Source organism: Streptomyces sp. NPDC001920 (assembly GCF_053594495.1).
This window is the reverse complement of the sequence record NZ_JBSFEP010000004.1, coordinates 57,545-113,459: the sequence shown is the minus strand read 5'-3', so window position 1 is coordinate 113,459 and position 55,915 is coordinate 57,545. Positions and strand designations below refer to the sequence as shown.

Sequence of the window (55,915 nt, the reverse complement as noted above, 5' to 3'; positions counted from 1 at the left end):
GCGGTGAGATGACGGCGAGGACGTTCCGCGCGGCGGTCATGCGGACTCCTCGTCCAGATCGGCGGGGCCCGGGGTGGTGGGGCCCGCGTGGCCGGACAGAGCGAGGGTGAGGTCCAGTTCGGCGAGCAGGCAGCGGATGACATGCTCGACCCCTGCCTGCCCGTCGAGGCCGAGTCCGTAGACGTACGGCCGTCCCACGAGCACCGCCCGCGCGCCGAGGGCGAGTGCCTTGAAGATGTCGTCGCCGGTGCGGATACCGCTGTCGAACAGCACGGTCAGCCGGTCCCCGACCGCCGCCACGACCCGGGGCAGGGCGTCGGCCGCACCGACGGAGCCGGCCACCTGGCGGCCGCCGTGGTTGGAGACGACGACCCCGTCCATCCCGGCTTCGGCCGCCTCGCGGGCGTCGTCCGGGTGCAGGACGCCCTTCAGCACGATCGGGCCGTCCCAGTTCTCCCGCAGGAACGCAAGGTCCGGCCAGGTCTTGGCGGGGTCCGAGAACATCCCCACGAAGTGCATGACGGCCGCGTTCAAATCCTCGTGCACCGGCTTGGCGAGGCCTGCCCGGAAGGCCGGGTCGGTGAAGTAGTTGGCGGTGCCGACGCCGTGCAGGAACGGCAGGTACGCCTGGTCGAGGTCGCGCGGCCGCCAGGCCAGCATCGGCGTGTCCAGCGTGACGACGAGCGCGGTGAACCCGGCCGCCTTCGCCCGGCCCAGGAAGCTGCGGGCCACCTCCGGATCCTTCGGCCAGTACAGCTGGAACCAGCGCTCGGCGTCCCCCATCGCCTCGGCCACCTGTTCCATGGGGGTGCTGGACGCCGAACTCAGGACGAACGGCACACCCTGCGCGGCGGCGGCCCGTGCGGCCGCGCACTCCGCGTCCGGGTGCATGATCGACAGCACGCCGACGGGCGCCAGCGCCAGCGGCGCGGGCAGGGAGCGGCCGAGCACCTCCACGGACAGGTCCCGCTCGTGCACGTCCCGCAGCATGCGCGGCACTATGCGGCGGCGCCGCAGCGCCTCCCGGTTGGCGCGGGCCGTGCTGCCGTCGCCGGCGCTTCCCGCCACGTAGCCGACCGGACCCGGGCCGAGGCGCCGCTCGGTCAGCTCCTCCAGCCGGGTCAGATCGGTGGGCAGCCGGGGCACGGCCCCGGTCATCCCGTTCAGGTAGATCTCGTACTGGAAGTCCGCCCGGTGCTCACCCATTGCGCAGGCCCCGCCTCTCGTCACTGAGAACGCGCTGTACGCAGACCATACCGACCGGTAGGTGATGGGCGTCCCCTTCAGTCGCTGTCCGTGGGCGCCTCCTCGGGTTCGGTGTCCGGTCCCTGGGCGCGTACCCGGTGGACGTTCTCCAGGGACTCGCGCAGTTCGGTGAGCCAGTCGTCGGTGTGCCGCTGGACCAGCCGGACGCACCAGGCGAGCGCATCGCTGCGGCTGCGGGCGACCCCGCCGGCGATCAGGGTGTCGAGGACCTGGCGTTCCGGCTGCCGCAGCCGGGTCATGACCGGGGCGGCGACATGGGTGAACAGGGCGCGCTCCCCGCCGCACGCGACGCCCCATGAGACCTTGCGGCCGAATCGGTGCTCCGCCTCGCGGGCCACCTCGATGCGGGTCTGACGGGTGCGCTCCCTGAACTCCTGGATCCGGCCCTGCACGGCCGCCCCCCGCTCGGCGGCCGAGGCGCCCTCGGTCAGGCGGGGTTCGGGGATTCGGCCGATCACGGTGATCTCCTCGCGGTCGACCGTGACGTCGGTCAGTTCCTCGAAGAGGTCCTCGGGCAGGCGGCCGGCGAACCAGCCGCGCAACTTCTCTCGTTGGTCGCTGGTAATCATGTAATGACGATTACTCGTCCCGTCCATGAACACAAGGGGTGTAGGAGGGGTCCACGGAGGGTTCAACCGGAATGTTTCAGGCCTATTAATGAGCGTGCGTAAACCGGCCACTCAAGGGCTTTGAACGATCAAGAGCCGCCAACTTCCGGCATTGGAACGTTCGAAGTCCGTTACTTCACGCCACTGATTCAATACGCAAGGTTACTGAAACCCGTGCTGTCGATGTGAGTTTCGGCGGCGGACTCGGCAGACTCCCGCTCGTCCCTCCGGCACCGATCGCGCCGGAGCCGACACACCCTCGAATCGAGCGGAAGGATGCACACAATGCGGAACACCGCGCGCTGGGCAGCGACCCTCGGCCTCACGGCCACCGCCGTCTGCGGACCCCTCACCGGATCCGCCCTCGCCACCCCCGACGCCGCCCCCGCCTCCCTCTACGCCCCCTCGGCCCTGGTGCTCACCGTGGCCCACGGGGAAGACGCCGCCATGACCACGCCGGTGCGCGCGGTCACACTGAGCTGCGCCCCGACGCCGTCGGGCACCCATCCCGCCCCCGGCGCCGCCTGCGCCGAACTGCGAGGGGTGGGTGGCGACTTCAATGCCCTCAAGAGCAGAGACGGCGTGCTGTGCACCAAGCAGTACGACCCAGTGGTGGTGACGGTCGACGGGGTCTGGCAGGGCCGGCGCGTCTCCTATGAGCGCACCTTCGCCAACGAGTGCGTGAAGGGCTCCTACGCGACGAGCCTCTTCGCGTTCTAAGGACCGGGATCGCTCGGTTCCCGTGCAGACGGCAGTGGTCCGCAGATGGGGAGTGCGGCCTGCCGAGGGAGCCGGCGCGGTCTCGCACCGGGGGTCGGCCGGGCGGAGTGGGGCCGCCCGGCCGACACCTCGGATTTCTTCGTCACCTTGACCGACAGTTCGCGCGCGACCGCACTGAGTGATCACGCGGGGGCGGGGTACACGGAACCGCTGGTTCGTTTCCGTGTACCGAAAGCGGGTGTGAGATGACGGCGACATCGGCCGCCACCGACATTGCTGTGGAATCCCTCGTCTCACCGGTCAACTCGCACAACGAGTGGGACCCGTTGGAGGAGATCCTCGTAGGGCGTCTCGACGGCGCGACGATCCCCTCCCGTCATCCGGTCGTCTCCTGCAACGTCCCGCCCTGGACGGGGCGGATGATGGGCCTGGCCGGCGGCTTCAGGTATCCGCGGGTGCTGGTCGACCGGGCGCAGCACGAACTCGACCGGTTCATCGACCTCCTGCAGACGCTGGGGGTCACGGTCAGGCGCCCGGAGAAGGTCGAGCACAAGCGCCGCTTCGGCACCCCGCACTGGACCTCGCGCGGCTTCTGCAACACCTGTCCGCGCGACAGCATGCTGGTGATCGGCGACGAGATCATCGAGACGCCGATGGCCTGGCCGTGCCGGTACTTCGAGACCCACTCCTACCGGCCCGTCCTGAAGGACTACTTCCGGCGCGGCGCGCGCTGGACGGCGGCGCCCAAGCCGCAGCTCACCGACGAGCTGTTCGAGCGGGGATTCCGCGCACCCCGGCACGGCGAGCCCCCGCGCCACATCCTCACCGAGTTCGAGCCCGTCTTCGACGCGGCGGACTTCGTGCGCGCGGGACGCGATCTGTTCGTGACCCGGAGCAACGTCACCAACCGGATGGGCATCGAGTGGCTGCGCCGTCACCTCGGACCCGGCTACCGCATCCATGAGATCGAGAGCCGCTGCCGTACGCCCATGCACATCGACACGACGTTCGTCCTGCTGGCGCCCGGCAAGGTCCTCGTCAACCCCGAGTACATCGACGTCGACCGGCTGCCCGGGATCCTGCGGTCCTGGGACGTCCTGGTCGCCCCCGAGCCCGACCCGATCGACGACCGGCTGCTCGGCATCACCTCGATGTGCGGCAAGTGGCTCAGCATGAACGTCCTCATGGTCGACGAGAAGCGCGTGATCGCCGAACGTCACCACACCGGGATGCTGCGCCGGCTGGAGCGGTGGGGGTTCGAGCCGATCCCGTGCGACCTGCTGCACTACGCGCCGTTCGGCGGCTCGTTCCACTGCGCGACACTCGACATCCGCCGCCGCGGCACGCTCCAGTCGTACTTCGACTGACCGGTCCGTCCCGCCGGCCCCGCAGCAGGGCTCTCAGCGGGCCCTGCTCCGGTCGCGGTGGCTGGTGTCGCACCACGGGTAGCGGCGGCTGCGCCGGCAGGTGCACAGGGCGACCTGGAAGCGGTCGCAGGAGACGGTCGTGCCGTCCTCCAGCTCCACCTCGACCGGGCCCTCCACCAACAGGGGGCCCTGGCGCTGGACCTTGATCCGGCGCGGTTCCTCAGACCGGGAGTTCGGCACGGACGACCACCAGCTCCTCCCTCGGCTCATGGCCGACCAGCAGGCCGCGCCGGCGCAGCCAGTCCTCCCGGGATCGCAGCACGGGACCGAACGGCACCGTCGTGCGCCGTGTCACGGAGGCCTTGAGCCCCTCACCGCGCAGGTGCGTCAGCGTCCGGTCGGGACAGCTGAGCGCCGAGTGCACCACCAGCAGGACACCGCCGGGGCGCAACATGGCCGGGGCCTCCCGGCAGATCCGGTCCAGCACGAGCCGTCCGTCACGGCCCGCGTCCCACGCCCGTGCCGCACCCTGCGGTGCGCGGCCCGCCTCGGGTGCGGGCACATACGGGGGATTGGCCAGGATGAGGTCGAACGACTGCCCGCGCACCGGTGCGAAGAGGTTGCCGTGTCGGATCCGCACCGGACTGCGGGCGAGCCAGGCGTTCAGCCGGGCCGTGCAGACCGCCCGCCATGACACGTCGACCGCGGTCACCCGCGTACCGCGGCGCGCGGCCTCGATGGCCAGTGCGCCGGAACCGGTTCCCACGTCGAGGACGTCCGCCCCGCCGGGCAAGGGTTCGTCGAGCAGCGCACCGACCAGCAGGTCGGTGTCGTCCTGAGGGGCGTACACGCCCGGAGGCACCAGTGGTTTCACGCCGTCCGAGTACCCCGGCATTCAGGAGATAAGGGAGATTGCAGAACTCTGGGACGTGCGCAGCGACGAACGGCCGGCGCGCCACGCGTCGAGCAGCCGGTCACCGAAGCGGTCCTCCAGATACCCGGTGACGTCCATCCCGAAGGTGACGTCGGAGGCAAGATGTGGTTCCTCGGCGAGCAGGCCGTCGATGACCTCGTGGCGTACGACCTGCTCGTGCACCGCGTCCGCCTCGACATGCTCGTCGTAGAAGTGCTCGGCGGCCGGCCCGGCGCCCGCACGGCGCATCGCCTCGGCCAGTCGCCGGGAGCCGGGCGACGAGGTGATCTCCACCGCCGCGAAATGGCCGACCAGGGCTCCCCGCAGTTCCCGGTGCAGGCCGAGCAGCGACATGAGGTTGACCGTGGCCAGGGCCTCCGCCGTCGCCGCGTCGAGGTAGCGGCCGTAGGTGGTGTCCAGGCCTAGGTCCGTCATCAGTTCGGCGAAGAGATGCGCGTGGACGCGGTCGGGCCGGCCGCCGCCGTACTCGTCGAACTCCACCGCCGCCATGCCGGCCTTGGCCCTGCCCCACAGCCGGGGCAGCACCCAGGCGTGCGGGTCCGCCTCCTTGAGGTGGTACAGGGAGCGCTGGGCGGCGTACTCGCGCAGCTGCCACAACTCGCCCTCGGCGCACAGGTAGTGGCTGACGCCCGCACCGTCGACGGGCTCCACCAGCAGAGCCGCCAGCGCGTCCTCGACGCTGTCGTGGGAGGGCACGTCCGTGCGCAGGGCGGTCAGGAAGCGATGCTCCAGCGCGGCGCGCACCCGCAGGAGGTCCGGATCCCACTCGTGGGAGTCCGGCACGCCGGCGAATCCGCGGTAGTGCAGCTCGTAGCAGAGGTACAGCGCCAGCTGGAGATCGTCGCCGTAGGCGGTCGCACCGGCGATGTCCTCGGGCCGGGGCGGCGGGTCCGTGCCCCGCAGATAGCCCTCGACGGCGGCGGAGACGGGGCCGCGCGCGGACGGCAGCCGGGGGCCTTCGCCGACGGGTGCACTACGGACGTGGTGTGTCATGGCCGCCGAGTACCCGTGGGCTGCCCGACCACCCGTCCGCGAGCAGTCGGCGGCATCGGGTCTCCACGCCGAGTGAGGCCGTCGGGGCGTGGACGGGCCGGGGCCGGGCGTGCACCTGCCGGCACCTGGGACCCGGCCCGGGGAGGCGACTGCCTCGACGACGGGCCGGGGCGGGAAGCGGCCGCGGCGCACAGGGGCGGCCGGGGGCCGGTGGCCTGTGCGGACCGTCGTCAGGTCAGTCGCCCTCCGACTCCTCCTGCGCGCGCGTGTTGGGGGTGATGGCCTCGCCGGCCTCGCCCCTGCGGCGGCGCTGCCCGGTGGTGTCGTGAGTACGGCGCTCGGCGTCGGCGATCTCCGCCATGACCTCCTCGAACGCCGTCTCGGGGTGCTCGTCGGTGTGCTTGTCGCCGGTGTGCTCGTTGTCCTGGGACACGAAGGTCTCCGTCCGTGGTCGGTCGTGTGTCAGCTGGTCGCGGGTGCGCCGGCGATCCGCAGGGGCACCGGCGGCTCGGGGGCGTCGGCTTCCTCCTCGTCGAGGCGGCTGACCTCCGCCCACCAGGACGCGCCGTCCTCGATCTGCCGCAGCATGATCCCCTCGCGGATCGCCCAGGGGCAGATCGTCACCGACCCGAGGGCGGTCAGCTTCATCGCCGTGTGCGCGACCACCGCACCGGCCAGGCTCTGCGCGGCACGTGGCGCGGAGATGCCGGGGAGCAGGGCGCGCTCGGCGGTCGGCAGCGGGGCCAGGCGGTCGATCGCCTCGCTCAGGTCCGAGCGCGTCAGCTCCCGTTCCACGAAAGGCCCGTGCCGCCCCGGCGCGGCTCCGCACAACCGGCCCAGCTGCTGGAACGTACGGGACGTGGCCGCGGCCGTGCGCGGCCCCTCCCAGCGGATCCGGGCCGCCACGTCCCGCAGCTGGTGGCGCACCTTGCGGCGCAGCTCCCGGATGCGTCGCGGGTCCGGCGGGTCCTCGTCGGCGAAGAACTCATGGGTCAGTTTCTGGGCGCCGAGCGGCAGCGACGCGACGAAGTCGGGCAGCCGGCCCCGGCCGAAGGCGACTTCCAGCGAGCCGCCGCCGATGTCCAGCAGGGCGAGCGGCCCGGCCCGCCAGCCCATCCACCGCCGTGCCCCGAGGAAGGTGAGCTCGGCCTCCAGCTCGCCCGGCAGTGTGCACAGGCTCACGCCGGTCCGGGCGCGAACGGTACGCAGCACCTCGTGGCGGTTCGGCGCGTTGCGTACGACGGCCGTCGCGAAGGCCAGGGGAGCGGTGGCGCCCCATCTGGTCGCGGTCCGGCTCGCCGCGCACACCGCGCCGACCAGCCGTTCGACGGCTTCCTCGGAAATGCTGTCCCCCGGCTTGACCTGTTCGGACAGCCGCAGCCGCCACTTCTCCGTATGGACCGGCAGCGGAACCCCGTCCTGCGCGTCGGCCACCACGAGCCGGACCGTGTTCGACCCCACATCCACCACGCTGATTCGCATGGGCGGCGTGTACCCGTTTCGAGGCCGGTGCAACGGGGGCGCACAGGAGCGGGGACTCTACATTCCTTGACGGGAATATAACCGCGTGGGCATATTGGTGCCATGTCCGATGCGTCGCTCTGGAGCGCCCTCGCCGACCCCCACCGGCGGGCCATCGTCGCGCTGCTCCTGGAGCGGCCGCGGGCCGTCGGGGAGATCGTGGAGGCATGCGGGCTGAGCCAGCCGAGCACGTCGAAACACCTGAAGGTGCTGCGGGAGGCGGGACTGGTGCGGGTGCGGCAGGACGCCCAGCGCCGGGTCTACGCCCTGGATGCGGCCCCGATCGCCGCCCTCGACGCCTGGCTCGCCCCGTACCGCAGGCTCTGGAACAGCAGCCTGGACGCCTTGGGCCGCCGCCTCGACGAGACGTCGGACGCCACCTCGGACGACGACACCTCGGACGACACCTCGGACGACACCGACGGGCCAGCCACCACGAAGGACTGATCCACCATGACCGCGGACCTCACCGGCACCTACCTCACCCTGGACGACGGCCGCCCTGCCGTCCGCTTCAGCCGCACCTACGACCACCCCGTCGAGCGCGTCTGGCGGTTCGTGACCGACGCCGGCGAACTCGCCCACTGGTTCCCCTCGCGCGCCGAGATCGAGCTGCGCCCCGGTGGCACCGTCACCTTCAGCGGCGACCCGAACACCGCGGACGCCACCGGCCGGGTCATCGCCGTCGACGAGCCCCGGCACCTGTCCTTCGAGTGGGGCGGCGACGAACTGCACTTCGACCTGGAGCCCGTGGGCGAGGAGCGCACCCGCTTCACGCTCACCAACGTGCTCGTCGCCGAGAACACCGCCGCCCGCAACAGCGCGGGCTGGGAGGTGTGCCTCACCGCCCTGGACGCACACGCGCGCGGGGAGCGCTTCGAAGGGCCGCACGCCGGGGCGGACGCTCCGTGGAAAGACCTCTACGACGGCTACGTGGCCGCGGGGGTGCCCTCCGGAGCCCCCGTGCCGGGCCTGGACGCCTGACCGGTCAGGCCATCTGGCGTCGTACCAGCTCGTGCAGCCGCCCGCCGGTGTCCGCGAGGAGCTGCGCGGGCGGTCCCTGCTGGGCGACCTTTCCGTCCTCCATCACGATCACGCGGTCGGCGTCCAGCACCGTCGACAGCCGGTGCGCGATGACGATGCGGGTGGCGTTGAGGGCCCTGGTCGACTCGATGACCGTGCGCTGGGTCTCGTTGTCGAGGGCGCTGGTGGCCTCGTCGAAGAACAGGATGCGCGGGCGGCGGATCAGCGCCTGCGCGATCATCAGGCGCTGCCGCTGGCCGCCGGAGATCGCGCCGCTGCCCGAGACGATCGTGTGCAGCCCCATCGGCATCCGCCTGATGTCCTCGGCGAGCCCCGCCATCTCGGCCGCCGCCATCGCCTCCTCCGGCGTGTACGGCTCCGTACCGCAGATGACGTCCAGGATCGAGCCGGTGAACGGCTGCGCGTGCTGGAGCACGACCCCGCACTGCCGGCGCACGGCCGACCGGTCGAGCGCGGCGAGGTCCTGGCCGTCGTACAGCACACTGCCCGAGACCGGCTTGTCGAAGCCGATCAGCAGCCTGAGCAGCGTCGACTTGCCGCAGCCGCTGGGGCCGACTATGGCCACGAACTCGCCCGGGCGCACCTCGAAGGACACGTCGTCGAGGACGAGGGGGCCGTCGTCGGAGTAGCGGAACGACAGCCGCCGCGCCTCGATCGACCCGGTCAGCGGGCCCGGCCGGGTGCTGGCCGTGCGCACCTCGGGAGCGGCCTCCAGCACCGGCTTGATCTCCTCGAACAGCGGCAGCGCGGCCACTGCCGAGACGAACGCGCCGGTCAGCTGGGTGACGGAGGTCAGCAGCATCGTCACCGAGGTGTTGAAGGTGAGGAACGCGGCCGCCGACATCGACCCACGCGCGGGCCCCGCCAGCAGCATGAACATCAGCAGGGTGCACACCGGCAGGTACACCGCGCCCAGCACCGCGGTGAGGTTCTTGATCCGTCCCACCTTCTGCTGGAGTTCGCGGCTGTGCGCGAACCGCTCCGCCCAGGCCGCGTAGGCGTAGTTCTCGGCCGCCGCGACGCGCAGCTTCGGCAGTCCGCGCAGCGTCTGGAACGCCTGGTTGTTGAGCTTGTTGTTCAGTACCACCAGCCGCCGCTGCCAGCGCACCTGCCACAGCCCCAGCCCCAGGAACACGCCCGCGATGACGACGAGCATGCCGATCGCCGCCAGCGCCAGCGGCACGCTGTACCAGAACAGCAGTGCCAGGTTCATCGCCCCCACCGTCACCGACTGCGCGACCACGGGCCCGACGCCGGCCATCAGACGGCGGATCGCGCTGATCCCCATGGCCTGGCTCGCCAGCTCGCCGGTCGAGCGCTCGGTGAAGAACTTCGTCGGCAGCCGCAGCAGCCGGTCCCACAGGGCCGGCTGGAGCGTCGCCTCGATCCGACCCTCCAGCCGCAGGATCGTCAGGTTCTGCAGCAGCATGAAGGCCGCCGCCACGACACTGCTGACCATCACGGCCAGACAGAACTGCACGATCAGAGAGGTCTGTGCCTTCGGCACGAACTCACCGAGCACCTTGCCGGTCGCGATGGGCACCAGCGCGCCGATCGCCACCGTCACCAGACCACTCAGCAGGAGGTTGGCGAGGTCACCGCCGGTGCCCCGCATGCTGAACCTCAGCAGCCGCAGCGGGCTCAGCGCGCGGTCCGGGAGCGGACGGTAGAACATCACAGCCCGCGGCTCGAACTCCTGCGCGTTGGCCTTCTCGACCGGTGTCTCCCGGCCGGTCGCCGGATGGACGGCGACATAGCCGCCGCGCCGCCACAGCAGCGCCACCGGCGCACCGGACAGCGCCCGATGCCCGACCAGCGGGCCGATGTTGTCCCGCCACCACCGCCCGTCCAGGCGCACGGCCCTGGTGCGCACCCGTGAGGCGAGGGCGACCCGCTCCACCGGATCGAGCCGGTCGCTCTCGGTGCCGCTCTGCGCGGGCTCGGCCAGCGTGATCCCGGCCGCCTGCGCGACCAGCTTGCAGGCCGCGTAGCCGGCGTCCGCGTCGGCGGCCGTCGTGCGTGTGCCGGGCCGCTTGCCGATGGACGCCAGCAGGGTCCGGTCGGCCTGGGCGCGTACCGCCTCACCGGCCTTGATGCCCTCCGCCGTCCGGGTCTCGTGGGTGCGTTCCAGCTGCTCGATCCAGCGGTCGAGCGTGGTCAGCAGGCGGTACTGCTGGTCCACCATGGACTGCCAGACCGCCGGGTCCATCAGCAGGTCGGCGGCGGCCTCCGCGCCGTACAGCGAGCCGTACTGCACACTGCCCGGCGGCACCTGCATCCAGAAGACGTCGTCGTCGTCCCCCATGCTCGAATACGCTCGCACGGGGGCACCCCCGTCCGCGGCGGCCCGTTCGGTGGCCATCGGCGCCTGGAAGAGGATGGAGAGGCTGCGGCCGACGCCGAGGGCGAGGGCGTACTCCAGAGGGCTCGTCTGCGGCGGGACGTACTGCGGGTTGCCGTAGTCGTCGTAGGACCAGGTCTGGGTGTGCGCGGGCTGGTACAGCTCGCGCAGCCCGATGCGGTGGACGACGCAGTCCCTGAGCGGTCGCGCCACCAGCGTGTGCTGCGGCCCCGCGACCGGGCCGAGCAGCAGCGAGCCCGCCTCCAGGCGGCCCAGGTGGTGCCAGTGGCCCTGCTGCCCGGCGTCGACCGCGAAAAGGTCCACCGCGCCGGACGCCACCAGCCACAGCACCTGCGGGCCTTCGAGGTCCAGGCGGTTGAACCCCGCGCAGTCGATGCGCGTGCCCACCTGGCCGAGCGCGTCGAGAACGAGGTCGCCCTCGTGGACTGACGTCATCTCACCGCTCCTTGACCAGTGCCGCGTACGCGCCGCCCCGCGCCACGAGTTCCTCGTGCCGCCCGCGCTCCACGATCGCGCCGTGCTGCAGTACGACGATCTCGTCGCTGTCGCGCACGGTGCTCAGCCGGTGCGCGATCACCACGCAGGCACAGCCGCGCTTGCGCAGGTTGTCCATCACGACCAGCTCGGTCTCGGCGTCCAGCGCGCTCGTCACCTCGTCCAGCACCAGGATGCTGGGGCGGCGCACCAGGGCCCGCGCGATCTCCAGGCGCTGGCGCTGCCCGCCGGAGAAGTTGCGACCGTCCTGCTCGACCCTGCTGTGGATGCCGCCGGGGCGGCGCATGACGACGTCGTACAGCGCCGCGTCGCGGAGCGCGTCGACCACCGCTTCGTCCGGGATCGACGGGTCCCACAGCGCCACGTTGTCGCGGACGGTGCCCTCGAAGAGGAACACCTCCTGGTCCACGAAGGAGACGGAGGCGGCGAGCGCGCCGCGCGGGATGTCCTCGATGCGCTGGTCGTCGATGCGGATGACGCCCTCCCACGGGGCGTACAGACCCGAGATCAGCCGGGAGACCGTCGACTTGCCGCTGCCCGAGCCGCCGACCAGTGCCACCTGCCGGCCCGGGCCGACGGTCAGGTCGAAACCGGTGAGCAGGGGCTTGTCGAGCGGGCTGTAGCCGAACGTGATGTTCTGCAGCTCGACATGGCCCTGCAGCCGGCGCGTCGAGTCGCCCGCGCCGGGGCGGCCGTACAGCGGGTCCGCCTCGAAGTTCTCCACGTCCTTCAGGCGGGCCACGTCCGCGGCGAAGTCCTGGATGCGGCCCGCGACGCCGTTCAGACGGGTGATCGGGGCGGTGAAGCGGGTGACCAGGGCCTGGAAGGCGACCAGCAGGCCCACGGATATGCCGCCCTCGACCGCCCGCATGCCGCCGATCCAGAGGATGAGCGCGCTGTTCAGCGTGGCGAGCGTCGGCGCGACCACACCCAGCCAGGCGCTCGGGACGCCGAGGCGCTGCTGCTCCTCCAGGGTCGTGGCGTGCTGCCCGGCCCACTTGCGGAAGTAGCCGTCCTCGCCGCCGGTCGCCTTCATCGTCTCGATCAACTGCAGGCCCGTGTAGGCGGTGTTGGTCAGCCGGGCGTTGTCCGCGCGCAGCTTGGCGGTACGGGTGGCGCGCAGCCGGATGACCACCCGCATCGCGACGACGTTCAGCAGGGCGACGCCGATGCCGACGAAGGTGAGCTGGGGGTCGTAGGTGTAGAGGAGGAGCGCGTACAGGACGACGACGACGGCGTCCACGCCCGCCGCCGCGAGGTCACGGGCCAGCGTCTCGGCCACCGCGTCGTTCGACTGGAGGCGCTGCACCAGGTCGGCCGGGCTGCGCTGGGAGAAGAACGTCACCGGCAGCCGCAGCAGATGCCGCAGGAAGCGGGCGCTGGACAGGGTGGAGGAGATGATGCGGCCGCGCAGCAGGTTCGCCTGCTGCAGCCAGGTCAGCACCAGGGTGAGCGCGACACAGGACCCCATCGAGGCGAACAGCACGCCCAGCAGGGAGGTCTGGCCGCCGATGAGGAACATGTCGATGTAGGTGCGGCTCAGCGCGGGCACCGCCGCACCGACCAGCACGAGGAGGAGGCTGGCCAGCACGGCGGCGGGCATCGTGCCCGCGGTGCCGCGCAGCCGGGCCGGCATCGCGCCCAGAATCCCGGGCCGGCGACCGCCCTTGCTGAAGCCCTCGCCGGGCTCCATCACCAGCACGACCCCGGTGAAGCTGCCGTCGAAGTCCTCCATGGGCACGAAGCGGCGGCCCTTGGCGGGGTCGTTGACGTACACGCCCCGGCGGCCGAAGCGACGCCCCATGCCGTCGTAGACGACGTAGTGGTTGAACTCCCAGAACAGCACGGCCGGCGTCTTCACCTCGGCGAGGGCGGCCGTGTCCATCTGCATGCCCTTGGCGGTCAGGCCGTAAGAGCGGGCCGCCTTCAGCAGGTTGCTGGCGCGTGAGCCGTCGCGCGAGACACCGCACGCGATGCGCAGCTCCTCCAGCGGGACGTGACGGCCGTAGTGGCCCAGCACCATCGCGAGGGAGGCGGCCCCGCACTCCACGGCCTCCATCTGCAGGACGGTGGGTGTGCGCACCGTCTTGGTCCTGCCCTTGGGGACCGGGCGCTTGGGCGGGGCGGCGCGGCGCCTGCCGCGGGTCTCCTGTGCGGTGCTCACGGCAGCAGCCAATCGACGGGACGCTGGTCGGCCAGCCGGATCGAGGCGTCGGCCGTGGTCATGGAGGTGAGGGCGAACGGCGGCCCGTCCGCGGACGACCACGCGTAGCCGCTCTTCGTGCCGGACTCGCGGTCCAGCTGCACCCGTACGGCCACGGGCCTGCCCTCCTTGGTGAACTGCTCGCCGAGCTGGCTGTCACCGAGGAACGCGGCGATCTGCTGTGCCGACTGCGCGGAGCGGTCCACGGACTTCACGTGGCCGCGCAGGACGCCGTACTCCTGGGTGGGTACGGAGGAGACGGTGAGGTCCACGGCGGCCTCGTCCGGGATGGAGGCCGCGTTCTGCGCGGGGACGTACACCGTGGCGTACAGCGGGTCCTCGGCGTGCGCGACCTTCTCGACGGCGGCGACGTCCGCGCCGGTGGAGATGATCTGCCCGATGGTGGCGGCGAGCGCGGTGACCCGGCCCGCGGCGACCGTACGGACGACCGTCTCGCCCTTGGCGGTACGGACCTTCACGACGGGGGAGTTCGCGGGGAGCCACCTGCCCTGCTCGGCGAGGACCGCGGTGACCTGGCCGGCAACCGGGCTCTGCAGGATGTGACTGCCCTGGCCGTGGGTGAGGATCGCGGGCGCGCCGACGGTGGAGGCGACCGAGCCGGTCATGGCCCACACGGACGCCGCGGCCATCACGACCACCGTCACGCAGAGGACCAGCCAGCCCTGGGGACGGGCGAAGCGCACCGGAAGGTCGAGCTCCTCCGGCGACTGGAGCTTGGCGAGGGCCTGTTGGCGGAACTGCACGGAACTTCCCTCACCTGAGGATGAGTGGGGACCGGCGCGCGGCCGGTCGTGTCGCGGGGCGGTGCCGTTCGGTTCGTGGCACCCGAAGAGCCCCGGAGCCGGGGAAAGGCTCCGGGACTCAAAGGTTCGAAGGCGCGATCAGAGACCGGCGACCAGGCCCGAGACCGGGGCGGTGTTCAGGCCGGTGACACCCTCCACGGTACCGACGGCCGTGTCGACCAGGCCGGAGACCGGGGCGATGCCGTTGACAGCGTCGAGGGCACCGTTCACGGCGTTGACCTGCAGGCCGCCGGAGACGTTGTCGAGCTCGGCGTCGGAGATCTCGACGGTCTCAACCTGGGGGGTGGAGTTCATGATGGAACATCCCTTCCTAATGGATATCTCACAAGGGGGAGCGGCCCCCTCTGGGGACAGATGACGGCCGCGACCGCGGGCACCCGGCGCCCGTTTCCGAAAAGCCGTTCGTGGCCCCGCGATGCGATGGATCAAAGCACGCTGCGGGCGCGGGCTTCCAATCAACCCATGCCCTCACCTGGGCACTTGGGTCCGCGAACGCCGTCATCCGTGCAGATGCGGTCACGTCGTGTCGGTCACTTCTTCACATGCGTCACAGCATCGGCGCCGACGCGCTGTTGCATCCGGGCGGGGAACTTCGGGGCTCGCGGCGGCGAATTGGACACTCCCCCCTCAAGGGGGTGACCGCCGGTAGCTCCCTTGTGCAGAACCCCGGCCCGCCGTGACTTCGTTGAGCATTGAATGTGCAGATTCCCTGAAGCCAGGATTCCGCTCGGTGTTCACGACGGACCGTCACCGGTCGATGGCGGAACGTGTCAGCCCAGAAGGGCGTACACCGTGCTCGCCCGCGCCGCGATCTCCCCCGACCCCTCGTCGGTCAGCGTGATGTCGGCGAACGCCATCCGGCGGCCCAGTTTGGTGACGACCGCTTCGATCAGGACATCCGAACCGGTCACCGCGCGCTGGAACGACGTCGACTGCTGCACCGTCGTCATCGGTCCGTACGCCCCCCGCGCCGCCGACACGGCGATCACGGTCGCGGTGTCGGCGGCGGCCATCAGCGCCTGCCCCGACAGCGCACCGCCCTCCCGGGCCAGCGCATCCGACCAGGGCAGTCGCAGGATCGCGCGATGATCTTCGACGGCCTGTACGGACAGACCGAGGGCGAGCACCCAGGGGGCGAAGTTGGCGGAGAGGATCTTGTCGGCTTCGGCGGTGGTCATCGTCATATGGGGGATTGTTCCCGCCGCCGGGCCCTGCGGTGCGGTCCTTGGCCGATTAGGTGTGCCGAGTGGGGCGCGTGCAAAAGCAATTGAACGCCTCGTGCGACCCGTGCGTACCAACTGCCAACCAGGCGCCCCGAACAGCTGCCGAACAAGGCGGCACTGACCCCGTCCCCCAGGAGGTCGAGAAGTTTGAGTCACAAGCGAATTCCGAAGCGCAAGGCCGCGATAGCCGCGGGCAGCGTGGTGGCGCTCGGAGCGGCCGCGATCCTGCTGCCGAACGCCAACGCGTCGCAGGACGGCACGTCGGCCGACGCCGCCGCTCCCAAGACCCTGAAGGCGGCGGACGCCTCGGATCTGGCCTCGCAGCTCGCGGGCATGCTGGGCGACGCCTTCGCCGGGTCGTACTACGACGCCGAGAGCCGGCAGCTCGTCGTCAACGTCGTCCCCGGCGACAACAACAACGTCATCGTGCAGGCGAAGAAGGCGGGCGCCAAGGTCCGTGAGGTCGACAACAGCCTGGCCGAACTCGACGCCGGTGCGAAGACCCTGAAGTCCGAGGCGACCATCCCCGGCACCGCGTGGGCCGTCGACCCCAGAACGAACAAGATCCTCGTCACCGCCGACTCCACGGTCACCGGCGACAACTGGGACCAGCTGGAGTCGACCGTCGAGAGCCTCGGCTCGGACATGGCGACCATCAAGAAGTCGGCCGGCACCTTCAAGACGTTCCTCTCCGGCGGTGACGCCATCTTCGCCGGCGGCTCCCGCTGCTCGGCCGGCTTCAACGTCACCGCGGGCGACGGCTCTCCCGCCTTCCTGACCGCCGGTCACTGCACGCTCGGCGGCAACGAGTGGTCCGACACCCAGGGCGGCCAGCCGATCGCCACCGTCGACCAGTCGACCTTCCCCGGCGCCGGCGACTTCGCGCTCGTGAAGTACGACGACCCGGCGACGCAGGCGCCGAGCGAGGTCAACGTCGGTGACCAGACCGTCCCGATCAGTCAGGCCGCGGACGCCGCGGTCGGCCTCCAGGTCTTCCGGATGGGCAGCACCACCGGTCTGAACGACGGTCAGGTCACGGGCCTCGACGCCACCGTCAACTACCCGGAGGGCACGGTCACCGGGCTCATCCAGACCAACGTCTGCGCCGAGCCCGGGGACAGCGGCGGCTCCCTGTTCACCCAGGACGGGCTGGCGATCGGCCTGACGTCCGGCGGCAGCGGTGACTGCACGGTCGGCGGCGAGACCTTCTTCCAGCCGGTGACCACCGCCCTGGAGGCGGTCGGCGCGACCCTCGGCGGTGGTGGCGCCGCGGGCGGCGGCGCGGGCGCGGGTGACGACGCCGGTGCGGGCGAAGAGGCCGGCGCGGGCGAGGAAGCCGGTGCCGGTGAGGAAGCCGGTGCCGGTGAAGAGGCCGGTGCCGGTGAACAAGCCGGTGAGGGGGTCGGCAACGGGAACGCCGACGGCACGGGCAATGGCCTCGGCGAGATCATCGGCAACGGCGTCGGCGTGAACTGACACACCGGCACCGCCGAGAGCACACACGCGGTCCGGCCCTCCGGCGGGAGGGCCGGACCGCTTCGTGCCCGGGCGGGACCCTCATCCCCGCGCCCGCAGCAACAGCAGCGCCACGTCGTCGACCCGTTCCCGCGTCGAGGCGCTGTGCCGGACGAGGAGGTCGGCCAACTCGTCCAGGGGACGTTCACCGGCCTCGCTGAGGACCTGGCCGAGGTCGGCGAGGGCGTCCTCGATGTCGACACCGGGGGATTCGATCAGGCCGTCGGTGTAGAGGACGAGCACACAGCCCGGCGTGAGATCGACCTCCGTCGTCGGATAGGTGGGTGAGCCGTCGATGCCCAGCAGCGGGCCGCCCGCGAGGTCCAGTACCCGCACCCGCCCGTCCGGCCGTCGCAGCAGCGGCGGCGGATGCCCGGCACGTGCCATCACCGCCTTCCCGTGCTCGGGGTCGAGGCGCAGGTACAGACAGCTGGCGAACAGATCCGCGCCGAGGTCGAGCAGCAGCCGGTTGGTGCTGCGCATGACGTCCTCGGGCGCCTGCCCGACGGTGGTGTACGCCCGCACGGCGGTGCGGAGCTGGCCCATCAGACCGGCCGCGGTGACGTTGTGCCCCTGCACGTCCCCGATCACCGCCGCCGTCAGCCCCCGCTCGGTCGGCACCAGGTCGTAGAAGTCGCCGCCGATCTCCATGCCCTGCGTGGCGGGCAGGTAGCGCGCGGCCGCGTCGATGCCGGGCAGCGGCGGCAACGAGTGCGGGAGCAGGGCGGCCTGCAGCCCGTGCGCCAGCTGGTGCTTGGCGTCGTAGAGCTGGGCGCGTTCCAGCGCCTGTGCGATGAGCCCGCCCAGACTGGTCAGGACCGCCCGTTCGTCCGCCGGGAACGCGTGCCGCTCGGCGTAGGCCAGCACACAGGTGCCGACCGGCCGGCCGGAGGCGATCAGCGGCAGATACGCCCAGGCCGCGAAGCCGTCGGGGGTCGCGTGCCGCGCCGGATACAGCCGCTCCAGCTCCTGCCGGGAGTCGAAGAACGCGGGTACGCCGGTGGTGAGGGCATGGGTGCCCGGGGTCTGCTCGGTCAGCGGCATGCCGTCGAACTGCTCCACGACCTGCGGATCCTGATAGCCGCGGTGCCCGAGCACATGCAGTCGGCCGGACCGTGAACCCAGCACGACCAGGGCCTGGCTGCCGACGGCCGGCACGATCTCGTCCGCGACCAGCTGCACCACGTCCTGGACGCCGGCGGCCTCGGTGAGCGCCCCGGCCAGGCTCAGCACCTGGGAGATGGTCACCAGCCGGGCCGGCGCGTCACCGGGCGGAGGCCCGCCACGGGCCATCTCGGCCACCGCGCGGGCCCTGCTGATCCGGACGCTCAGCCCGGTCGTGCTCGGATACATACGGAACGACAGCCAGTCGCCGGGCGGGCGAAGCGCCACGAACGATGTGGTCTGCTGGCTCATCAGCGCCGCCCGGTAGCGGTCCTCGTACACGGGATCGTTGAGCCAGGGCACCGCTGCCCACAGCTGGTTGCCGAGCAGCCGGTTGGCCGGAACGCCGATCAGCTCGGCCGCCGCCGCATTGGCGAAGCTGACCCGGCCGTGCAGATCCAGCGAGCACAACCCGTACGGCAGCCGCGACACCATCCGTGCCGCCTCCACCGTGCCGAGGGTGCCGGCCGCGCCGCTGAACGCCGGTCCGGCGATCAGATCGGGCTCGGGCAGCGGCGGACGGCTGTCCTCCCTGGCCCGCTCCAGCCGCACCGCGAGCCGTCGGCAGGCAGCCGCCAGATGGTCCTGGTCCCGCTCCGACAGCTCCGGGGGATGCGAGCCGGGCCACGTCACGAAGATCGCTCCGTAGGCGGTGGTGTCGGTGGCCACGGGCAGCGCGGCCAGCGCGAACGAGTAGGGCAGGACGACGGCGATCCGCGGATAGCGGGCGGCCATGTCGTCCTCGCCCCGCACCCAGACGAGCCGTCGCTCCCGCACCGCCTCGGCCACGGGGATCGGCGCGCTCAGCCCGACCCGCTCCCATGGCGCCGAGAACGCCCGGGGCAGGCCCGCCACCACCGCCATCTCCAGTACCGGCTCATCGGCGGCCAGCAGATACACGGCACCGGAGTGCGCGTGCACCTCGTCCATCATCGACGCCAGCGCCAGTGACAGCAGCGGCCGGCCGACCCGCGTCCGCGCGGCCGTCTGCGCCTGGGCGGACGTCTGCCCCTCGGACACGCCGACCACCTCCTCGCCACTGGGCGCGTCCCGCGGACCCGGGCCGCCGGCAACGCACCGGAACCGGGCCCCAGGGCTCAAATCTCCCCCTTCACGGCCCTTCGCGCACGGCGAGCGCACAGGGCCTCACAGGCGGCGGGATCATGCACGGCGCACGCGTACCCGCGGCCGGGGGAGGCGGCGCATACCCCTTAGGGCCCGGACCATGCCCCCGGACCTGAAGCGCGGGGCCGCGTACGGGCGCCATGTGTGCGCCCCCGCGCACCCTGATGGCCGGTTCTTCGCGCCCGCAGTTGGTGCGGGACGCGAACAATAGGGCACGCGTTTCTCACCACGGAACCGGTGCAGGGCGAGCTGAAGGGGCGGGTAGTGATCCGGGTGCTTCTGGTGCATGACGCGTGTCTGGTCAGATCGGTGCTGGCGGACTGGTTACGCAGACAACCGGGCCTTGAGGTGCACGACGCCTCGTGGCGCAGCGCGCCGGTCCGTCTGCGGGCCGTGCGGCCGACGGTCTGCGCGGCGGATCTGGACTGCTCGGACGCGTACGGCATCCCGCCGCTGGGCGACCTCTGCACACGCGAGGCGGGCCGGCCGGCGCCGCGGCTGCTGGTGCTCGCCGGCTCCCACAGACCGGGTCTGCTGAAGCGGGCCGCCGAGGCGGGGGCGCTCGGATACGTGGACAAGGAGGGCTCGCCCGAGAACCTGGTCCGCGGGATCCGGCGGGTGGCCGAAGGGAAACGTTTTGTCGATGACTCGCTGGGCTTCGGGTTCCTCAAGGCCGCCGAGATGCCCCTGACCCGGCGGGAACTGAGCGTGTTATCCCTCGCCGCCGAGGGAGCCTCGGTGGCGGAGATCGCGGGAAGCCTGCATCTGTCCCACGGGACCGTGCGCAACTACATGGCCGCCATCACCCGCAAGACCGGGGCCCGCAACCGCATCGACGCGATCCGGATCTCGCAGGGCGAGGGCTGGCTGTGACGGCATGTGCGTCCAGCCGCCCACGAGCTCGCGGTACGCGGCCGAGCGGCTCAGCAGCTCCTCATGGGTGCCGTACGCCGTACGGGGCCCGTCCATGACCAGTACCCGGTCGGCGCGCCGGGCCGAGCTGATCCGGTGCGCGACCACGACCAGGGTGCCGCCCGGCCGTTCCGCGAACGCCCGTTCCGCACGCTCCTCGGCCCGCGCGTCCAGATGGCAGGTCGCCTCGTCGAGCAGGGCGAGCGGCGCGGGTGAGAGATAGGCACGGGTCAGGGCGACGAGCTGCCGCTCACCGGCGGAGAGCGCCGCCGGATCCACCATCGCCCCGGGCCCGCCGAGCGACCGCAGCAGCGGCAGCAGCCCGACGGCCTCCGCCGCGGCGAGCAGCTCCGCCTCGGGTACGGGGTCCGGCCGAAGATGCCCCAGGTTCTCGGCGAGCGTGCCGGTGAACACGTACGCCTCCTGCGGGATGAGCACCCGCAGCGCGGCGGCCCGCGGCCCGGGCACCGGATGCCCGCCGAGCCGGACCTCCCCCCGGCCCGGCTCCAGCAGGCCGGCGACCAGCGCGGTGAGCGTGGACTTCCCGATGCCGCTCGCACCCACGACGGCCAGGTGGGCGCCCGCCGGCAGGGCGAGGTCCAGGTCGTCGATGACGGGGGCGGCGGTGGGGCCGTAGGCGAAGCTGACGGACGTGAGGGAGAGCAGGGGAGGGGTGGGCTCGTCGGCGGGGGGCGGGGAGGCGGCCGGTTCGCCGGCCGGGGTGAGGCAAGGCACGGGTTCGCCGTCCGGGCGGGGCAGGCGTGCCCTGGTCTCGTCGCAGGGGCGGGCGTGGGACTCCGACTCGGGGGCGACCCCGGGCCCCGTGGAACGCTCGGACGGGGTCCGCCCGGTCCTTGAGACGGGTTCGCGGGCCGGTCCTTCGGCCGCACCGAGTGCTTCGTGGGCGCGTCGCCCGGCCTCGGCAGGGCGTTGGACGGGTGGCCGCTCGGCTGCCGGGGGAGCTGCATGGGTGAGGCGCCCGGTCCCGGCGGTCGCGGGTTCGCAGGCCGGCCGTCCCTTTCCGGCGGTCGCGGGTTCGCAGGCCGGCCGTCCCTTTCCGGCGGGGGCCCCGCCGACAGCGCGCCCATCTCCGGCGTCGGCCCCGCCGCCGGTGTGCCCCGCCCCGTCCTCAGGTGCGTCGGCATGGCGCCCCGGCCCCATGTCGGGTCCGTCGGTGGGGCGCCTCGCCCCTCCCTGGGGTCCGTCGGTGAGGCGTCCCGCCCCGGCCTCGGGCTCACGGGTCAGCCTCCGTAGGACGACGACCAGCCGTGAGCCGCTCGTGCCGAGGCCGTGGACCAGGTTGTGCAGGGCCGGCAGCAGCGACTGGGTGACGTAGGCGAGGGCGCCGACCAGGGCGCCGGCGGTGACGCCGTGGGCGAGGAGCCAGGGCGCGCAGAGCAGGAGCAGCACGATCGGGAGCTGACCGCCCAGGGCGAGGGAGGCCACCCGCAGGACACCCCAGCGGGCCAGGGAGCAGGCGGCCCGCCGCTCGGCGTCGATCCGGCGCCGGGTGACGGCGGCGACCCGCTCCTGCGCGCCGGCCGCCGTGATGTCCCGCAGTCCGGGGCAGACGGTGGCCAGCCCGTCGGCCAGCGCCTCGTCGGCGACGAGGAACGCCTCCTGACGCCGGGCGAGCGGCCGCAACGTCGCCGCGAACAGGCCCAGGCCCGCGGCCAGCGGCGGCCCGACGACCAGCAGGAGCAGCGGGTCGAGCGACACCAGCCCCACCAGGGCGCCGGCCGAGGTGAACAGGAACGAACGCGACACCATCACCAGCCCGGCGAAGGTGTCCCGGGCGATCTCGACCTGCTGGGTCAGCCCGGACAGCGACCCGGCGTCCGCCTCCCGCACCCCGCGCACGACGACCCTCGCGACCAGCCGGTCCCGCAGTGGTTCGGCCAGCGCGGCGACCGCACCGTAGACCCGCGCCGTGCCGTACGCCCCGAGGAGCACACCGAGTCCGGCCACCCCGAGCCAGACGAGTCCGGTCGTGGGCCGCCCGGCCAGGAAACCCTCGTCCAGGGCCCGGGCGAGCGCGTACCCCGTGAGGAAGGTCTGCCCGGTCTCCAGCACGGACCAGCCCGTCAGCCGCACCAGGACCCGCCACCGTTCCCGCAGGAAGCGCAGGCCGCGCCGGTACACGCCCTCGGTCATGACGGCTCACCGTCCGCGAACACCGCCCGGTACTCGGGGATGCGCCACAGCCGCTCGTGCGGCCCCACCGCCCGCACCCTGCCTCCCTCCAGCCAGGCCACCGCGTCCGCGCGTGCGGCGGTCGCGGCGCGGTGGGCGATCAGGAGCCGGGTACCGCCGTGCGGACCGGGGTTCGCCAGGGCCGCGGTGATGCGGGCCTCGGTCACCGTGTCGAGGCTGGAGAGCGCGTCGTCGAGGATCAGCAGCCGCCCGCCGTGCGCGAACGCCCGCGCGAGGCCGAGGCGTTGGGACTCCCCGCCGGAACGCGGGGCATCGGCCACGGCGGTGGCGTACCCGTGGGGGAGGCGGCGTACGAAGTCGTCCGCGTGGGCGGCGCGGGCCGCCTCACGGACCCGTTCGGGGACGGGGGACGGCAGGGCGAGGCCGATCTCCTCCTCGATCGTGCCGCCCAGCAGCGCGGGGCGTTCGAAGGCGTACCCGACGGCGCGGCGCAGCGCGTCGTGAGTGAGGTCGCGCAACGGCACCCCGTCGAGCAGCACCTCGCCCGCGTCCGGGTCGGCCAGACGTCCGGCGATCGCGGCGAGCAGGGACTTGCCCGAGCCGGACGGGCCCACGACGGCCACTGTCGTCCCGCCGGGCACCACGAGGTCGACCCCGTCGAGCACGGCACGGTCCCCGCGTACGGCCCGTACCCCGCGCAGCTCCAGCCGGCCGGGCCCGGAGGGCAGGTCACGCTCGCCGTAGCCGGGCGCCGGCTCCGTGAGCACCTCGTCCAGGCGCCCCGTCGCGGCGCGGGCCCGGGCCAGACCGGCGAGCTGTCCGACCAGGACACCGATTCCGGTGGCGAGGACCGCGTACCGGGAGGCCGCGAGCACCTCGCCGACCGTCAGCCGGTGCCGGGCGAGCAGGACACCGGCCACCGCGACGACCCCGAGCTGGAGCAGCGGGGCCACGGCGACCGACCGGCCCGCGGCCAGCCCCTGCACCCGCCACATGCGGTGCCCGGCCCGGGACAGCTCAGGCAGGGGCCGCAGGATCCGTGCCGTCTCCCGCTCGGCCGTACCCGCCGCCTCGATGGTGCGGTGCCCGCGGACGGCTTCGGCAAGGGCCCGCGCGATCCGTCCCTGGGCCTGCTGGTAGCGCGTCACGCACTCCCTGGTGTCGCGGGCGAACGCGCGCAGCAGCAGCGCCAGTACGGGCGCCCCGGCCAGCAGCACGGCCGCGAGCCACGGGTCGATCGACGCGAGGGCCACCATGCCGCCGACGGGACCGGCCAGCGCGGCGAGCAGCGCGGCGCGGGCGGTCGGTGCCGTGCCGGCCTGGGCGGCGTTGCCCACGAGGCGGGCGACGAGGTCACCGGGCCCGAAGCGGGTGGCGGCACGCGGGCCGACGGCCAGCACGTGCCCGGTCAGACGCCGGCGCAGCCAGGCGGTGGTACGGGCGTCGACGGAACCGGTCAGCACCGTCTCGATCGCGTCCAGCAGGGCGAGCAGCAGGACGATCGCGGCGCAGTACAGCACCCAGCGGGTCGCCGGGGCCCGCGCCAGCAGCAGATCAAGGGTGTGGCCCAGCGCGGCGGGCAGCAGCAGACCCGCACCGGTCGCGGCCGTGCTCATCAGGCACAGGGCCAGGATGCGGGCGGGGGCCGGACCGAGCGGCCCGGTGAGTGACCTGACGGCTTGTGTCATGCGGCGGCGGCCTCACCCTCGACGCGTGCGGGCCCCGGGCGGCCGCTCCCACGTGGGAAGCGGACCGCCCGGAGCCATGGGCACCGGTGCTCGTCAGAGACAGAGCGTGAGGCTCGCCGCGCTGACGCAGGACAGCAGGCTGAGCGTGCTGGCGCCGCCGCCTCCGGTGTGCTCGTCGGACTCCATCGCCTGCAGGTCGAGAAGTGCCATGTCGTTACTTCCTTCCATATCGGTGTCGTCCACCCGTGGGGACGGGGTTGTGTCACGGCTCCGTCAGAGTGCGGAACCGCGTGGTGAGGGCCGCCCGAGCGGCGGCAGGAACGGCAGATGCGCGGTGGCCGGGTCGCCGGGGGCCGCGTGGGCCGCTCCCAGCGCCAGCAGGCACCCTGCCGTTCCGGTGGCCAGGTCCATCGACAGACGCATCATCTGGTGACCCGGGAAGGCGAGTTGACCTTGGTAGTCCATGGAGAACCAGCCGAGCCCGGCGATCTGCTCGGCGAGCCGTTCGCCGGTCGCTCCCGGCGTGTCGGTGCGGGCGAGGTGCAGGATCATTCCGGCGCGGCCCTGCAGGAGGCCCGGCTGCACGTAGAAGCGGCTGGTGGCGGCGGTCAGGATCCCGGCCCTGGCCCGCTCGAACGCGCCGTCCGGGTCGGGGGCGTGGGCGAGGTGGTCGTCCAGGACCATCGCGATGCCGGCGCTGCCGTCGCCGAGGTACGGCAGGGTCCGCCAGCCCTCGTCGACCTCCAGCGAGCCGCTCGGGTGCGTCACGCAGCACTCCAGGTCCCGGCGCAGTGCCACCCCGGCCGCCTCCAGCAGCTGAGGTTCACCGGTGCGTTCGTACTGCCGCAGCAGGAACAGCGCCGGCCCGCTCGCCCCGCGCATCAGCCCGGCCCGGCGACGCCTGGGCGTGTCCGGCAGGGGCTGCGCGAGTCGGCGTACGAGGATGCCGGCGACCTCTGCGGCACGCTCCCGCAGCTCCGACTCACCGGTCGTCCGGGCCAGTTCGCCCAGCACCAGGCCGAGTCCGGCCAGTCCGCCGTGCAGGTCGGAGGAGAGGTTCTGCCACCGCTCCCCGAGGATCCGCTCGACCAGGTCGAGGGCGCGCTGCCGGTGGCCGAGCCGGTCCAGGACGTGGGCGACGCCCGCGAGACCGTCGTACAGCCCCAAGGGGGTGCCCGTCGGCGGGGGCGCCGTTCGCTCCAGCAGCCAGCGCTCGCCCTCGTCGTAGCGTTCGGCACCGACCGCGTCCAGTGCGTACAGGACGCCCGCGGCACCGTGCGCGAGGCCGAGGCCGCCGCCGTCGGAGAACTGCGTGATGTCACCGGGGAAGAGCCGGTCGTCGCGCTCCGGGGTCGCCGAGGCCAGCAGCGCCTTGATCATGGAGTCACGGCTGTACGGCCAGTCGCCCGGCGCCACGAACGACGGTGCGCGCACGGTGCTGCCGCGGGTGATCTCGGTGACCGCCTCGTCCAGGAACTCCTCCGGTACGTCCGGGAACTGACTGAGGATCACTTCGGCGAGATGGGCCGCCTTGCCCCGGTCGACCACGAACAGCGTGGTGACGGGCAGGAACAGGGCGAGCCGCAGACAGGCCAGCGCGTAGCGGTCGACGTCCACGCCCCTGCGGTCCGGCGGGGCGAAGAAGCCGGGATGGGCGACCACTTGCCGGCCCTGCTCGCAGACGGGCGCAGCCGCCTCGAAGTCCAGCAGGACCACCGACTCCTCGTCGGGTGTCACCATGATGTTGAAGACATGCAGGTCGTTGAAGACGATCCCGCGCGCGTGCACCGCCTCCACCGCCCGCTCGACGGCCCCGTGGATGCGCACCGCCCACGCCGTGTAGTCGGCCACCGCCCGCGGGTCGGGGTCCGGGGTGAGCAGCGGATGCCGTTCGGCGAAGAACGAGTTCAGCGGGCGTCCCTCGACGAAGTCCATGACGAGGAACCGGTGGTCGCCCAGCGTGAACCAGTCCCTCACCTCCGGCACCACCCCCGTCCCCGCCACCTGTTCCAGCGCGGCCTTCTCCCGCTCCAGCCGGGCGATCGCGTCCGCCCCGTCGGCGGCCAGCCCCGCGTGCGGCCGGCCCTCCTTCAGCACGACCCGCCGCCCGTCCCGGGTGTCCGTGCCCGCGTACACCCCGCCGCCGTTGGAGAAGTGCAGCGCCTTCTCGATGCGGTACGGCAGCTCGCCCACCGTCGTCGTGTTGCGCGCAGCCAGATGCGGCTCCAGGAACGCCGGGAGGGTCACCCACTCCGGCACCTGGAAGGACGGCGCCCGGCGGTCCGGCACCCGGTTGCCCTCGCCGTCCAGCACCGCCGGCACGAGCGAGCCGCGCTCGTCGACGACGAAGGAGCGGGCGAACGCGCCGTAGCGGACGTAGAGCGGGCCTTCGTTCCACCGCAGATCGGTGAGGATGTACGGCCCCTCGAAGCCCTCCAGGAGTTCACCGAGCTCGCGCAGCACGACGTGCAGCTGCTCCTCGTCGGCCGGGTAGAGGGTGACGAACTTGCCGCTGGTGTCACGGGCGGCGTACTTGGTGTTGCGCAGATGCAGCAGGTGCGGACCCGGCACGAACTTGAACGGGATGCGCCGCGGCACGCAGTAGTCCCACACGATCGCGGCGATCCGCTCGGCGTCGGCCCGGGTGGCCGAGGCGTGGATCTTCCAGCCCTGAGCCGGACCGGACACCGGCTTCCCGTCCGCGGTGAGCGGTGTGAGCGCCAGCCAGTCGCCGATCCGCGTCGCGTCCCAGCCCTCCGGCACCTCGCGCCGCGCCGTCTCGTAGAGCGCGGTGCCCCGAGTCTCCTCAGACATGCGTTCAGGCGTCTCGTAGAAGTGCCTGTCGGCGAGCGCGTACACCTCGTACCGCTTGTCCATGCCTCCCCCTCCGTGGCTACGACGCAGAGACTTCCAGTGCGGGGAAGGCCACGCACAGTCACGGCTGTCACGAGCTCACCGTGCGGAACGCATGCGTCAAGAACTGTTCGGAGGTTTTCGAGCGCCACCCTCGTCAACGCCGCACCGAATGCTCACAGGGGCTGCGCACATGGCTCACAAGCGCTGTAATGGCGGACGTGGTCACTGAGGGCGCTGCCGGACGCAGGAGGCGTCTGCGGGCCGAAGCCGCCCTGAAGGCGCTTGCCGTCGATACGGACTCACCGCAGCGACTGCGCCGGGTCCTGGAACAGGCCCTGGTGTTCGCCGGGTCCTCCTTCGCCGCCGTGTACACGCCCAGCGAGGACGGCGAGCTGCTGTGCCTGATCGAGTCCGTCGGGGTGCCCCGCACCCTCTACGGCCTGCGCGACGGCTATGCCCTGGCCGGACGCTCCCCGCTCGCCGACGCCCACCGCACCGGCCACCCGGTGTGGCTCACCCCGCGGGAGCTCGCCGGCTCCGCGGACTCGCGACGGACACCCTCGCCGGACTTCCACCTGGCCGCGCTCCCCGCCCGCCGCGGTGACGACGGCGGATGCCTGGTGGCCGTCAGCGAGCACGCGGGCGGCTTCGGCCCCGACGACCGCGCGTGCCTCGAGCTGATCGCCGAAGCCGTCGCCTTCCCCGCCCGGCCCGCTGCCACCGAGCCCGGGGAACTGCCGCCGGGCGCGTTCAGCCTCGCCATGGACACCGGCCGCCTCGACGTCGGTGACCACATCCTGGCGCTGTTCGGCCTCGGGGCGGACGAGTTCGACGGCAAGGTGGAGACCCTGCTGGGCCGAACCGTCCCGGAGGACCTGCCGTCACTGATGTCCGTCGTCGAGGCCGACCACATGTCCATCGGCGACCGCGAGCTGGAGTTCCGGGTCCTGCAACCCGCCGGCCCGCCCAAGTGGCTCCGGCTGCGCGGCCGTCTCCTGCCCGGCGGCGAGGGGCTCCCGGCCCGCCTCGTCGGCACCGTCGCCGACGCCTCCACCCTGCGTTCCGAGGTCACCGACGTCGCCCGCGTCCAGCGCCTCGCCGCCGCCCTCGCCACCGCCGGCACGGTCCGGGACGTCAGCCACGCCGTGGTCAGCGCCCTGCGCAAGCCGCTGCGCGCCGACCGCATCGCGCTCGCCGAGCTGGAGAACGACCGGCTCGTCGTCACCGTCCTGGACCCACCCGGCCCCGAGTCCTGGCCCGAGCTGTGGCGCCAGGAGTGGCGCACCGAATGGCCCGACGCCCCCGTGCGCGCCATGCCCACCCTCGCCGCCGTCCTGCGCGAGGGCCGCGCACGGATCTGGCCCGCCGGCACCACCCTGGAACCCGCCCTCGCCGACGTCGGCCCCGGCGGCCTCGCCGTCCTGCCGCTGCCCGCCGGCGGCCGGGTGGCCGGCGCGTGCGTGATCGGCTGGGACACCCCGCACGAGTTTGGACCCGACGAACGCGCCCTGCTGACCGCCTCCGCCGGCCTCGCCGGCCAGGCCCTGCTGCGCGCCCACGCCTTCGACGCCGAGCACGAACTCGTCGGCATGCTGCAGCGCCAGCTGCTGCCCCGTCGGCTGCCCCGGCTGCCCGGCGCCGAGGCCGTCGCCCGCTATCTGCCGACCACGGCAGGTCTGGAGGTGGGCGGCGACTGGTACGACGTCATCCCGCTGCCCGACAACCATGTGGCGCTGGTCATCGGCGACGTCCAGGGCCACAGCGCGGCCGCCGCCACCCTCATGGGCCAGATGCGCACCGCGCTGCGCGCCTACGCGGCCGAGGGCCACCCGCCGGACGTGGTCGTCCACCATGCCAACCGGCTTTTGATGGACCTGGAGACCGACCTCTTCGCCACCTGCTGCTACGTCGACGTCGACCTGGAGGAGGGCGCCGCCTGGTGCGTGCGCGCCGGACACCCGCCGCCCGTGCTGCGCCACCCGGACGGGGCCACGGAGATCGCGGAGGCGGAGGGCGGTCCGCCGCTCGGTGTGCTGCGCGAGGCCGGGTTCCCGATGAGCCCGCTCAGCCTCCGGCCCGGCACCGTCGTGGCCCTCACCACCGACGGCCTGGTCGAGTCCGCCGACGCCGACATCGACGCGGGCATGGACCGGCTCGCCCGCGCACTGGCCCGCTCCGACCCGGCCCACCTCGGACTCGTCGCCGACGCCCTGCTCGTGGAGGCGCGCCGCAGCGACGACATCGCCCTGCTGCTGATGCGCTACGACGGCATGGCCGTACGCCCGCTGCGCGAGAGCTGGACCGTCTGGCGCGTCCCCGAGGCCGTCGCTCACGCCCGCCGCTTCACCCGACGCACCCTGCGCACCTGGGGCGTGCCGCCGCCGGACGCCGACACCGTCCTGCTGGTCGTCAGTGAACTCGTCACCAACGCCCTGGTGCACACCGACGGCCGGGTCCGCCTCGACCTCACCCTCGTCAACGACCGGCTGCGCGTCGCCGTCGCCGACTCCTCACCCCGCACCCCGGTGAAGCCGACCAGCATCAGTTGGGAAGCCACCGGTGGCCGCGGCATCCTCCTGGTCGAGGCCGTGTCGGCGGCCTGGGGCACGGTGCCGGTCAGTGGCGGAAAACAGGTGTGGAGCGAGATCGTGCCGGGCGGCTGAGGCCGGAATCCGGCGAACCGCCGTACAGCACGGCAGTTGAGAACAAGCCAATCCCGGCACGCTCAAATCCGGCCGACCCGGGCTAAGGTGAAGCAGATGAAGGCTCTCGTGCTGGCCGGTGGCGCCGGTACGCGCTTGAGGCCGATCACGCACACTTCGGCCAAACAGCTCGTGCCGGTGGCGAACAAGGCCGTGCTCTTCTACGGGCTGGAATCCATCGCAGCGGCCGGTATCACGGACGTCGGCGTCATCGTCGGCGAGACCGCCGCCGAGATCCAGGACGCCGTCGGCGACGGCACCAGGTTCGGCCTGGAGATCACCTACATTCCTCAGGAACGACCACTGGGCCTGGCGCACGCCGTCCTCATCGCCCACGACTACCTCGGCGACGACGACTTCGTGATGTACCTCGGTGACAACTTCATCGTCGGCGGAATCACCGATGTCGTCGACGAGTTCCGCGACCACCGTCCCGACGCGCAGATCCTGCTCACCCGCGTCCAGGACCCGCGCTCCTTCGGCGTCGCCGAACTCGACGACCTCGGCAGGGTCGTCGGCCTGGAGGAGAAGCCGCGGCACCCCAAGAGCGACCTGGCCCTGGTCGGCGTCTACCTGTTCACCCCTGCCATCCATGGCGCGGTACGCGCTGTCACGCCGTCCTGGCGCGGCGAGTTGGAGATCACCCACGCCATCCAGCACCTGATCGACACGGACGCCGACGTGCGCTGCACCGTCATCAAGGGCTACTGGAAGGACACCGGGAACGTCGCCGACATGCTGGAGGTGAACCGGACCGTCCTGGAGAACCTCGCACGCCGCATCGACGGCGACGTCGACGACGCCTCCGAGACCGTCGGACGCGTCGTCGTCGAGGAGGGGGCGCGCGTCGTCAACTCCCGCATCGTCGGTCCCGCGGTCGTCGGCTCCGGCACGCTCGTCGAGGACTCCTACGTCGGCCCCTTCACCTCCATCGCGGAGAACTGCCGTATCACCGACAGCGAACTGGAGTTCTCCATCGTGCTGCGGGACGCGTCCATCGACGGGGTGGGCCGGATCGAGTCCTCGCTCATCGGGCGGCACGTCGAGGTCACCCCGGCACCCAGCGTCCCCAGCGCTCACCGCCTCGTCCTCGGAGACCACAGCAAGGTGCAGATCCACACATGAACCTCCTCGTCACCGGCGCCGCCGGCTTCATCGGCTCGCACTACGTGCGCACCCTGCTCGCCCGTGACGCGCCGGACGCGCCCGAGGCGCCGCGGATCACGGTGCTGGACAAACTCACCTACGCCGGCACCCTCGACAACCTCCGACTCGACCACCCCAGGCTGCAGTTCGTGCACGGTGACATCCAGGACGCCGCCCTGGTCGACAAGGTGATGGCGCAGGCGGACCAGGTGGTGCACTTCGCCGCCGAGTCCCATGTGGACCGTTCGATCGCCGGCGCCGACGACTTCGTCCTCACCAACGTGGTCGGCACCCAGACCCTGCTGGACGCGGCCCTGCGCCACGGCGTCGAACCCTTCGTGCACATATCGACCGACGAGGTCTACGGCTCCGTCGCCACCGGCTCCGCCACCGAGCAACACCCCCTGCGGCCCAGCTCCCCCTACTCCGCGTCCAAAGCCTCCTCCGATCTGCTCGCCCTCGCCCACCACCGCACCCACGGCCTGGACGTCCGCGTCACCCGCTGCTCCAACAACTACGGCCCGCACCAGTTCCCCGAGAAGGTCGTCCCGCTCTTCATCACCAACCTCCTCGACGGGCAGCACGTCCCCCTCTACGGCGAGGGCCGCAACGTCCGCGACTGGCTGCACGTCGACGACCACTGCCACGGCGTCGACCTCGTGCGCACCAAGGGCCGGCCCGGCGAGATCTACAACATCGGCGGCGGCACGGAACTGAGCAACCGGGAGCTCACCGCCCTGCTGCTGGCGGCCTGCGGCGCGGACCCCGACCGGGTGCGGCACGTCGAGGACCGCAAGGGCCACGACCTGCGCTACTCGGTCGACTGGACCAAGGCCCGCACCGAGCTCGGCTACCGGCCCCGCCACGACTTCGCGTCCGGCCTCGCCGAAACCGTCGCCTGGTACCGCGACCACCGCGCCTGGTGGGAACCCCTCAAGCGCCGCGTCGGCGAGGTGCACGGATGAGGTGGCTGGTCACCGGAGCGGGCGGCATGCTCGGCCGCGACACACTCGACGCGCTCCTCGCCCGCGGCGAGCAGGTGGCCGGCCTCGGCCACGCCGCCCTCGACATCACCAATGCCGACTCCGTCGACCGCGCCCTCACCGCCCACCACCCCGACCTCGTCGTCAACTGCGCCGCGTACACGGCCGTCGACGACGCCGAGACGGACGAGGAACGAGCCCTGCGCGTCAACGGCGACGGCCCGCGCCTGCTCGCCCGTGCCTGCGGCGCGCACCGGGCCCGCCTGATCCATGTCTCCACCGACTACGTCTTCGCGGGCGACGCCTCCACCCCGTACGCCGAGGACCAGCCACCCCGCCCCCGCACCGCCTACGGCCGCACCAAACTGGCGGGGGAGCGCGGGGTGTCGCAGGAGCTCCCGGACGCGAGCGCGATCGTCCGCACCGCCTGGCTGTACGGCGTCCACGGCCGGAGCTTCGTCCGTACGATGATCGAGTCCGAGGCCCGCGGGGACACCGTCGACGTCGTCGTCGACCAGCGCGGCCGGCCCACCTGGAGCGCCGACGTCGCCGCGACGATCGCATCCCTCGGCCCCCGGGTCGGCACCGGCGCGACCGGCGTCCTGCACGTCACCAACTCCGGCGAGGCCACCTGGTACGACCTGGCCCGCGAGGTGTTCCGACTCCTCGGCGCCGATCCCGACCGGGTGCGCCCCGTCACCGGCGAAACGTTCCGTCGGTCCGCTCCCCGCCCCGCGTACAGCGTCCTCGCCCACGACCGCGCACCTCGGTTCGGCCTCCCGCCCCCACGCCACTGGCGCACCGCCCTGCACGAAGCACTGCCCCTGATCCGCGAGGAGACCCTTCGTGAAACGCCATGAGTTCCTGAAGGAACTGCACAAGGTCAGCGGGAACCGCAACTACCTGGAGATCGGCGTCAACGACGGCCGCAGCCTCAGACTCTCCCGTGTGCCCACCGTCGCCGTCGACCCCGCCTTCAAGGTCGTCACCGAGATCCGCTGCGACGTCCACCTCGTCAAGGCCACCAGCGACGACTTCTTCGCCCGCGACAACCCGCTCGTCCACCTCAGGGGCGGGCGCCACCCGCTGCGCAACCTGCGCCGCGGCCGCGGCCTGCTCGGGTACTGGCGCCGTACCGTCCTGGACCTGTCCTTCATCGACGGCATGCACCTGTTCGAGTACGCGCTGCGGGACTTCATCAACATCGAGCGGCACTCCGACTGGACCAGCGTCATCGTCTTCGACGACATGCTGCCGCGCAACGTCGACGAGGCGGCGCGAGACCGGCACACCGGGGCCTGGACCGGGGACGTCTACAAGATCGCCGAGATCCTCGGGCGGTACCGGCCCGACCTGGCGACGGTCCTGGTCGACACCCGGCCCACCGGGCAGCTCGTGGTGTTCGGCGCCGATCCCCGCGACACGGTGCTGCGGGACCGGTACGACGAGATCGTCGCCGAGTACGACGCGCCGGACCCGCAGAAGGTGCCCGAGGCGGTCCTGGACCGGGCCGGCGCGGTGGCCCCGCAGGCACTGCTCGGCGCGACTTTCTGGCGGCCCCTCGCACGTGCCCGCGGGCTCGGCGTGGGACGTTCACGGGGGTGGGAGCCGTTGCGTGCGGCCGTCCAGCGGGTCGCCCGCGGCGGGTGAACCTCCACGCCGCCCGGGACACCGGCGTCAGGCCTCGGCGGAACGCCCCGTGCGCAGCCGCTCGTAGTGGGCCGTGCAGGTCTCGTACGACGGGAGCAGGCCCGCCTCCCGCGCCTGTGCCAGCGACGGGGCCCCGGCGTCCTTGGGGGACTGGACCGGCCGGATGTGCTCCGGCCAGATGATCCCCAGCCCGGGGTCGAGCGCCTGCACGCCGTGTTCGTGTCCCGGGGCGTATCCCGTCGAGCACAGGTAGACCACCGTGGCGTCGTCGGTGAGGGCCATGAAGGCGTGCCCGAGTCCCTCGGCCAGGAACACGGCACGCCGGGTGGTGTCGTCGAGGCGCACGGCCTCCCAGCGGCCGTAGGCGGGGGAGCCGACGCGGACGTCCACCACCACGTCGAGGACGGCGCCGCGCACGCAGGTCACGTACTTGGCCTGCCCGGGCGGCACGTCGCGGAAGTGCACGCCCCGCAGCACGCCCCGGCGGGAGAGCGAGCAGTTGGCCTGGGCGAGGGACAGGACGTAGCCCGTGGCCTCGCGCAGCTCCTCGCCGCGGTACCACTCGTGGAAGGTGCCGCGGTCGTCGGGGAACACCTGCGGCTCCAGCACCCAGGCGCCCTCGATCCCCAGGGGCCGCATCCCGTCACCTCCTCCCGGCCCGGGCCCTGAGCCGGGGCGCGGTGCGCCGCAGGAGCGTGCCGAGCCTGCGCCGTGCCCCGCGCACCAGCCGCCGCAGCGGACCGGAACCGGGGGCGCGCACCACGCGCACCCCGCCCGCCCCGGCACGCAGCGCGAACGGCAGGGCGAGACGGCGCGGACCGGGCACGCCGAGCGTGACCCGCCAGGTCCCGCGCTGCAGCCCACCGAGCGGCAGGACGGCGTCCAGGAGTGCCCCGGAGCCGTGCGGGGACAGGGTGGCGGGCAGGGTGTGGGCGGTGCCGGACGAGGTGAGCCGGAGCGACACCTCGGTGCCGTCGTCGGGGACGTGCAGCGGGAGGGGGACGCGCAGGCGGTCGCCGGCGGCGGTGACCTGGTCCGGCGCGAGGACGCCCAGGCCGAGGCGGTGGGTCGCGCGGTCGACGTCGAGAGCGAGGTTCGCGTGGGGCGCGGTCCAGTACGGCAGGATCACATGGCCGCCGGCCACACCCGCGGGTGGGGCGGGACGGTGCGTGCGGGGGGCGGGGCCGAGACGGCACTCCTTGGTCCAACCGCCCAGTTTGACGCGGACGACGGCGTCCCAGAGGCCGTCGCGCGTGAGGGTCGCGGGGTCCACGGCGGCGGTCGCGCGCAGCGCCAGCCGGACCCGGCCGCCGCCGTCCCCGGCCGGCGCCTTCTCCCGGGTGAACTCCACCGGCTGGAAGTACTGGGCGGCGCCGGCGCGCTCGCGCAGCAGCAGGTCGGCCGTGGCGGCACCGAAGCGCGCGAGGGTGTCGGCGCCCACCCAGGCGATGGCCGCGGCCAGCTCTCCCGGCGGGTCACCGGGCGGCGTACCGGCCGTGTCGGCGGCGAAGGTCATCGGCTCGCCGCCGCAGGCGTACTCGGCGGTGAAACCGACCCGAAGCGTGCCGTCCCGCCACGTGACGTGCTCGGGGACGGCCGTGAGGGCGACGCCGGCCTCCCACTCGGCGAACGCCTCGACGTCGTCGTACCGATCCGCCGCGATCAGCGCCGCGACGACCCGCTGCGTCGGCTGGAGCCCGGCCGCGACACCCGGCCCGAAACGCTCCACGACGACGTGGTGCATCTCCTCGAACAGCTCCCGGCGGTAGTCCGCCGGCAGGGCGAGCAGCCGCCGTCCGCGCATCCGCTCGACCATCTCCACCCGCAGCCAGCGCCTCAGCAGCCGGTCGCGCAGGGGGCCCGGCTCGGTGTACCGCTCGACGACGTCGAGGGCCTCCCGGAGGTTCTTGAAGTAGCCGCCCGGATCGAAGCGCTGGAAACCGGCGTTCGAGGAGTCGTCCCGCCGGACGTGGTAGTAGCAGACGTAGTCGCTCAGCACCGAGACGTTGCTCGCGCGCAGATACGCCTCGGTGACGAAGACGTGGTCCTCCAGGCGTCGTCTGCCCTCGGGGAAGCGCAGGCCGATGTCGTCGAGGAAGGCCCGGCGGAACATCTTGTGCGGGGTGAGGCTGTCGATCAGCGGCGCGTTCTCGACGGTGGCACGCGGATGGTTGCGGCGGAACAGCTCCACCGGCACCCCGCGGTTCTTGCCCGCCATCTTGCCGACCACGACATCGGCGCCGTTGGCCACGCCGTAGTCGTACATCCGCTCCAGAGCCTCGTCACCGAGGTGGTCGTCGTTGTCCACGAACATCACGTACTCGCCCCGGGACGCGGCGACACCGACGTTGCGGGGCTTGCCGGACCAGCCGGAGTTCTCCTGGTGGAGCACCGTCACCCGGGGGTCCGCGGCGGCGAGCGCGTCCAGCCGGGCCGGCGTGCCGTCGGTGGAACCGTCGTCGACGAAGACCACTTCGTAGGCGTCAGGGGGGAGCGACTGCCCGAGCAGCGAGGCGATGCAGTCCTCGATATGAGCCCCCGGGTTGTACACGGGGACGACGACGCTGACCTTGACCGGCATCGGCTCCGCGCTCCCTGGGTCGCTGTGCGTGGGCGGCAGATTTCGGCACTCGTGGCCAAATCCTAACCCCGTCACCGCTTTTGTCCACGGGGCGACCACGGCGTCTACCGCGACCGCGGCGTCCACGGCCACCGCGGCGTCCACGGCCTGCCGGCCGCGGCCGAAGACAACCGCGCACGGTAGCCTGGCGCTGTGCGCCTGCTCCTGACCAGCGACACTCACCTGCCCCGACGCGCCAAGGAGCTGCCCGCCCCGCTCCTCGCCGAACTCCCGCGCGCCGACGTCGTGTTCCACGCCGGCGACTGGGTCGACGTGGCCACGCTCGACCTGCTGGAGAGCCGCAGCGCCCGGTTGGTGGCGGTCCACGGCAACAACGACGGACCGGAGCTGCGTGCCCGTCTCCCCGAGGTGGCGTACGCCGAGCTCGGCGGCCTGCGCTTCGGCGTGGTCCACGAGACCGGACCCGCCCAGGGCCGCGAGGGGCGCTGCGCGGCCCGTTTCCCCGACCTCGACGTCCTGGTCTTCGGCCACAGCCACATCCCCTGGGACACCACCGCCCCCACCGGCCTTCGCCTGCTCAACCCCGGCTCCCCGACCGACCGCCGCCGCCAGCCCCACTGCACCTACATGACCGCCACCGTCACCGAGGGCGCCCTCACGGACGTGGAGCTGCACCGGCTGCCGCGTCGCTGACGGCCGGTCCTCGCCGCCTGGCAGGCGCTCGCCCCACGGGAGGCGTGGCGACGGCGACCGCGGACGCCCCGCACTCACAGCGGCCGCGGATGGATGGCGCCGGCGGCCCCCGTCAACGGCGTGCCGCTGCCGCCCCAGCGCAGCGCGATGATCTCCGCGGCCACGGACACGGCGACCTCTTCGGGCGTACGGGCGCCCAGGTCGAGCCCGACCGGCGAGCGCAGCCGGGCCAACTCGCCCTCGGTCAGGCCGGATTCGACCAGCCGGCGGGTCCGGTCGTCGTGCGTACGGCGGCTGCCCATCGCCCCGATGTACGCGGCCGGCCGGCGCAGCGCCTCCTCCAGCAGCGGCACGTCGAACTTCGGGTCGTGGGTGAGGACGCAGATCACGGTGCGCTCGTCGGTGTCGGTGCCCCTCAGATAGCGGTGCGGCCAGTCCACGACCACCTCGACGCCCGCGGGGAAGCGTTTGGGTGTGGCGAAGACCGGGCGGGCGTCGCACACCGTGACCCGGTAGCCGAGGAAGTCGCCGATCCGGGCGACCGCGGCCGCGTAGTCGATCGCGCCGAAGACCAGCATGCGGGGCGGCGGTGCGAAGGAGTGCAGGAAGACGGTGACCGCGTCCTCACGGCGCTCGCCGTGCGCTCCGTAGTGCCTGCGGCCCGTGGCCCCGAGAGCCAGCTCACCGCGCGCGTCGGCGGTGACCGCCGCGTCCAGACCGGGGGTGCCGAGCGTCCCGGAGACCCGGTCGGGCCACACCGCCAGCGCCGCCCCGCGGGGCGCGGGACCGTCGGTCACCGTCGCCACGGTCACCGGACGGCCCGCGGTGACCGACTCCGCGACCTCGCCGAACGACGGGTCGCTCTCGGCCGTCACGGGCCGCACCAGCACGGTGATCTCGCCGCCGCAGGTCAGCCCCACCGCGAACGCGTCCTCGTCGCTGTACCCGAAGGTCTCCAGCCGGGCCTGCCCGCTCGCCACGACCTCCCGCGCGAGTTCGAAGACGGCTCCCTCCACACAGCCACCGGACACGCTGCCCACGACCTCGTCATCCGGCCCCACCGCCATCGCGGCACCGGGGTCGCGCGGGGCGCTGCGGCTCGTGGCGACGACCGTGGCCAGCCCGAACGGGGCGCGGGCCGCGTACCAGCGGCTGATCACCGGGAGAATCTCACGCATGTCGCCGCCACCTCCTGGTGCGACCGGTGGGCGAGCCTTCGACCCGTGTCCTTCCAGTTCCAAGCGGGGTGGGCGGACGGGCGACGGGCGCGTGCCCGTCGGGTCCCCGCTCTTGGCAGTATCGACCTTGCGGTCGCGTCGGTCACATGCGCAGGAGCGGGGGCCCGCGGACCGCGGTCGGGTTCGGCGGACATGGAACGGGGCGTGATCACCGTACGAGCCCCGCGGCTGCCAGGCGCCGGGCCTGCTCCGCGAAGCACCGCCGCCGCCCCTCGCATCGCCGTCCCGGCAGGTGGGCAAGCCGCACCGGTCACCGGCGGACCGGCCTTCGCCCCGGGTCACGCGCTGTCGGTGCTTGCCTCAGCGCCTGTGAACCGGTCGCCCGGTGGAAGCGATCTAGGCCGAGGAGCACGTCCCGGAGGAGTCGGAGCGGTCGATCGCCGTGAACCGCGACTTCTTCCAGGTGGTGCCCTCGCGGTAAATCCGTTGCCCGTGCGGGGGCGGTCCTGCTGAACTCGAAGAGACCCGTCGTCACACACAAAGGAGCGGTAATGCGCACTGCGTTCATGTCCCCCCAGGAAGGAACGACCCCCTCATCGAAGGACATGACGCTTCGTGCACATGCTCAACCTCGGGATCCTCGCCCATGTCGACGCCGGTAAGACCAGCCTGACCGAACGCCTGCTGCACACCGCGGGCGTGATCGACGAGATCGGCAGCGTCGATGCCGGGAACACACGGACCGACTCCCTCGCGCTGGAGCGGCAGCGCGGCATCACCATCAAGTCCGCCGTCGTCTCGTTCGAGCTCGACGACGTGACCGTCAACCTCATTGACACCCCCGGCCACCCGGACTTCATCGCCGAGGTCGAGCGGGTCCTCGGTGTGCTGGACGGTGCCGTGCTGGTCGTCTCGGCCGTCGAGGGGGTCCAGCCGCAGACCCGGATCCTGATGCGCACGCTGCAGCGGCTGCGCATCCCCACCCTGGTCTTCGTCAACAAGATCGACCGGCGCGGGGCGCGGTACGACGCCGTCCTCGAAGCGGTGGCCGAGCGGCTGACGGCCGATGTCGTGCCGATGGGCACGGCCGAGGGCCTGGGCACCCGCGACGCCCGCTTCACCCCCGGTCTCGGACCGTCGGCACTCGACGTCCTCGCCGACCACGACGACGAACTGGTGGCGGCGTACGTCGACGGCACGGTGACGCGCGACCGCCTGAACGCAGCCCTCGCGGACCAGACGCGGCGCGCCCTCGTCCACCCCGTGTACTTCGGCTCCGCCGTCACCGGCGCCGGCGTCGGGGCGCTCGTCGAGGGCATCAGGCAGTTGCTGCCCGCGGCCGACGACGACCCGGAAGGGCCGCTCTCCGCCACCGTCTTCAAGGTCGAGCGAGGGCCGGCGGGGGAGAAGGTCGCGTACGCCCGGATGTTCTCCGGGACGCTGCGCACCCGTGACCGTGTCCCCTTCGGCACCCACGGCGGACCGCGGACCGCACAGGCGTCCGGTCGCACCGACGGACCCGGCGACGTACGCGCCGAGGGCCGGATCACCGCCATCAGCGTCTTCGACCGGGGCACGGACGTCCGCTGCGATGCCGTCCCCGCAGGGCGGATCGCCAGGTTGTGGGGGCTGACGGACATCAGGATCGGCGACGCGATCGGCGAACCGCGCAAGGCCCTCGGGCAGTTCTTCGCCCCGCCCACCCTCGAAACGGTCGTCGTCCCGGCCGCCGGCACGGACCGGCGGGCGCTGCACCAAGCCCTCACCCGGCTCGCCGAACAGGACCCGCTGATCGACCTGCGTCACGACGAGATCCGGCAGGAGACCTTCGTCTCCCTCTACGGCGAGGTGCAGAAGGAGGTCATCCAGGCCACCCTCGCCGACGAGTTCGGTCTGGACGTCACCTTCCGGGGGACGACTCCGCTGTGCGTGGAGCGGCCGGTCGGCTCGGGTGCGGCGGTCGAGTTCAAGAAGAAGGACGACAACCCCTTCCTCGCGACGGTCGGCCTGCGCGTCGACCCGGCGCCGACGGGGTCCGGCGTGGACTTCCGGCTGGAGGTGGAGCTGGGCTCGATGCCGTACGCCTTCTTCAAGGCCGTCGAGGACACCGTGCGCGAGACCCTCGGCCAGGGACTGCACGGCTGGCAGATCCCCGACTGCACGGTGACCATGACCCACTCGGGCTACGCGCCCCGCCAGAGCCACGCCCATCAGGGCTTCGACAAGAGCATGTCCAGCACCGGCTACGACTTCCGCGGGCTGACCCCGCTGGTCCTGGTCGAGGCCCTGCGCCGGGCCGGCACCGAGGTCCACGAGCCCCTGCACCGGTTCCGCGTCCAGGCCCCGGCCGACACCCTGGCGGCGCTGCTGCCGGTGCTGGCCAGGCTGCGCGCGGTGCCGCAGACCACCGAGACCCGGGGCGCCTCCTGCGTGCTGGAGGGCTCGGTGCCCGCGGCCCACGTGCACGAGTTGGAGCAGCAGCTGCCCGGACTGACCCGCGGTGAGGGCGAACTGGAGAGCGCCTTCGACCACTACGCGCCCGCCCCGCGCGGCACGGTCCCGGAGCGCCGCCGCAGCGACCTCAATCCGCTGAACCGCAAGGAGTACCTGTTGAACCTGACGCGCAGAGTGGGCGGTTGAGACGGCCGAGCCGGAACTTACTCACGAGTCAGCGGTGTTGACTGTGTCCTGAAATCACCGGACTGTAGTGGACATGCCGAACATACGGACGCGTCTGCTCGTCGTCCTGGTCGTCCTCTTCGGATCCCTGACGGTGGCGGGCCCCTCTCCCGCCACCGCCGCCCCCCTTCCCGGCTCCCTCTGGTTCGACGAAACACCCCTCACCGTGCAGAACGGCCGTTTCACCGACGGCCACGGCCGCGAGGTCGTGCTGCGTGGCTACAACGTCTCCGGTGAGACCAAGCTGGCCGAGAACGGCGGTCTGCCCTTCGCCTCGGTGGCCGACGCGAAGAAGTCCGCCACCGCGCTGCGCGCCCTCGGTGGCGGCAACTCGATCCGCTTCCTGCTCTCCTGGGCGTACGCGGAACCCGAACGCGGCACGGTGGACACCGCGTATCTGGCCGCCGCCACCGCCCAGATCCGCGCCTTCCTGGACGCGGGCATCCGCGTCTACCCCGACTTCCACCAGGACCTCTACTCCCGCCACCTGTTCGACCCCGACAGCTGGTACACCGGCGACGGCGCCCCCAAGTGGGCCGTGGACGCCGGCGACCACCCGGACGAGTCCTGCGGCATCTGCCTCTTCTGGGGCCAGAACATCACCCAGAACGAGGCCGTGAAGCAGGCGTCGTACGACTTCTGGCACAACGAGCACGGCCTGCAGGACGCGTTCCTCGCCACCGCCGAGAAGACGATGGCGTACGTCAGACAGCACACGTCCGCCGCGCAGTTCGCGGGCGTCGTCGGCTTCGACCCCTACAACGAACCGCACGCCGGAGTCCACGACTCCGGCCAGACCAGCCGCACCTGGGAACACGACGTCCTGTGGCCGTTCTACGAGAGGTTCAGGGCCCGCATGGACGCGGCCGGGTGGCAGGACAAGCCGCTGTTCGCCGAGCCGAACCTGTTCTGGAACGCCAACCTCGACTTCCAGCGGCAGGAGGGCGGGCTGCTCGACGCGGGTACGCTCGGGCCGCGGTACGTCTTCAACACCCACTTCTACGACCAGAAGGCCATCTCCGGCGTCTTCATGTGGGGCAAGGCCGCCGACGGCCAGTACGCCGGTGACTTCGGAGCCCTCCGCGACCGCGCCACGGCGGCCAGGACACCGGCGATCGTCAGCGAGTTCGGCCACCCGCTCGCCGGGCCGGTCTCCGACAAGGCGCCCACCGTGCTCAAGGCGATGTACCAGGCCCTCGACTCCCGAGTGCCCGGCGCGAGCTGGTGGTCGAAGCCGACCGGCTCCGGCCCGGTGCTCTCCGGTTCGCAGTGGCAGTGGGACATCTACAACGGACGCCACCGCGAGCTGATGAACGGCAACCCCGACAAGGTCCTCACCGCCGGCGACGCCTGGAACGACGAGGACCTGTCCGCCGTACGCCTCGACGACTCCGGAACGCCGGTACTGCGCCAGGACGCCCGGCTGCTCGACCGGGTCTACCCGAGCGCCACGTCCGGCACCACCGTCGCCTTCACCTACGAGGACCGCTCCCGGGACGGCGGCACGACACTGACCTGGAACCCGGTGCCCAGCTCCCTGCCGAACGTGGCACGGCTGGTGGCAACGGGTCAGTACGCGCTGCTGGTGTGGCGTTCGAACGACGGCTCCGCGCCCACCGAACTGCACCTTCCGGCGTCCTTCCCGACCGGGTCCACCACGGTGGTCTCCGACCTGGCGGCGGTGCACGCGCCGCCATCGTACGCCTCGACGGCACCGGTCGGCGTGGCCGCCGAACCTGGTGGCACGGGAAGCCGCCGGCTGCTGCTCACCGACACCGACTCCGGCGCCCTGCACTACGCGCTGGTGACGAACGGGACGAGCGCCCCGTCGGCCGACCGCCTGGAGGCCGCGCGGTCCGAGCTCACCGCGTGGGCCGCGCGAACGATCGGAAAGTAGCCCGGTTGACCCTCCCCTTACGTCAGGCCGCACCCTGGAGCCCGACGAAAGGGCACGTGAAATGAGCTACTCCGTGGGACAGGTCTCGGCCTTCGCCGGGGTGACCGTGCGCACGCTGCACCACTACGACCGGGCGGGACTGCTCTCGCCGGGTGGCCGCAGCGGCGCCGGTTACCGGCTGTACGGCGACGCCGATCTCGCGCGGCTCCAGCAAATCCTCTTCTACCGCGAACTCGGCTTCTCCCTCGACGAGATCGCCGAGATACTCAAGGACCCGCAGGCGAACGCCCTGGAGCATCTCCAGGCGCGGCTGCGGCGGTTGAGCGAGGAGATAGGCCGGCTCCAGCGCCTGGCCGAGGTGGCCGAGCAGGCGATCCAGGTCCAGCGGACGGGGGTGGAGCTGACGCCCGCCGAACGCTTCGAGGTCTTCGGCGAGATCGCCTTCGACCTCAGCTACGCCACCGAGGCACAGCTGAAGTGGCAGGACTCGGCGGGGCAGAAGGAGTCGATGGCCCGTGCCGCCGCCCACACCAAGGAGGACTGGCGGCAGCTCATGGGCGAGGCCGCCGCCTGGCGCGCGGAACTCCTCGCCGCCTTCGACGACGGCGAGCCGTACCACGGGGCGCGGGCCATGGACCTCGCCGAGGAGCACCGGCTGCACATCGCCCGCTGGTTCACCACCTGCCCGCCCGACATGCACCGGCGCATCGCCGACGACTTCGCCGCCGACCCGCGTGCCTTCGCGCTCGTCGTGCCGCCGTCGCAGCAGCGGCCCGGTCTCGCCGGCTATCTGCGCCAGGCCGTCCACGCGAACGCGGCCCGCCGAGCCGACCAGGAGGAGAACGGATGAGAATCCTGATCGCCGCCGCCGGATCCCGCGGCGACGTCGACCCCTACACCGGCCTGGGGGCGGGCCTGCGCGAGGCCGGGCACGACGTCACCGTCGCCACGACCGACACCTTCGCGCCGCTGGTCCGGGAGGCCGGCCTGGGATTCAGGCCGCTGCCCGCCCGGCCGCAGGCCCCAGGAGGCATCGAGAGCAGGCGTGAACTGATGCGCACCGCGGCCGCGTTCGTCACCGAGCTGGGCCGGGGCTTCGCCGACGCCGTGGACCGGGACACGGACCTGCTCCTGCTGTCGGCCACCACCGCACCGCTCGGCTGGCACCTGGCCGAGGCCCTGGACATTCCGGCGACCGGTGTGCACCTCCAGCCCACCGCCCCGACCGGTGACTTCCCACCCAACATCATGGCCGTCCGCTCCTTCGGCCGCGCCGGCAACCGGCTCGCCGGACGCTTCGCGCTGCGTATGGCCGACCGTGTCTACGCCGAGGCGGTCACCGCGCTGCGCCACCGCCTCGGGCTGCCCCCGCTCGGCCCCGCCGCGATGCGGCGACGTCAGGAGGAAGCGGGTCGGCCCGTCCTGCACGGCTTCAGCACGGCGCTGGTGCCGCGCCCGTCGGACTGGCGCACGGGGCTCGACGTCGTCGGCACCTGGTGGCCGTACGTCGCCCCCGGGCGACGGCTGCCCCAGGAGGTGGAGGACTTCCTGGCGGCCGGGGCGCGCCCGGTGTTCATCGGCTTCGGCAGCATGGCCGCCGGTCACGGTGAGCGGCTCGGTGAGGTCGCCGTGCGGGCGTTGCGCCGGGCCGGGCTGCGCGGCATCGTCCAGGCGGGCAGTGCCGGACTCGCGGTGGCCGGTGACGACGTCCTGACCATCGGCGACGTACCGCACGCGTTGCTGTTCCCGAGGGTGGCCGCGGCGGTGCATCACGCCGGGGCGGGCACCGCGGCGGCGGCCCTGCGCGCCGGGGTGCCCGCGGTCCCGGTGCCGGTGGCGGCGGACCAGCCGTTCTGGGCGGGACGGCTCGCCGGGATCGGCGCGGCCACCGAACCGATCCCCTTCGCGTCCCTCACCGCCGAGCGGCTCGCCGACGCCCTCGGGAAGGCCGTACGGCAGCAGACGTACGCTCGCGCCGCCTCGGCTGCCGCGCGGCACATGGCCACCGAGGACGGGGTGGGGGCGGTCCTGAAGACCCTGGGCTGATCAGCCCGCGGACGGGCCGGTCCAGCCGGCCGGCACCCGGGCCAGGCGGACCCGCTGCGGGTGGTCGCCCACCGGAACCGACACCTGCTTGCGACCGGTGGCGAAGTCGATGGCGGTGACCTGGTCGGTGCCGCTCTCGGAGACCACGCAGGACCTGCCGTCACCGCTGACCGTGGCCCAGTAGGGCTTGGCGGCGGTGACGAGCGGGCCCTCCTGGAGGGTGGCGCGGTCGACCACGGTGGCGTAGTCGTCCATCGTGCCCGCCACGCACAGCTTGCTTCCGTCGGGGCTCATCGACATGCCGTGGTGGCGCGAGTCGTTGACGAAGGTGGTGCGGTCGTCGCTGGTCGCCGGGTTCTTCGGCAGGGTCTTCGTGCGGGTGATCCTGTCGGTGGCGAGGTCGTACTCGAAGAACCCGTTGAAGAACGACACCTGGAAGTACAGCTTCGACTCGTCGGGCGAGAACACGGCGGGCCGCACCGCGTCGGAGTGGTCCTTCAGGCCGAGGGCGTCCAGGCGCTGGCGCATGTCGATGACCTTGACCTGCTTGTACGTGGTCGCGTCGACGACGGTGACGCGCCGGTCACCCTTCGTCCAGTCCAGCCAGGGGGCGTCGGTCTGCGTGTTCACGTCGCCGATCGCCATGTTGTAGATGTACTTGCCGTCCTGGGTGAAGATGTTCTCGTGCGGCTTGTCGCCGGTGGCGAACCTGCCCAGTTCCTTGCCGGTGGAGATGTCCAGCACGTGCACGGTGTTGGAGGTCGAGGCCGACACCGCGACCCGCTTGCCGTCGGGGGAGACCGCCATGTGGTCGGCGCGGTAACCGGACACGGGGAAGCGCCAGTTGATGGCACCGGTGGAGAGGTCGATGGAGACCACGTCGGCGAAGCTCGGCCGGGAGACGACCATCGCGCTGCCGTCCGGGGTGGAGTACATGTCGTCGACGAACTGGTCGTGGCCCTCCCCGACGCTGTTGCGGATCGCCATGAAGTAGATCCACTTGATCGGGTCGGCGTTGATCGCCGCCATCCGCTCGTCCTTGTCGGGGACGACGTCGATACGGCCGATCTTCCCGAAGTCACCGGAGGACTTGATGACATCGGCCGTCCCGTCCCAGTTGTTGCCGACGATCAGCACCTCGCGCAGGGCGGCTGCGGAGGAGTCGGCGGCGGTGGCGGCGGGAGCGGCTGCGACGGTCAGGGCGAGGGCGGCGGCTACGGAGCACAGGTGCCTGGGTCGGATGGCAGGCATGACTGCTCTCTTCCTCTGAGGTGGGGTCTCATGAACTGGGCATGCCAAAGCAGATGGGGAAGAATCTGAACACCATTGCTTTCAGAATCAACTTACTGAAAAGTAAGGAGGGGGTGCCCTTCTCCACAAGAGAGCGGACACGACAAAATTGGCCGTCGGGTCGGCAAGGTGGCGGGAGGACAGTGTGACGGGCAGGCTCAAGGCGCCCACCGGCCGCTACGGCGGCAAGTCGGCCGAGGAACGGCAGGCCGAGCGGCGCCGCCGCTTCCTGGACGCAGCACTGCGGTTGTTCGGTGACCACCCGGGCTACCGGGGCACGACCGTCGCGGCGCTGAGCGAGGCCGCGGGCCTGTCGACACGCCAGTTCTACGAGGAGTTCCGCACCCTGGAGGACGTCCTCGCCGCCCTCCACCTCCAGGTCAACGCGTGGGCGGAAGAAGCCGTCCTGACCGCGGTCGCCGACGCGGAGGGCCTGCCGCTCGCCGAGCGCGCCACGCTCATCTTCCGCGCGTACGCCGCGAACGTCACCGCCGACCCGCGCCGCATCCGCATCACGTTCGTGGAGATCATCGGCGTCAGCCCACGTCTGGAGGAGCAGCGCCTCGCCCGCCGGGCGCGCTGGGTCGAACTCGTCTGCGCCGAAGCGGCGGCCGCCGTCGCCCGCGGCGAGGCGGCGCCGCGCGACTACCGACTCGCGGTGACGGCCTTCATCGGCAGCGTCAACGGGCTGCTGCACGACTGGAGCGCGGGCTGGGTGGAGGCGACACTCGACGAGGTCGTCGACGAACTCGTCCGCATCCTGCTCGGGATCCTGCAGCCGACGGCGCCGGGGCCGGGCGGGGTGTGAGGCGGGGGAGCGGCGCGCGGACGGCCCTGACCCGAGGACGCGCGTGCCGGGGTGAGGCGGGTCGTCGGGGGCGGGAGCCGGCGGGCTCAGCCGCCGAGCCGGTTCACCGCTTCGAGGACAGGGGCCACACCGTCCTCGGCGGCCAGCCCCGCGGCGAGGGCCCGGGCACGACGGCCGTAGGAAAGGTCGCCGGTCGCATCGCGCAATGCCCTCGCGAGGGCCTGTGCCGAGAACGTCCTCAGCGGCACGGCCCGGGGCGCCACGCCGAGCGCCACCAGGCGAGCGCCCCAGAAGCCCTCGTCGAACTGGATCGGTACGGGCACCGCGGGCACACCGGCGCGCAGCCCCGCCGCCGTCGTGCCCGCACCGCAGTGGTGGACCACGGCGGCCACCCGCGGGAACAGCACGGAGTGCGCCACCTCGCCGATGGTCAGGACGTCGTCCCCGGCGCCTTCCAGGCCACCCCAGCCCCGCTGGATCACCCCGCGCAGCCCGGCCCGGCGCAGCGCACCGACGACCTCGGCGCTGAGCCGAGCCGGATCGGGCACGGTCGCGCTGCCGAGGCCCACGAAGACCGGCGGTGGGCCGGCGTCGAGGAAGTCCCGCAGCTCGCCGGGCAGTTGAGCGTCACCGTCGTACGGCCACCAGTAACCCGCCACTTCCAGGCCCGGTCGCCAGTCGCGAGGGCGGGGCACGACCAGAGAACTGAAACCGTGCAGCGCGCGACCCGTTCGCGCGCCGCGGGAGCCGCGACGGGGCAGTCCGAGCGTCGCCCGCACCTGCGGTACGGCCGCTGAGAAGACGCGCTCGACGGCCAGGTTCACACCGTGCCCGGCCAGGCGGTTGCCGAGGCCGCCCCAGGACCCGCCACCGAGCATCGGCGGCCCGAACTCCCGTGTGGGTGCGAGGGGTTGCAGAGGAAGGTCGAGACTCGGCAGCGACAGGCCCTCGGCGATGGCACGGCCCAGAGGTGCGGTGGAGCCCGCCAGGAGCAGGAGGTCGCTGGACCGCGCGGCCGCGAGCATGTCGTCCGTCATCGTCCCGGCCAGGCTCCGCGCCATCGCCACCACGCGCACCAGCTTGCCCACGCCGGTGGCGCTGCGGTGCAGGCGCCGCCCGCGCGCGGACTCCAACTCGGCCCGCGGGTCCACCGGCAGCGGACGGAACCGCAGACCCGCTCGCGTCACCAACTCCTCGAAGCTGCCGTGCGTGACCAGGGTGACCTCGTGCCCGGCCCGGGCCAGGGCGTGCCCGAGTCCGGTGTAGGGAGCCACGTCACCCCGGGAGCCCGCCGTCATGACCGCTACGCGCACCCGGCCAGTATGGCGGCGCGCGGCACCGTGTGCACCGCGGTGGCGAAGGGTGGCCCGTCCACGGGACCGCAATGGCCGAGACGCGAGGGGCCGGGCCGTCACGTCGCGGTGGCCTGGGTCAGGCACACCACCACGACGCCCACGGCCGCCGTCACGACCCACCCCAGCAGGCAGCCGGCCAGCAGCCGGCGCCGCAGGCCGCGGTAGACCTCCTCGTACTCGTTCCGCAGGGTCCCGGCCCGCACCGCCGTGCGCTGCCAGGAGTCACGGGCGAGTACGAGGTACTCCGCTTCGAAACGATCCTGCAGGAACGTCCTCTGACCGTCTGTCAGCCAGTCGAGCGGGTCCGTGACCCGGGCGGCCGCCGCCCGTCCCTCGGCCCGGGCCGCGGCGAGCAGCAGATGGCCCTCGATGTCGTTGATCAGCGTGCGCGACTCCTCCATGGCGGTCATCGGCTCGTCAACTTCCGCTCCGGGGCGGGGGCTTCGGCGCCCACGAGGGGGTGGTGGAGGTCGAAGGCCGGGGACTCGCTCCGGATCCGGGGGAGCGCCACGAAGTTGTGCCGTGGGGGTGGGCAGGACGTCGCCCACTCCAGTGAGCGGCCGTAGCCCCACGGGTCGTCGGCGCCGACCGGCTTGCCGTACCTGGCCGTCTTCCACACGTTGTAGAAGAACGGCAGCAGGGAGAGTCCCAGCACGAAGGAGAACACGCTCGACAGCGTGTTGAGGGCCGTCAGTCCTTCCACCGCCAGATAGTCGGGGATCCGGCGCTGCATGCCGCCCACGCCCAGCCAGTGCTGGACCAGGAAGGTGCCGTGGAAGCCGATGAACAGCGTCCAGAACGTGATCTTGCCAAGGCGCTCGTCGAGCATCCTGCCGGTGAACTTCGGCCACCAGAAGTGGAAGCCGGAGAACATCGCGAACACCACCGTGCCGAAGATGACGTAATGGAAGTGGGCCACCACGAAATAGGTGTCGGACGTCGGGAAGTCCAGCGGCGGCGAGGCGAGCATGACGCCGGTCAGACCACCGAAGACGAAGGTGACGAGGAAGCCGACTGCCCACAGCATGGGGGTCTCGAAGGACAGTGAACCGTTCCACATGGTGCCGATCCAGTTGAAGAACTTCACGCCGGTGGGTACGGCGATGAGGAACGTCATGAAGGCGAAGAACGGCAGCAGCACACCGCCGGTGACGTACATGTGGTGCGCCCACACCGTCACGGACAGACCCGCGATCGCGATGGTCGCCGCGATCAGACCCATGTAGCCGAACATCGGCTTGCGGGAGAAGACCGGGATGACCTCACTGATGATGCCGAAGAACGGCAGCGCGATGATGTACACCTCCGGGTGGCCGAAGAACCAGAAGAGGTGCTGCCACAGCAGCGCTCCGCCGTTGGCCGAGTCGAAGATGTGCGCGCCGAACTTGCGGTCCGCCTCCAGCGCGAACAGCGCCGCGGCCAGGACCGGGAAGGCGAGCAGGACCAGCACACCGGTCAGCAGCACGTTCCAGGTGAAGATCGGCATGCGGAACATCGTCATGCCGGGGGCGCGCATGCAGATGATCGTGGTGATGAAGTTGACCGAGCCGAGGATGGTGCCGAAGCCGGAGAAGGCCAGACCCATGATCCACATGTCGGCGCCGATGCCCGGGCTGCGGACCGCGTCCGACAGCGGGGAGTAGGCGAACCAGCCGAAGTCGGCCGCGCCCTGCGGGGTGAGGAAGCCACCGACCGCGATGAGCGAGCCGAAGAGGTACAGCCAGTAGGCGAACATGTTCAGCCGGGGGAAGGCCACGTCCGGCGCGCCGATCTGCAGCGGCATGATCCAGTTCGCGAAGCCGGCGAACAGCGGCGTCGCGAACATCAGCAGCATGATCGTGCCGTGCATCGTGAACGCCTGGTTGAACTGCTCGTTCGACATGATCTGCAGACCAGGCCGGGCCAGCTCGGCGCGCATGAGCAGCGCCATCACGCCACCGATCACGAAGAACGCGAACGACGTGACCAAATAGAGCGTTCCGATCGTCTTGTGGTCGGTGGTCGTCAACCACCGGACGGCCTTGACGCTCTCGATGTCTCTGATCCTCTTCACGCCCCGCCTGTGTCCGCCCACCGCCCGGACGTCACACTTGCCGGGCGCGACGAGAATCACGGAAAAGGGTGTGACGATCCGGCGGGTGCCGGACACGGACGGAACATGAGCAACGACGAGATCTTCGCCGCTGCCTATCGCGAGCACTACTGGGCGGTCAGCCGCTATGTCGCGCGGCGACTGGACGGGCGCATGAGTGAGGTCGAGGAAGTGGTGGCGGAGGTGTTCACCGTCGCCTGGCGGCGCCGGGACGACCTCCCGGCCGCCCCGCTGCCCTGGCTGTACGGCGTGGCACGCAACTGCCTGGCGAACGCGGTACGCGGCTTCGGGCGCCGGCGACGGCTGGTGGACCGGCTCGGCAACGACGACACGGCACACGGCCGGCACATCGAGGCCGGTCCCGACGCCGAGTCACCGGGCGCCTGGGTGCACGAGGCGCTCGCCCGGCTCTCCCCGGCGGACCAGGAGGTGCTGCGGCTGGCTGCCTGGGAGGAACTCGGCGTCGACGAGATCGCCGTCGTCCTCGGCTGCGGCAGCCGGGCCGCGGCGATGCGGCTGCACCGCGCCCGCCGACGACTGAGATCCGAGATCGACCGCATGACACCCGCGACCGCATCGAAGGAACACGGCCATGGCTGACGAACTCGAACTCCTGCGCCGTGCCGACCCCGTGCCGGCCGACGGCACCTACCTCGCCGACGGACCCTTGGACGACCGCGCCGAACGCCACCTCGACCGGCTGCTGCACGACAGTCCCACCGAGCCCGGGGGGCGTTTCGGACGTCCCGCACAGCACCCACGGCACCCGGCACGCCCTCTCGCCGGACCGGCCGAAACCCCGGCCGCACCCCGTACGAGGGCTTCCGTCCGGCACACCGAGAGCGCGCACCGGACACCACGGGCAGCACCGCACAGGGCCTTCGAAACACCCCCTGGCCGCCGTACCCGCCTGGCATGGGGCCTCGCGGCCTCGGCGGTCGTCGCCGCACTGGTGTCGGCGCTGCTGTTCACCGCACCCACCACCGCGCCCGCGGTCGCCGCGCCCCGCCCGCTGGTCGTCCAGGCCGACTCCACCCCCGTAGCCCTCGACGCCGTGGCACGGCGGGCGGCGGCGGCCGCGGCCGACGGGTCACCGGCCCTGCGCAAGGGCACCCATGTGCAGTCGTGGAGCCTCGGCATGAGCGAGGACAAGCCGCCGATCACCCTCCCCGAGGAACGCATCGTGCGCTGGCACGCCGACGACAGCCACACCGAGCTGGTGGTGGCGACCGACCCGAGGCATCCGGGCCGGCCGGTGCTGCGGGAGACGGACGGCGAACCGCGTCTCGTCGAGGACGGCCACGTCCTCAGCAGGCGGACGTACCCGCCGAGTTGGAGCGACGCCCCGCCAAAGTCACCGCCGCCGCACGACGCCGCCGGGCTGCGCGCCTACCTCCAGCAGACCCGGTACAGCGACGAGCCGATGGACGCGGCGGGACTGCTGGACGCCGTCCGGGTGCTGCTGGACCACTGGACCCTCGGCGTCCGCGAGACCACCGCGCTCGCCGGACTCCTCGCCGACACCGAGGGGTTGCGGCCGGCCGGGCAGGTCACGGACCGGCTGGGAAGGCGGGGGCAGGCGTACGTGTACGAAAGCTCCGGCGTCCGGCGCATGCTCGTCCTCGACCCCGCCACCGGTACGGTCCTCGGCCTGGAGACCACCTTCACCGCGGACCAGCCGGAGTACGGTGTCGAGGCCGGGGACGTGATGGAGTACAGCGCCTGGATGCGCTGACGCGGTCGTGCCGCGCCCTGCCGGCCGGGTGCTCAGCCGGGCCAGGTACCCGTCAGGCGGCGGGTCGCCGTGGCTCCGGCGCGGTCGACTCCGGCCTTCACCGCGGCGAAGATGGCGCCCTGGACGGTCGCCGCCGTCAGGACCTCCTTCCAGGTGCGCTCCTCGTCGGTGGCGTCCGGCGCGTCCTCGTCGTGACCGAGCATCTTCCAGGTCTGCTTGAAGGCCGCGCCCGCCAGCATGCCGCTGACGGCCCCGAGGGCGAGACCCACGGGCTTGTAGGCGATCTTTGCGCTGTTCATCGATGGGCTCCCGCGCGACGACGGCGTGCCAGCAGGACGGCGCCGCCCACCGCGGCCGTCCCGACGAGCAGGGCACCGGGGTGCTGCCGAGCGGTCCGCAGGCCGCGGTCGGTCCGCTCCCGGATCGGCTCGGGCGTCCTGTCCTGCACCATGTGGCCGGCCCGGGACGCGGTGTCCCGGACGCGGTGGGCTGCCCGGTCGGCCTTGTCCTGCACCGGCTGCGGAACCTTCTCCCGCACCCGCCGGGCCACGTCGGCGGCTGTGTGGCCGACCTGTTCCCTGGCCTCCTGGGCCTTCTCCTGGGTACGGCTCTTCACATCGGCCCGGGAGGCGAGCTCCTCCACGGTCCTGCCCAGTTCCTCCCGGGTCTGCTCGATCTGCTCGCGCAGTTCGTCGGGGCCCTTGCCGGGCGTCGCGCCACCGGTCATCGCTGTGCCCTTTCCCTGATCTCGGCCACATCGGCCTTGACGCTGTCGATGGACTGCTCGGGCGCGGGCGGGGTCGCCTGCCGCACCTTCGCCCTGCCCACCGCCGCCATCACCGCGGCGACGACGAGCAGGCCCCCCGTGATGATCAGCCCGGCGGCCCACACCGGCAGCGGCACGGCGAGGGCCGCGATCGCGGTGGCCACCATCGCCTGCAGGGCGAGGAAGCCGACCAGTCCGGCACCGCCGAACATGCCGCCGCCCATGCCCAGGCGCTTGCCCTTCTGTGTCATCTCCGTCTGGGCCAGCCGCATCTCGGCGCGGACCAGGTCGGTCAGTTCCCGGGAAGCCTCCTGGACCAGTTCGCCGACCGACGCGTCGGAGCGGGAGCGGTACTGCGGTTGCAGGGTGGTCATGAGGGTCACCTTCTCCCCTTGCGGATGGGGTTCGCGGACGGGCTGTGGCGCCGGGTACCCGGGCGTCGCCCTGCCGTACCGCGCGGCCGCGTCATGTGTCACGCAGGCGGCGCCGGTCCTGTTCGTCCCAGGCGCGGGTGTCGCGCGGGGTGGTGTAGGGCTCCTCCTCGGGCGGGTGCCCGCCGGCGATCGCGCGCTGCCGGGCGGCCTCCGCGTCGAACTCCAGACCGAGCAGGATGGCCAGATTGCCGACCCACAGCCAGATCAGGAAGACGATCACGCCCGCCATCGTGCCGTAGGTCTTGTTGTACGAGGCGAAGTTGGCGACGTAGAACGCGAAGCCCGCGGAGGCGATCATCCAGATCAGCAGCGCGAGACAGCTGCCCGGGGTGATCCACTTGAAGCCGCGCACCTTGGCGTTCGGCGTGGCCCAGTACAGGATCGCGATCATGGTGGTCACCAGGACGGCCAGGACGGGCCACTTGGCGATGGCCCAGGCCGTCAGGGCCGTGTCGCCGATGCCCAGGGTGGAGCCGACTTCGCGGGCCAGGGCGCCGGTGAACACGACGATCAGCGCGCTGAGCACGGCCAGCACCATCAGGACGACGGTCACGCCCAGCCGGACGGGCAGGACCTTCCAGATCGGGCGCCCCTCGGGCATGTCGTAGACGGCGTTGGCGGTGCGGATGAACGCGGCGACGTAGCCGGAGGCCGACCACACCGCCAGGAGCAGACCCACGACGGCCATCACGGACCCGACGCCGCTGTTGCCCTGCAACTGTTCGACCGCACCGGTCAGGATGTCCCTGGCGGAGCCGGGCGCGAGCTTGTTGATGTTGTCCAGGACGGCGTTCGTGGCGGATCTGCCGGCCAGGCCGAGTATGGACACCAGCACCAGCAGGGCAGGGAAGAGCGACAGCACTCCGTAGTAGGTCAGCGCCGCGGCGCGGTCGGTCAGCTCGTCGTCCTTGAACTCCCGCAGCGTGCCCTTGAGCACCGCACCCCACGACCGCCGGGGCAGTTCCCCCGGGGTGTCGGGCGCCCGCTCCTCCACCTGTGGATCCGGCCCGAACGACTCCTGCGAGTCCTCCGACGTGCCGGATGCCTCCGGCTCTGCCCGGTCGGCGGGCGACCGGTCGGGGGCCGTCCGCTCGGTGCCGGACGGCGGTGACGGGCTGTTCCGCCCTTGGTGTTCCTTGTGCCTGGATCTGAGCAGTCGGTTCATGGGCCCCGGGTATCCCCACTTCTTCGGGCTCACGCGTGGCCACGCCCCCGCAAATCGCGGGTCAGCCGCTCCGGCCGGATGGGCGGCGGGAAAATCCGGCGACAGCCCCGACACGCCCTGTTACCGTCGCTCCCATGAAGGTCACCAGGCACACCCGCACCGCAGCCGCGCGAGCGACCAGCTCCTCGGCTGCCGACGCCTGACCCCTTCCCCCCGGCGGCCGGAAACGGACCGCCGGTGTGCGCCTTGCTTCTCTCCCAGGTCGAAACCCGTTCTGCGGTCCCCTCCGGTCCCCATGACCCGAAGGAAACCGCGATGACCACCACACCGACCACCGACGAGATCCTCGGCACCTTCACCGACTTCTTCCGCGAACGCGGACACGAACCCGTCAGCGGCGGCACGCTGCTGCCGCCGCCCTCCGACCCGGTGCTCTTCACCACCTCGGGCATGCACCGGCTCACGCCCTACCTGGAAGGCCGGCCCCATCCACAGGGACGGCGCCTGGTCGACGTCCAGCGCTGTCTGCGCACCACCGACCTCGACGAGGTCGGCGACCGTACCCATCTGACCGTGTTCGAGATGCTCGGCTCCTGGTCGCTGGGCGACTACGGCCATACCCAGAGCCTGCGTTGGGGGTACGAGCTGCTGCGCGACGGATTCGGCATCCCGCGGGAGCGGATGCACGTCAGCGTCTTCGGCGGGGACGACGAGGTCGGCCCCGACCGTGAATCGCTGCGCCAGTGGCAGGAGTTGGGACTGCCCGTGGAGCTGACGCGCGACGACAACTGGTGGTCGCACGGTCCCGTCGGCCTGTGCGGCCCCGACTCGGAGATCTTCGTCTGGACCGGGAACCCCGGCACCCCGCCCCAGGGCACCCCCACCACCGACCCACGGTGGGTCGAGGTGTGGAACCACGTCAGCATGCGCTACCGACGCCTTGAGGACGGCGGCCTCCAACCCCTCGAACAGCCCTGTGTGGACACGGGCATGGGACTGGAACGACTGGTGACGGTCCTCCAAGGACACGACTGCGTCTACGACACCGACCTGTTCGAACCGTGGACGAGGCTGCTGCCGCCCCTGTGGAACCTGCGGGAGACACCGCGACGGCTCGTCTGCGACCACCTGCGCTCCGGCATCGTCGTCATCGGTGACGGCGTACGTCCCTCTCCCACCGGACGCGGCCATGTCCTGCGCCGGCTGATCCGCCGTGCCCTCACCACCCTGTGGCGCGACGACCCCTCCCGCACCCTGTCGGACCTGCCCGAGGAACTCCTCGGGCACACCCTGGACCACTTCCGGCAGCCCTGCGACTCCACAGAGGTGCGCCAGGTGCTCGTGGAGGAGGAACGGCGCTTCAGCCGCCTCCTGGAGCGAGGGCGCCGGGTCCTGGACAGGCCGCGGTTCGACGGGCCGCTGAGCGACGAGGACTACCGCTACCTGCACGACACCCACGGCCTGCCACGCGACCTGGTCATGACGCTGCGCACCCTCTGACCGTGGGCCAGGGTCCAGGTCGCCCCGGGGAGACCTGGACCTTCGGCGGCTTGCGTCCGCGGCGGCTTCGGGCTTCGCCGGCCCACGTCCACGGACGGCTCCCCCTATTCGTCTATTCGTCCCACGCCTCGATCAGGATCTGCCGGGAGATCTTGCCGTCGCGCAGCGTGATCATCGACTCGGACAGGACACGCACTCCGTCCGCGTACTCGCAGGACTCGCTGTAGGCCGCGTGGTCCCC

The 55,915-nt window shown here is 72.2% G+C and carries 49 protein-coding genes and 1 pseudogene (2 of these 50 cut by a window edge); 20 read left to right on the top strand and 30 right to left on the bottom strand.

The genetic code is table 11. The features are described 5' to 3' along the window. From ACWCPI_RS08030 to ACWCPI_RS08020, 3 genes are all read right to left on the bottom strand, one after another. Window positions 1-40 carry the start of a hypothetical protein gene (locus tag ACWCPI_RS08030; protein WP_451037293.1) on the bottom strand. The gene continues 278 nt to the left of window position 1, outside the view, so the window shows 40 of its 318 coding nt (coding positions 1-40); it begins with the start codon at window positions 38-40; its stop codon lies off the left edge, out of view. Further along, window positions 37-1,206, bottom strand: a complete 1,170-nt coding sequence (locus tag ACWCPI_RS08025) for a lactate 2-monooxygenase (protein ID WP_451037292.1) — start codon at window positions 1,204-1,206, stop codon at window positions 37-39. Before ACWCPI_RS08025 ends, ACWCPI_RS08030 begins: the two co-directional genes overlap by 4 nt. 77 nt (window positions 1,207-1,283) lie before the next feature. Continuing rightward, on the bottom strand, window positions 1,284-1,835 hold the full coding sequence (locus ACWCPI_RS08020; protein ID WP_451037291.1) for a hypothetical protein: 552 nt from the start codon (window positions 1,833-1,835) through the stop codon (window positions 1,284-1,286). 324 nt (window positions 1,836-2,159) lie between these two features. Between ACWCPI_RS08020 and ACWCPI_RS08015 the strand changes: the two genes are divergently transcribed. Continuing rightward, window positions 2,160-2,594, top strand: a complete 435-nt coding sequence (locus tag ACWCPI_RS08015) for a protease inhibitor (RefSeq protein ID WP_451037290.1) — start codon at window positions 2,160-2,162, stop codon at window positions 2,592-2,594. 245 nt (window positions 2,595-2,839) lie between these two features. Continuing rightward, window positions 2,840-3,961, top strand: coding sequence for an amidinotransferase (locus ACWCPI_RS08010; protein ID WP_451037289.1), 1,122 nt, complete (start codon window positions 2,840-2,842; stop codon window positions 3,959-3,961). Between the two features lie 33 nt (window positions 3,962-3,994). Here the strand turns inward: ACWCPI_RS08010 and ACWCPI_RS08005 are convergent, their stop codons facing one another. From ACWCPI_RS08005 to ACWCPI_RS07985, 5 genes are all read right to left on the bottom strand, one after another. Continuing rightward, entirely contained in the window at window positions 3,995-4,201 is a 207-nt protein-coding gene (locus tag ACWCPI_RS08005) for a CDGSH iron-sulfur domain-containing protein (protein WP_451037288.1), read from the bottom strand. Then, window positions 4,182-4,856 (bottom strand): HemK2/MTQ2 family protein methyltransferase, encoded by a 675-nt coding sequence (locus tag ACWCPI_RS08000; protein ID WP_451037287.1) that lies wholly within the window; start codon window positions 4,854-4,856, stop codon window positions 4,182-4,184. Before ACWCPI_RS08000 ends, ACWCPI_RS08005 begins: the two co-directional genes overlap by 20 nt. Next, complete coding sequence (locus ACWCPI_RS07995) at window positions 4,857-5,888, bottom strand: iron-containing redox enzyme family protein (protein ID WP_451037286.1); 1,032 nt, start codon at window positions 5,886-5,888, stop codon at window positions 4,857-4,859. Between the two features lie 235 nt (window positions 5,889-6,123). Further along, complete coding sequence (locus ACWCPI_RS07990) at window positions 6,124-6,321, bottom strand: hypothetical protein (protein ID WP_451037285.1); 198 nt, start codon at window positions 6,319-6,321, stop codon at window positions 6,124-6,126. Between the two features lie 29 nt (window positions 6,322-6,350). Next, complete coding sequence (locus ACWCPI_RS07985) at window positions 6,351-7,370, bottom strand: Ppx/GppA phosphatase family protein (RefSeq protein WP_451037284.1); 1,020 nt, start codon at window positions 7,368-7,370, stop codon at window positions 6,351-6,353. 102 nt (window positions 7,371-7,472) lie between these two features. Between ACWCPI_RS07985 and ACWCPI_RS07980 the strand changes: the two genes are divergently transcribed. Both ACWCPI_RS07980 and ACWCPI_RS07975 read left to right on the top strand, forming a co-directional pair. Continuing rightward, window positions 7,473-7,856 carry an ArsR/SmtB family transcription factor gene (locus ACWCPI_RS07980; RefSeq protein ID WP_451037283.1) on the top strand — a complete coding sequence of 128 codons (384 nt, stop codon included), beginning with the start codon at window positions 7,473-7,475 and terminating at the stop codon, window positions 7,854-7,856. Between the two features lie 6 nt (window positions 7,857-7,862). After that, complete coding sequence (locus ACWCPI_RS07975) at window positions 7,863-8,393, top strand: SRPBCC family protein (protein ID WP_451037282.1); 531 nt, start codon at window positions 7,863-7,865, stop codon at window positions 8,391-8,393. Between the two features lie 4 nt (window positions 8,394-8,397). Here ACWCPI_RS07975 and ACWCPI_RS07970 read toward each other — a convergent pair whose 3' ends face one another. From ACWCPI_RS07970 to ACWCPI_RS07950, 5 genes are all read right to left on the bottom strand, one after another. Continuing rightward, the gene (locus tag ACWCPI_RS07970) at window positions 8,398-11,250 is read right to left on the bottom strand and encodes an NHLP bacteriocin export ABC transporter permease/ATPase subunit (protein WP_451037281.1); all 2,853 of its coding nucleotides are present in this window, start codon (window positions 11,248-11,250) and stop codon (window positions 8,398-8,400) included. 1 nt (window position 11,251) lies between these two features. Continuing rightward, a complete protein-coding gene (locus ACWCPI_RS07965; protein ID WP_451037280.1) occupies window positions 11,252-13,474 on the bottom strand; it encodes an NHLP family bacteriocin export ABC transporter peptidase/permease/ATPase subunit in 2,223 nt (740 codons plus the stop codon). Further along, the gene (locus tag ACWCPI_RS07960; protein WP_451037279.1) at window positions 13,471-14,277 is read right to left on the bottom strand and encodes an HlyD family efflux transporter periplasmic adaptor subunit; all 807 of its coding nucleotides are present in this window, start codon (window positions 14,275-14,277) and stop codon (window positions 13,471-13,473) included. Before ACWCPI_RS07960 ends, ACWCPI_RS07965 begins: the two co-directional genes overlap by 4 nt. Window positions 14,278-14,415: 138 nt before the next feature. Continuing rightward, entirely contained in the window at window positions 14,416-14,631 is a 216-nt protein-coding gene (locus ACWCPI_RS07955; protein ID WP_451037278.1) for a type A2 lantipeptide, read from the bottom strand. Between the two features lie 476 nt (window positions 14,632-15,107). Further along, a complete protein-coding gene (locus tag ACWCPI_RS07950; protein ID WP_451037277.1) occupies window positions 15,108-15,521 on the bottom strand; it encodes a PaaI family thioesterase in 414 nt (137 codons plus the stop codon). A gap of 186 nt (window positions 15,522-15,707) precedes the next feature. Between ACWCPI_RS07950 and ACWCPI_RS07945 the strand changes: the two genes are divergently transcribed. Continuing rightward, window positions 15,708-17,036 (top strand): S1 family peptidase, encoded by a 1,329-nt coding sequence (locus ACWCPI_RS07945; RefSeq protein WP_451037276.1) that lies wholly within the window; start codon window positions 15,708-15,710, stop codon window positions 17,034-17,036. Between the two features lie 81 nt (window positions 17,037-17,117). On the opposite strand, the gene ACWCPI_RS07940 is transcribed toward ACWCPI_RS07945, so the two are convergent. Then, a complete protein-coding gene (locus ACWCPI_RS07940; protein ID WP_451037275.1) occupies window positions 17,118-19,268 on the bottom strand; it encodes a SpoIIE family protein phosphatase in 2,151 nt (716 codons plus the stop codon). A 360-nt stretch (window positions 19,269-19,628) separates the two neighbouring features. On the opposite strand from ACWCPI_RS07940, the gene ACWCPI_RS07935 reads away from it, so the two are divergent. Next, window positions 19,629-20,237, top strand: a complete 609-nt coding sequence (locus ACWCPI_RS07935) for a LuxR C-terminal-related transcriptional regulator (RefSeq protein ID WP_451037274.1) — start codon at window positions 19,629-19,631, stop codon at window positions 20,235-20,237. 279 nt (window positions 20,238-20,516) lie between these two features. Here ACWCPI_RS07935 and ACWCPI_RS07930 read toward each other — a convergent pair. The 4 genes and pseudogenes from ACWCPI_RS07930 to lanKC all read right to left on the bottom strand — a co-directional run. Continuing rightward, window positions 20,517-21,437 (bottom strand): annotated as a pseudogene (locus tag ACWCPI_RS07930) (ATP-binding cassette domain-containing protein); the annotation flags it as partial. A gap of 989 nt (window positions 21,438-22,426) precedes the next feature. After that, entirely contained in the window at window positions 22,427-24,118 is a 1,692-nt protein-coding gene (locus tag ACWCPI_RS07925; protein ID WP_451037273.1) for an ABC transporter ATP-binding protein, read from the bottom strand. A 93-nt stretch (window positions 24,119-24,211) separates the two neighbouring features. Beyond that, window positions 24,212-24,328, bottom strand: coding sequence for a SapB/AmfS family lanthipeptide (locus tag ACWCPI_RS07920; protein ID WP_019759682.1), 117 nt, complete (start codon window positions 24,326-24,328; stop codon window positions 24,212-24,214). A 63-nt stretch (window positions 24,329-24,391) separates the two neighbouring features. Then, window positions 24,392-26,995 carry a class III lanthionine synthetase LanKC gene (lanKC, locus tag ACWCPI_RS07915; protein ID WP_451037272.1) on the bottom strand — a complete coding sequence of 868 codons (2,604 nt, stop codon included), beginning with the start codon at window positions 26,993-26,995 and terminating at the stop codon, window positions 24,392-24,394. 188 nt (window positions 26,996-27,183) lie between these two features. Here lanKC and ACWCPI_RS07910 point away from each other — a divergent pair, with 188 nt between their 5' ends. The 5 genes from ACWCPI_RS07910 (at window position 27,184) to ACWCPI_RS07890 (ending at window position 33,455) form a co-directional block, all read left to right on the top strand. After that, window positions 27,184-29,637: a SpoIIE family protein phosphatase gene (locus ACWCPI_RS07910; protein WP_451037271.1), complete on the top strand. Its 2,454-nt coding sequence runs from the start codon at window positions 27,184-27,186 to the stop codon at window positions 29,635-29,637. Window positions 29,638-29,733: 96 nt separating this feature from the next. Next, window positions 29,734-30,801: a glucose-1-phosphate thymidylyltransferase gene (locus tag ACWCPI_RS07905; RefSeq protein ID WP_451037270.1), complete on the top strand. Its 1,068-nt coding sequence runs from the start codon at window positions 29,734-29,736 to the stop codon at window positions 30,799-30,801. After that, window positions 30,798-31,787 carry a dTDP-glucose 4,6-dehydratase gene (gene rfbB, locus ACWCPI_RS07900; protein WP_451037269.1) on the top strand — a complete coding sequence of 330 codons (990 nt, stop codon included), beginning with the start codon at window positions 30,798-30,800 and terminating at the stop codon, window positions 31,785-31,787. Before ACWCPI_RS07905 ends, rfbB begins: the two co-directional genes overlap by 4 nt. Continuing rightward, a complete protein-coding gene (gene rfbD, locus ACWCPI_RS07895) occupies window positions 31,784-32,665 on the top strand; it encodes a dTDP-4-dehydrorhamnose reductase (RefSeq protein ID WP_451037268.1) in 882 nt (293 codons plus the stop codon). The genes rfbB and rfbD overlap by 4 nt, the downstream gene beginning before the upstream one ends. Next, the gene (locus tag ACWCPI_RS07890) at window positions 32,652-33,455 is read left to right on the top strand and encodes a class I SAM-dependent methyltransferase (RefSeq protein WP_451037267.1); all 804 of its coding nucleotides are present in this window, start codon (window positions 32,652-32,654) and stop codon (window positions 33,453-33,455) included. The genes rfbD and ACWCPI_RS07890 overlap by 14 nt, the downstream gene beginning before the upstream one ends. 27 nt (window positions 33,456-33,482) lie before the next feature. On the opposite strand, the gene ACWCPI_RS07885 is transcribed toward ACWCPI_RS07890, so the two are convergent. Then, the gene (locus ACWCPI_RS07885; RefSeq protein ID WP_451037266.1) at window positions 33,483-34,094 is read right to left on the bottom strand and encodes a dTDP-4-dehydrorhamnose 3,5-epimerase family protein; all 612 of its coding nucleotides are present in this window, start codon (window positions 34,092-34,094) and stop codon (window positions 33,483-33,485) included. 4 nt (window positions 34,095-34,098) lie between these two features. Then, entirely contained in the window at window positions 34,099-36,036 is a 1,938-nt protein-coding gene (locus ACWCPI_RS07880) for a glycosyltransferase family 2 protein (protein WP_451037265.1), read from the bottom strand. Between the two features lie 192 nt (window positions 36,037-36,228). Between ACWCPI_RS07880 and ACWCPI_RS07875 the strand changes: the two genes are divergently transcribed. Next, window positions 36,229-36,729, top strand: coding sequence for a metallophosphoesterase family protein (locus ACWCPI_RS07875; protein ID WP_451037264.1), 501 nt, complete (start codon window positions 36,229-36,231; stop codon window positions 36,727-36,729). Between the two features lie 74 nt (window positions 36,730-36,803). On the opposite strand, the gene ACWCPI_RS07870 is transcribed toward ACWCPI_RS07875, so the two are convergent. Next, the gene (locus tag ACWCPI_RS07870; protein ID WP_451037263.1) at window positions 36,804-37,907 is read right to left on the bottom strand and encodes an XdhC family protein; all 1,104 of its coding nucleotides are present in this window, start codon (window positions 37,905-37,907) and stop codon (window positions 36,804-36,806) included. Window positions 37,908-38,522: 615 nt separating this feature from the next. Between ACWCPI_RS07870 and ACWCPI_RS07865 the strand changes: the two genes are divergently transcribed. From ACWCPI_RS07865 to ACWCPI_RS07850, 4 genes are all read left to right on the top strand, one after another. Next, a complete protein-coding gene (locus ACWCPI_RS07865) occupies window positions 38,523-40,547 on the top strand; it encodes a GTP-binding protein (RefSeq protein WP_451037262.1) in 2,025 nt (674 codons plus the stop codon). Window positions 40,548-40,620: 73 nt separating this feature from the next. Then, window positions 40,621-42,483 carry a cellulase family glycosylhydrolase gene (locus tag ACWCPI_RS07860; protein WP_451037261.1) on the top strand — a complete coding sequence of 621 codons (1,863 nt, stop codon included), beginning with the start codon at window positions 40,621-40,623 and terminating at the stop codon, window positions 42,481-42,483. Window positions 42,484-42,544: 61 nt separating this feature from the next. Continuing rightward, window positions 42,545-43,333 (top strand): MerR family transcriptional regulator, encoded by a 789-nt coding sequence (locus tag ACWCPI_RS07855; protein ID WP_451037260.1) that lies wholly within the window; start codon window positions 42,545-42,547, stop codon window positions 43,331-43,333. Further along, window positions 43,330-44,529: a glycosyltransferase gene (locus ACWCPI_RS07850; protein ID WP_451037259.1), complete on the top strand. Its 1,200-nt coding sequence runs from the start codon at window positions 43,330-43,332 to the stop codon at window positions 44,527-44,529. The genes ACWCPI_RS07855 and ACWCPI_RS07850 overlap by 4 nt, the downstream gene beginning before the upstream one ends. Here the strand turns inward: ACWCPI_RS07850 and ACWCPI_RS07845 are convergent, their stop codons facing one another. Beyond that, window positions 44,530-45,780 carry a YncE family protein gene (locus ACWCPI_RS07845; protein ID WP_451037258.1) on the bottom strand — a complete coding sequence of 417 codons (1,251 nt, stop codon included), beginning with the start codon at window positions 45,778-45,780 and terminating at the stop codon, window positions 44,530-44,532. Between the two features lie 184 nt (window positions 45,781-45,964). Here ACWCPI_RS07845 and ACWCPI_RS07840 point away from each other — a divergent pair, with 184 nt between their 5' ends. Further along, window positions 45,965-46,627, top strand: a complete 663-nt coding sequence (locus ACWCPI_RS07840) for a TetR/AcrR family transcriptional regulator (RefSeq protein WP_451037257.1) — start codon at window positions 45,965-45,967, stop codon at window positions 46,625-46,627. Window positions 46,628-46,713: 86 nt separating this feature from the next. Here the strand turns inward: ACWCPI_RS07840 and ACWCPI_RS07835 are convergent, their stop codons facing one another. From ACWCPI_RS07835 to ctaD, 3 genes are all read right to left on the bottom strand, one after another. After that, a complete protein-coding gene (locus ACWCPI_RS07835) occupies window positions 46,714-47,925 on the bottom strand; it encodes a glycosyltransferase (RefSeq protein WP_451037574.1) in 1,212 nt (403 codons plus the stop codon). 113 nt (window positions 47,926-48,038) lie between these two features. Next, entirely contained in the window at window positions 48,039-48,392 is a 354-nt protein-coding gene (locus ACWCPI_RS07830; protein ID WP_451037256.1) for a hypothetical protein, read from the bottom strand. Then, window positions 48,389-50,035: an aa3-type cytochrome oxidase subunit I gene (ctaD, locus tag ACWCPI_RS07825; protein ID WP_451037255.1), complete on the bottom strand. Its 1,647-nt coding sequence runs from the start codon at window positions 50,033-50,035 to the stop codon at window positions 48,389-48,391. The genes ACWCPI_RS07830 and ctaD overlap by 4 nt, the downstream gene beginning before the upstream one ends. A 105-nt stretch (window positions 50,036-50,140) precedes the next feature. Here ctaD and ACWCPI_RS07820 point away from each other — a divergent pair, with 105 nt between their 5' ends. Continuing rightward, the gene (locus ACWCPI_RS07820; protein WP_451037254.1) at window positions 50,141-50,674 is read left to right on the top strand and encodes an RNA polymerase sigma factor; all 534 of its coding nucleotides are present in this window, start codon (window positions 50,141-50,143) and stop codon (window positions 50,672-50,674) included. Then, a complete protein-coding gene (locus ACWCPI_RS07815; RefSeq protein ID WP_451037253.1) occupies window positions 50,667-51,809 on the top strand; it encodes a CU044_5270 family protein in 1,143 nt (380 codons plus the stop codon). The genes ACWCPI_RS07820 and ACWCPI_RS07815 overlap by 8 nt, the downstream gene beginning before the upstream one ends. Window positions 51,810-51,841: 32 nt before the next feature. Here the strand turns inward: ACWCPI_RS07815 and ACWCPI_RS07810 are convergent, their stop codons facing one another. The 4 genes from ACWCPI_RS07810 to ACWCPI_RS07795 form a co-directional block, all read right to left on the bottom strand. Beyond that, window positions 51,842-52,108: a DUF4235 domain-containing protein gene (locus ACWCPI_RS07810; RefSeq protein WP_451037252.1), complete on the bottom strand. Its 267-nt coding sequence runs from the start codon at window positions 52,106-52,108 to the stop codon at window positions 51,842-51,844. Beyond that, on the bottom strand, window positions 52,105-52,536 hold the full coding sequence (locus ACWCPI_RS07805) for a DUF3618 domain-containing protein (RefSeq protein WP_451037251.1): 432 nt from the start codon (window positions 52,534-52,536) through the stop codon (window positions 52,105-52,107). Before ACWCPI_RS07805 ends, ACWCPI_RS07810 begins: the two co-directional genes overlap by 4 nt. Continuing rightward, on the bottom strand, window positions 52,533-52,949 hold the full coding sequence (locus tag ACWCPI_RS07800) for a phage holin family protein (protein ID WP_451037250.1): 417 nt from the start codon (window positions 52,947-52,949) through the stop codon (window positions 52,533-52,535). Before ACWCPI_RS07800 ends, ACWCPI_RS07805 begins: the two co-directional genes overlap by 4 nt. 91 nt (window positions 52,950-53,040) lie before the next feature. After that, on the bottom strand, window positions 53,041-54,174 hold the full coding sequence (locus tag ACWCPI_RS07795; RefSeq protein ID WP_451037249.1) for a YihY/virulence factor BrkB family protein: 1,134 nt from the start codon (window positions 54,172-54,174) through the stop codon (window positions 53,041-53,043). 315 nt (window positions 54,175-54,489) lie between these two features. Here ACWCPI_RS07795 and ACWCPI_RS07790 point away from each other — a divergent pair, with 315 nt between their 5' ends. Further along, window positions 54,490-55,674, top strand: coding sequence for an alanine--tRNA ligase-related protein (locus ACWCPI_RS07790; RefSeq protein ID WP_451037248.1), 1,185 nt, complete (start codon window positions 54,490-54,492; stop codon window positions 55,672-55,674). 112 nt (window positions 55,675-55,786) lie between these two features. On the opposite strand, the gene ACWCPI_RS07785 is transcribed toward ACWCPI_RS07790, so the two are convergent. After that, a protein-coding gene (locus ACWCPI_RS07785; protein WP_388804986.1) for a nuclear transport factor 2 family protein crosses the window boundary here: on the bottom strand, window positions 55,787-55,915 show its 3' portion. The gene runs 237 nt beyond the window's last position; the window shows 129 of its 366 coding nt (coding positions 238-366); its start codon lies beyond the right edge, outside the window; it ends in the stop codon at window positions 55,787-55,789.

What these genes read in the sequence shown, in the direction of transcription:
- ACWCPI_RS08025 (WP_451037292.1), bottom strand. Translation starts at nt 1,206, where the DNA reads ATGGGTGAGCACCGGGCGGACTTCCAGTACGAGATCTACCTGAACGGG.
- ACWCPI_RS08020 (WP_451037291.1), bottom strand. Translation starts at nt 1,835, where the DNA reads ATGATTACCAGCGACCAACGAGAGAAGTTGCGCGGCTGGTTCGCCGGC.
- ACWCPI_RS08015 (WP_451037290.1), top strand. Translation starts at nt 2,160, where the DNA reads ATGCGGAACACCGCGCGCTGGGCAGCGACCCTCGGCCTCACGGCCACC.
- ACWCPI_RS08010 (WP_451037289.1), top strand. Translation starts at nt 2,840, where the DNA reads ATGACGGCGACATCGGCCGCCACCGACATTGCTGTGGAATCCCTCGTC.
- ACWCPI_RS08000 (WP_451037287.1), bottom strand. Translation starts at nt 4,856, where the DNA reads ATGCCGGGGTACTCGGACGGCGTGAAACCACTGGTGCCTCCGGGCGTG.
- ACWCPI_RS07995 (WP_451037286.1), bottom strand. Translation starts at nt 5,888, where the DNA reads ATGACACACCACGTCCGTAGTGCACCCGTCGGCGAAGGCCCCCGGCTG.
- ACWCPI_RS07985 (WP_451037284.1), bottom strand. Translation starts at nt 7,370, where the DNA reads ATGCGAATCAGCGTGGTGGATGTGGGGTCGAACACGGTCCGGCTCGTG.
- ACWCPI_RS07980 (WP_451037283.1), top strand. Translation starts at nt 7,473, where the DNA reads ATGTCCGATGCGTCGCTCTGGAGCGCCCTCGCCGACCCCCACCGGCGG.
- ACWCPI_RS07975 (WP_451037282.1), top strand. Translation starts at nt 7,863, where the DNA reads ATGACCGCGGACCTCACCGGCACCTACCTCACCCTGGACGACGGCCGC.
- ACWCPI_RS07970 (WP_451037281.1), bottom strand. Translation starts at nt 11,250, where the DNA reads ATGACGTCAGTCCACGAGGGCGACCTCGTTCTCGACGCGCTCGGCCAG.
- ACWCPI_RS07955 (WP_451037278.1), bottom strand. Translation starts at nt 14,631, where the DNA reads ATGAACTCCACCCCCCAGGTTGAGACCGTCGAGATCTCCGACGCCGAG.
- ACWCPI_RS07950 (WP_451037277.1), bottom strand. Translation starts at nt 15,521, where the DNA reads ATGACGATGACCACCGCCGAAGCCGACAAGATCCTCTCCGCCAACTTC.
- ACWCPI_RS07925 (WP_451037273.1), bottom strand. Translation starts at nt 24,118, where the DNA reads ATGACACAAGCCGTCAGGTCACTCACCGGGCCGCTCGGTCCGGCCCCC.
- ACWCPI_RS07920 (WP_019759682.1), bottom strand. Translation starts at nt 24,328, where the DNA reads ATGGCACTTCTCGACCTGCAGGCGATGGAGTCCGACGAGCACACCGGA.
- lanKC (WP_451037272.1), bottom strand. Translation starts at nt 26,995, where the DNA reads ATGGACAAGCGGTACGAGGTGTACGCGCTCGCCGACAGGCACTTCTAC.
- ACWCPI_RS07910 (WP_451037271.1), top strand. Translation starts at nt 27,184, where the DNA reads ATGGCGGACGTGGTCACTGAGGGCGCTGCCGGACGCAGGAGGCGTCTG.
- ACWCPI_RS07905 (WP_451037270.1), top strand. Translation starts at nt 29,734, where the DNA reads ATGAAGGCTCTCGTGCTGGCCGGTGGCGCCGGTACGCGCTTGAGGCCG.
- rfbB (WP_451037269.1), top strand. Translation starts at nt 30,798, where the DNA reads ATGAACCTCCTCGTCACCGGCGCCGCCGGCTTCATCGGCTCGCACTAC.
- rfbD (WP_451037268.1), top strand. Translation starts at nt 31,784, where the DNA reads ATGAGGTGGCTGGTCACCGGAGCGGGCGGCATGCTCGGCCGCGACACA.
- ACWCPI_RS07885 (WP_451037266.1), bottom strand. Translation starts at nt 34,094, where the DNA reads ATGCGGCCCCTGGGGATCGAGGGCGCCTGGGTGCTGGAGCCGCAGGTG.
- ACWCPI_RS07880 (WP_451037265.1), bottom strand. Translation starts at nt 36,036, where the DNA reads ATGCCGGTCAAGGTCAGCGTCGTCGTCCCCGTGTACAACCCGGGGGCT.
- ACWCPI_RS07870 (WP_451037263.1), bottom strand. Translation starts at nt 37,907, where the DNA reads ATGCGTGAGATTCTCCCGGTGATCAGCCGCTGGTACGCGGCCCGCGCC.
- ACWCPI_RS07860 (WP_451037261.1), top strand. Translation starts at nt 40,621, where the DNA reads ATGCCGAACATACGGACGCGTCTGCTCGTCGTCCTGGTCGTCCTCTTC.
- ACWCPI_RS07855 (WP_451037260.1), top strand. Translation starts at nt 42,545, where the DNA reads ATGAGCTACTCCGTGGGACAGGTCTCGGCCTTCGCCGGGGTGACCGTG.
- ACWCPI_RS07850 (WP_451037259.1), top strand. Translation starts at nt 43,330, where the DNA reads ATGAGAATCCTGATCGCCGCCGCCGGATCCCGCGGCGACGTCGACCCC.
- ACWCPI_RS07845 (WP_451037258.1), bottom strand. Translation starts at nt 45,780, where the DNA reads ATGCCTGCCATCCGACCCAGGCACCTGTGCTCCGTAGCCGCCGCCCTC.
- ACWCPI_RS07835 (WP_451037574.1), bottom strand. Translation starts at nt 47,925, where the DNA reads ATGACGGCGGGCTCCCGGGGTGACGTGGCTCCCTACACCGGACTCGGG.
- ACWCPI_RS07830 (WP_451037256.1), bottom strand. Translation starts at nt 48,392, where the DNA reads ATGACCGCCATGGAGGAGTCGCGCACGCTGATCAACGACATCGAGGGC.
- ACWCPI_RS07820 (WP_451037254.1), top strand. Translation starts at nt 50,141, where the DNA reads ATGAGCAACGACGAGATCTTCGCCGCTGCCTATCGCGAGCACTACTGG.
- ACWCPI_RS07815 (WP_451037253.1), top strand. Translation starts at nt 50,667, where the DNA reads ATGGCTGACGAACTCGAACTCCTGCGCCGTGCCGACCCCGTGCCGGCC.
- ACWCPI_RS07810 (WP_451037252.1), bottom strand. Translation starts at nt 52,108, where the DNA reads ATGAACAGCGCAAAGATCGCCTACAAGCCCGTGGGTCTCGCCCTCGGG.
- ACWCPI_RS07805 (WP_451037251.1), bottom strand. Translation starts at nt 52,536, where the DNA reads ATGACCGGTGGCGCGACGCCCGGCAAGGGCCCCGACGAACTGCGCGAG.
- ACWCPI_RS07800 (WP_451037250.1), bottom strand. Translation starts at nt 52,949, where the DNA reads ATGACCACCCTGCAACCGCAGTACCGCTCCCGCTCCGACGCGTCGGTC.
- ACWCPI_RS07795 (WP_451037249.1), bottom strand. Translation starts at nt 54,174, where the DNA reads ATGAACCGACTGCTCAGATCCAGGCACAAGGAACACCAAGGGCGGAAC.
- ACWCPI_RS07790 (WP_451037248.1), top strand. Translation starts at nt 54,490, where the DNA reads ATGACCACCACACCGACCACCGACGAGATCCTCGGCACCTTCACCGAC.